Source organism: Chryseobacterium cupriresistens (genome assembly GCF_046614675.1).
GTDB lineage: Bacteria > Bacteroidota > Bacteroidia > Flavobacteriales > Weeksellaceae > Chryseobacterium > Chryseobacterium cupriresistens.
Window position 1 is genome coordinate 346,029 of sequence record NZ_JBKKJT010000005.1, and the last position, 57,671, is coordinate 403,699.

Here is a 57,671-nt window from a genome sequence, read left to right on the forward strand (position 1 = left end):
TTTTTGTTCGATTATAAAAAATTCAAAACGGTTGATTTTGGAGGAATAGTTATTGAAGGATTGAAAGAAGTAACTGAAGTAAAAATGGAGCAGCTTCCACAGCCTTCTTTTCATAAAAACTTTGAACTGCTGATTGAAGATATCGAAGAAAAGCAGAATGACGGATTTGATACCTGGATTTCCTTTTCAACAGAAAAGCAGAAAGAAAGGCTGGAGTCTATTTTTGAAGAACTTGAGCATGAACTCCCATTTAAAAGCTTTAAGTCTGAACTGCACGAAGGATTTGTCGATAATGGGCACAAACTGCTGGTTTATACGGATCATCAGATCTTTGACCGTTACCAGAGATATAAAGCGAAAAATACCTTTGCAAAATCTGAACAGCTTACCCTGAAAGACCTGATGTCTCTGAAAATCGGAGATTATATTGCCCATATCGATCATGGAATCGGGAAGTTTATGGGATTGGTGAAAGTGAACAATGACGGAAAGATTCAGGAATGTTTCAAACTGACCTATAAAAATGGAGACTTATTATATGTAAGTATTCATTCTTTACATAAGATCTCAAAATATAATGGGCCGGATGGAAAAGAAATCGTTCTGAGTAAACTGGGATCTCCGACGTGGAAATCTTTAAAACAGAAAACAAAAGCGAAGGTAAAGCAGATTGCTTTTGACCTTATTCAGTTGTATGCCCAGAGAAAAACGGCAAAAGGGTTTGCATATACTCCGGATTCCTACCTGCAGAATGAGCTGGAAGCCAGCTTTATTTATGAAGATACTCCGGATCAGGAAAAGGCTACCGTAGATGTAAAGAGAGATATGGAAGCTGATACGGTAATGGACAGGCTTGTGTGCGGAGATGTAGGTTTCGGTAAAACGGAAGTTGCAATAAGGGCGGCATTTAAAGCGGCTACAGATGGAAAACAGGTTGCAGTATTAGTGCCTACAACTATTCTTGCTTTTCAGCATTACAGAAGCTTTAAAGAAAGGCTAAAAGATTTTCCGGTAAATGTTGCTTATGTCAACAGATTCAGGACAGCCAAGCAGAAATCTGAGACTTTAGAGGCTTTAAAGAACGGAAAAGTAGATATCATCATCGGAACGCATCAGTTGGTAAGCAGTTCTGTGAAATTTAAAGATCTTGGTTTATTGATTATTGATGAAGAACATAAATTCGGAGTTTCAGTAAAAGATAAATTGAAAACGCTGAAGAATAATGTTGATACTCTTACACTTACAGCCACTCCTATTCCTAGGACTTTACAGTTCTCATTGATGGCAGCGAGGGATTTATCCGTTATCAAAACACCGCCGCCGAACAGGCAGCCTGTGGATACACAGTTAATAGGATTCAATGAAGAAACGCTTCGTGATGCGGTTTCTTACGAGCTGCAGAGAGACGGCCAGGTATATTTTATCAATAACAGAATCGAAAACCTGAAAGATATTGCAGGGCTTATTCAAAGGCTGGTTCCTGATGCGAGAGTAATTACAGGACATGGGCAGATGGAAGGAAAACAGCTTGAAAAGAATGTTCTGGATTTTATGGAAGGTAAGTATGATGTTCTTGTATCCACTACCATTGTAGAAAGTGGGGTAGATGTGCCGAATGCCAATACTATTTTTATCAATGATGCACATCGGTTTGGGATGGCGGATCTGCATCAGATGAGAGGAAGGGTAGGGCGAAGCAACAGAAAAGCATTCTGTTATCTGATCACTCCTCCTTATGATATGATGACCTCCGATGCCAGAAAACGTCTGGAAGCTATTGAGCAGTTTTCAGATCTCGGAAGTGGTTTCCAGATTGCGATGAAAGATCTGGAAATCCGTGGTGCCGGTGATCTTCTGGGTGCCGAACAGAGCGGGTTCATCAATGAAATGGGGTTCGAAACTTATCAGAAGCTAATGCAGGAAGCTTTGGAAGAGCTGAAAGATGATGCTGATTTTGAAAGTCTTTTTGAAAATGAAGAAGACAGACAAAAGCTTTTCAAATCTGTAAAGGATGTCAATATTGATACTGATTTAGAGTTGATGCTGCCGGATTTCTATATTTCCAATACTGAAGAAAGGCTGCTCCTGTATCAAAAAATTGCTGAAATTACCAACGAAGCAGATCTTCATCAGTTTGAACTGGAGCTGATTGACCGTTTTGGAGCTTTGCCGAAAGAAGCTGTCAATCTCTTAAAAAGTGTTTCCCTGAAATGGCTTGCTGCTGAAATTGGTTTTGAAAAGATTGTCATGAAAAACGGAGTATTTTTAGGCTACTTCCCGGGGAATCCTCAGGATAAGTTTTATCAGACAGACAGATTCAGACATATTATTAATTATCTGACCCGGAATCCTTCTGAGGCCCAGCTTAAAGAAAAGTCCGGAAAAGAAGGTAATCAGTTAATGATGAGAAAAGAAAAAGTTAAAAATGTAGATGAGGTTAATCTTTTGTTGAAAGCAATCATTGAACATGATTAAATTTTAATTCCTGGTTACTGGAAATAATATCATAAAAATTATTAGAAACGTGTAAAAAACTTAATTTTTTACACGTTTTTTTGTGATTCTTATCATGTTTTTATATTGTAATATTCCTGTTAAAGAGAATTAAGGCGGTTTTTGAGCATTTAAAATCACTTTTCAATGATTAAAAAAATTCTGTAAATCCCCGTACAGTAAGGGTTTGAGACGTTAAATGTTTTTTTGAGTTATGAAAAGTGGAGTTATGTAGAAATAATTCTACTTTTATGTGTGATTAATTCTATTCTGTAATGTGTTTATTTCTATAGGTTTATAGATGTATAACTGGAATTTTTTGGACTTCGTTGTGTAACTTTGCAGTCCTTAATTATGAAAACAATAATACATTGCTGCGTGGCTGGACTTCTTTCAATCTATGCCAACGCACAGGTGGGAATCGGTACTGCAAAACCTAAATCCGTTCTTGACGTGAACGGAAAAACCACCTTAAGAAAAGAACTTAGAGTAGGAGGTACATCAACTCAGGCTGGAGAGGCCGGGTTAAACGGCCAGGTTTTGGTTTCTCAGGGCGAGGGTTTGCCTCCTGTGTGGAAATCTTTGAATGTTTCCTTTATGGAAGAGGGGCAGTATAAGCTGATTAATTCTTATCTGTCGTCGGATCAAACGGGTATTATTTCACTTACGGACGGTGTTGCGGGTGATGGTATCTACACCAACAAAGTTGGGGATAACATTTCTGATATCACAAAAGGGAATTGGAAAAAAATAGACGGGCTTAGCAATACTTTTACCATCAAAAACGGGAGGAACAGGCTTACTTACCAGTTCCAGACCGGTATTGAGATGAAGGCTTCCACAGCTACTACAATACAAAATGTCAGATTTACCTGCGGTGTTTTCAGAAACGGAGCACTGGTAGCTGTACGCCCGGATAGAATCGCTTCCAATAACAACAGCGGAAAAGCCGGACTTCAGGATTATATCTTTACCCTTAACTATACTGAGCAGAACGTTCCTGTAGGTGTTCATAATATTGACATTGCATGCAGAAAGATTGATACTTCAAGCACTGCTTCGCAATTTGCGATCGGACGTAATGTGCAGTCTTCAAATGGAGCTTCCAGTGCATTTACTCTGGAATCTACCATGAAAATGGATGTTATCGAATACGTGAGCTATAAAAACAACTAATGATGAAAAAACTATTATCGACACTGCTTTTTAGCATAAGTCTTTTGGCAACAGCTCAGGTAGGAATAAAAACAGAGTCCCCAAAAGCAAAACTTGATGTAAACGGAGATGTGAATTTCAGAAATAAAATCGGGGTTTTTAATTCTGCTGATAATTCTGTTTTTCATGGAAATAATGACCAGATACTGGTTTCTCAGGGTGAAGGTTTTCCACCGATGTGGAAATCACTTCGGATTCCTGAATACGAACCTAATAAATTTTACCTGATTTATAACAACTCATTCTCGGATAATACAGGAATTACCTTTACCTCTTCCGAAAACTCTTCGGTAAGTATGACTTCGAGAGGAGGAACATTTACACAGGGAAAACAATATAGTACTCTTACCAACTTCAAGAAAATAGACGGGCTTTCACATGTAATCAGTGTATTCAGTACCCAAAGTAAAGCTTATTTTCAGTTTGAAACTGTTGTACAGGCAGATTTTGGGGCGGCAGGAAGTACAGACAACTCTATAGACTATGCTTGCGGAATTTTTGTGGATGACAAACTGGTCAACCTGAGACAACGAAATTTGAAAGCCATTACTACGTCATATCCTTTCCTTACTCATACTCAGATCGGGATTGTAGACAATCTTTCCAAAGGAGACCATACGGTAAGTGTTGCATGTACAAGACTAGGTTCCTATGGTGCTTCGGGTACAGGAAATAAACTTTCCATTGGAACTAATGTGTATAGCAATATCAACAGCTTTATTTCACAGTCTTCCCTTAAAATAGATGTGTATGAAGTTCCGGAAGTATTTAACACGATTATAAATTAAGAAGGATTATGAAAAAAATATTATTTGTTACATCTCTTTTGTTAGCAGCTGCAACAAATGCCCAGGTGGGTATTAATACTCCTAATCCGACTAATATGCTGGATGTGAACGGAGATCTTAACGTAGGAAAAGAATTAAGAACAGGAGGTACTGATTTACTGAAAGGTTCTGCCGGTACAGCTGGTGATATATTTCACAATAATGCGGATTTAGGTACAAATGACTGGAAAGCTATTAAAATTGCTGACGGGCAGGGAAGTATGTCTCTTTTTTCTATCAACACTGTTGCAGATAAAACAGGAATCAGCTTTTCTGGTGCCAGTGGTGCTACTAGCCCCTATGGTAATGGAGATCCTCTGACGGGAGGCTGGACTGTAATCCCAGGAACAGTAGATACATTTTCTGTTACCAACGGTACAAACAAAGCTACTTTTTCATTTCAGACCACTGTTCAGAAAACTGGTACAAATTCTGCAAGTTTTGCCTGTGGTGTTTTTATAAATGATGCCCTTAGAGCAGTGAGAACGGACGTATTATTGGGGGACAGCGGTGCTTATAAAATTTTTAACCTTAATGCTACTCTTACCAATCTTACTCCCCAAAATCAGTATTCCGTTAAAGTAGCCTGTATAAAAAGAGCCATTGCAGGAACAGTACTTGGAATAGGAACAGCGGTTGATACTGCTTTTCTCAACAGTGATATGTCGCAGTCTGTTTTGACGACATCCATACTGCAGCCTTATTAATTTTCATGATCATACAATAATAGGAAATCTAAAAACGTTATGTTTTTAGATTTTTTTTTGTTTATTAACTCTATTTCTTGTGAATTTGTTCAGATAAAGTAAAGTGTATTATCAAAAATTGAATTATATTTGGACAAGCTAAAAAAATTCTATATGGTAAAAAACTATTTTTTTAAAATGTTTGCCGGTATTGCTTTTCTTGGGCTGCTGACAGCATGTACTACTACCTCTGATCCCACAGAATCCATTCCGAATCCGGATGACGGGCCACCTCCTAAAAAGATTTTATCGAAGGTTAGTTCGAATAATGTTACTCTGGAAGAATATGCTACTACAGCGGTAACCGGAGATCTGCAGACAGCAGTATCCAAAGATGAGTCTTTTAGCGGAAGTGCTTATTATACAGCAACGGTAACATACACCAATAAAGATATTACTAAAGTTAAATATGTAAGTTCAGCAGCCTCCAGCCTCACTTATGAATTCAATATTGTTCCTGATGCTACACGTAAAAAGATTTATAATGCTACTTCTACAGCCACCGGAGCAACGCCGTCTGTATCTGTTGTAAGTGACTATGCGTTTACCTATAGTGCGACCACCAATAAGCTTACCAAAATTCTTGAGAAAAGAAAAGAAGGTGGAATCAGTGCCTATAACAGATTTATTGACTACAGTTTTGTGTACAATGGTGATAATGTTATTCAGGTTGTTTGTTCCAAAGGTCTGCTGGATATCAACGGAAACCCGAATATGAGTACGGCCGTAATAAGCAAGTATAGTTTCCAGAACTATGATAGTCAGAAAAGCCCGTATTCTACCTTGCCATCAGTATATTTCATCACCCGAAGTCTGATCAATCCGGCACAATTCTATAAAATATCTCCGAACAATCCCACTTCTATGTTTATAGAATTACCATCACCGGCTGCGCCTGTTAATACGGCTCAAAGCTATTCTTATGATAATCAGGGGTATGTGGTTGTTGAGAAAAATCAGAATGTAACTTTTACCTATAAAAATTTATAGTAGAAATATAGTTATTAATCTTACCAGAATATAAATAATATTACAAGTTTTAGGCAAAAAAAAATTATATTTGTCAAAAAAATAATCAATTACAAGGAAATGAAGCAAATTTTCTATTTTATTTTACTGATCGCAGGTTTCTCCTCAGTACATTCCTGCAAGGATATGCTGGATGAGGATGGAAATCCTTTGCTGGATCTTAACGAAACAGGAGGATTAAGCGGTCCTAGAGCATTATACAGAGAAATTACAGATAAAGACACCATCGCAGAATATCGTTATAGCGGGCTTCTTGTGACTAAAGTAATCACAGACAGTGCTTCTATCACTGATATTATGTACAGTGGCGATAAAATCAGCCAGATTAATTTTAACGGTTTCCTTGATCTGGACGGAAACGGGAAACTGGATAAAGACAGTGTATCCTACACCCAATTATTCTCTTACGGAAACAACAGCAAACTTCAGACGATTTCTGAAAACCGTTCTATTTTCAGAAGACCTCCACCTGTAATACCTGGAGATCCTCCGGGACCACAGACTTTGTTGAGAAAAGAGAAAACATCTTATCAGGTTAAGTATAGCACTGCGACAGGAAAACTGGATTCAATCATTATGAGAAACGGTCCGGATGTTCCCGGGGCCCCACTTAATTTCACCGATTATTCTAAGACAGCTTATACTTACGTAGGAGATAATGTTTCTAAAGTAGTAAGACACTACGGAACAATGACAGGAGGTGCATTTGGTGCCGTTACCGGAAAATACAGCTACGAATACTATGCATATGATGAGCAGGTAAGCCCATTCACATTGTTACCGCATGTATATAAAATTTCAAGATTATTATCTACAATAATCAATGATAAAGAAAGTCTTATCTTGTCTCCGAACAACCCTAAGAGATGGTCGGTAACAGATCTTACGCCGCCAATTCCAACACCGGTTGTAAAGAGTACCAATTACGTTTATGATCCTCAGACTTACATGACAAAAGGATATGGCGTTAATTACATCTATAAACCACAATAGAAGAATTTTTTTAACAATATTCAAACTCAATCTTTCCTAAGATTGAGTTTTTTATTTTTTATACCTTAATTTTGCAAAAAATTTCTGATGAAATATTTAATTGTGGGGCTTGGTAATAAAGGCTCTGAATATGAAAATACACGACATAATATAGGATTTAAAGTAGCTGAGAAAATAGCGGAAACCCTTGAAGCATCATTCAATACCTCCAATTTTGGCTGGCTGGCAGAAGGAAAGCACAAAGGCAGAAAAGTTTTTGTTCTGAAACCGGATACCTATATGAACCTTTCCGGAAATGCAGTGAAATACTGGATGCAGAAAGAAAATATTCCTTTGGAGAATGTTCTTATTATAACTGACGATCTTGCTTTACCTTTCGGGACTTTAAGATTGAAAGGTAAAGGTTCAGATGCAGGGCATAACGGACTTAAAAATATCAATGAAGTATTGCAGACTCAAAATTATGCAAGGCTTCGCTTTGGAATCTCTGCAGATTTTGCTGCCGGAAGACAGGTAGACTATGTATTAGGAACCTGGAATGAAGAAGAAGCTGAAAAGCTTACGGAAAGAATTGAGACCTTTTCCAAAGCTGCTCTTTCTTTCGTTTTTGCCGGATTGAATAATACGATGTCTGCTTTTAACGGAAAATAATTCAGAATTGGAATCAAGAGGATCTAAATATAATAATATTTTATTTAAAAGAATGACTACCTCAAAAAAGAGGTAGTCATCTTTGATCATTTTAAGAGTGATTTATTAGCTAAATCTATACTGGATTTCCTAAAATCTTAGGTAAAATCTTCTGATTTAGAAATATCAATTTTTTCCACTTTGCTAAAATGTTTGACTCTTCAAATCATTTATAATATTATTTTGCTAAACTTGTGAATTTTTTATAAGTTTTTTCATATATAATTGAGATCGGGTTTTCCAAAAGGTTCCCCCATTATTTGAAGAGTATTTTTTGCCATTTCTCTTACTTTATTCCACTCTGAATTTGAAAAATCATCCAAATCAACATTTCTTAAACACCATTGTATTTTAATATTCAAACGTAAAATCGATGCTATTGAAGCGTTGGAAAATTTATTATTTTCGATAAGAGAAGGTAATAATAAAAAGACATTTTCAAAACTTGATGTAACATCATCTGGAACATCTGCAAAATCGGGTAAATATTTCTCCTGTTCCTCTAACGAAGATGCTAATAATTTTAAACTTTCTACTATTTTTTTATATTGATTTTTCATATTTATGGATTTAAGGGTATTCTAAAAGTTCCATTTCCTGATGATACTTTCCAATATGGCATACCATTGAAATGTCTTGGGGTACCTGGATGATATTGTATCATTCTTCCTGTAAAATCATTACCTGTCTGATTCATTTCACGAAGTACCCAACCATTTGCTCGAGTACTTCGTCTCATAACATCATTAACCCAATTCTTTGAATTACCTAAAATGCTACGTACATATCCATAGGATTTTCCATCTAAAAGATTAGGGTTAGCCATAACATCATCAACACTTTCTAAAACTGTGCCAACTTTGCGTAATGAAGTGGTTGTCTTTGATGCTCCTTCATTACTAGCATAATTTCCTTTGAATATTTTTTGTGGCCCTTCCTCATAAACTTTTACTGGTTGTTCGTTCACAATCTTTGTCGCTACATATTGATCAGTACTGACACCAATATCCCCAATTTCTATAGGGGTAGTTTTCACAGGAGTTGCTCCAACAGTGGTAGTTTTTGGTGTATTGTTTAGAGTCCATTGAGTTCTTCCTACTTCAATTGGAGCACCTTTTAAGATTGTTCCTTGTGGAGCTCCTATTTGAGCTGCCTTTGCATTTTGGAGAATTTGGCCAATACCTCCAGTGATTGCACCTGCAGCTCCTCCTATAGCAGCACCGGATAAGCCGCCCATTACCGTTCCCTCTATCACATCTTCTCCAAACATTACGGCAGTGGCAAATCCGTTAATACCTCCTGCAACGGCTCCTCCTGAAGCTCCTGCAATAGCTCCTCCCAGAAGACCGCCCTGGATTCCATAGGCGCCTGCGGCAGCAAGGGATGCTGAACCAACAGCTGCTCCAACACCTCCAGTGAATGCCCCTACAGCAGCTCCCATCGCAATTTTTCCCCAGGTCGCTCCCCAGTTCCATTTTACTGGATTCCATGAACCATTCGCTTTTACTCCTGTTAAATAGCCGCCTATTACTGCTCCTACAACAATCCATGCAAATTCTCCATTTGGATCAGTGTAGATTAGCGGATTATTCATCACATACCCATACCTGTTATAGATCTGAGTATTGAATGGGTCCTGGATATTTTCATCCGCATTCAAAAATCTTCTTAGAAGCGGGTCGTAGAGTCTTCCGTTCATGTGGATAATCCCCACCTCCATATAATGCTCATGACCAGTATATCCTCTGTCTATCAATAATCCACCGGAGGCATTTATCAGGACATCGATGCTGGCTTTGCCTACAGCTAATCTACTTTTCCCAATACGAAGATGAGTCAGATTGCCCCATGCATCAAAATGCCTTTGTTCAAGCATATTTCCTGCTTCATCACTAATGGCCATGATGCTTCCGAGATAATCTTTATGCAAAAATTTAAAAGAACCACTATTCTCATCAAAGTTTTTCAAAAATACAATATTGCTTTCATATGGAGTACCCTCAATATAAATTGTATGTTTTTCTTTTCCATTGATATTGTTCTTTACAACTTCAAAACTACCTTCTTCACTATATAGTTTGGTAAACTCTCCATCAGATTCCGGATCAAAAATTCCTTTATAGGTAGCTCTTTGTCTCATACCCGTTAAGCCATACTGGAAAGCCACCGTCCCTTTTTCCCCAACAATATATACCGGATCATTATTCTCATTATAAAGGACAGTCTGCACCAAATCCTGATCATAATTCATCAGCCCTTCATTATTCAGCGTCATACCGGTAGCCTGATAGATCTTGTCAGCATTTTCATACTTGATAGTTCCCACCTGGTCATTTTCCAGTATTCTGCCTTTCGCATCATAAATATTTCTATTGGTAAGAGGCTTTAATCCAGAAATAGGATCTGTCCAGTTAACCAGACGATTGTTATCGTCGTAATCAAAATATTCTGTTTCAAAAGGGAGAAGAGATTTTCTGCTTTTGAGTTCGTTTTTAATCGCATCAAAACTGTAAGAGGCCTTAAAAATATCTGGTTTTATCAGCGAGGAATGATTAACATTGGTCAAAAATCCGTAACCATCATATTCATTATTAATTTCAGCTGCTCCCAATTTAGCCCTTACCAGCAGTCCTTTAACGTTGGTTTCTTTCAGTTCCCATAAAACTTTCCCTGAGGTTTTCTCCTTAACCTGGTAAAGCTCACCATTCCACGAATTGTAAAGATTTTCCACCGAAACTGTTGTTGTTCCAACGGATGTCTGTATTGCCTTTTCGTAGGAGCTTATTCGTCCCTTGCTGTCATAGACAACATTTTTGTGTGAAAAGTAGGCTTCAGGAGTTTCCTGGAAAGAAGAAATAGTCCTTCCCTGCGGATCATAGTTTATCGTGTACGTATATTTCTTTCCATTGGATGTTCCCTCTTTTACAGTAAGTCTTCCCTTATTGTTATAGGAGAAATTAATCGCTTTATCAGTTTCACTTCCGGTGGTGGACTTTTCATTCTGTAGGATAAGCTGCCCAAGGCTGTTGTATTGATACCTTTTTTCACCCTTTGGACTGATTACTCTTGACAGAGCTCCCATATACCCAAGGTACTGATATTCATATACCCCGGTAGAAGGATCTTCTACCCGTATTTTATTTCCCCAGTCATCATACATTGTGGTTACAATATGCTCCGCATATTTAGCCTGGATCTGTTGACCTGCTGCATTATAAGAAAACTGTACTGTTCCTCCCTTATCGGAAGATGATAGTACATTTCCTAAAGCGTCAAGTGTCTGGGAAGTTGTTCTGCCGTAATCCAGAAGACTGGTTTCTTTTACTGTTGTGGTCAATCCCGATATGATGGTCTCAGTCTGCTTCCCGGTAAATGCTGTGGCTTTTACCTTAGCCGGGAATACCGTATCATCATATGCAAAGGTGTTCCATTGAGAGGCTCCCTGTCCGTCAAAATAAGGTTCAGATTCTTTGGTCTTTCTACCCAGGATATCGTATTGAACGTCTTTAGAGACAAACTGTCCCTGTGCGAAAGCTTTGGAAGATGTTTTATATTCCTGTCCCAGCTTGTTGGTAAACACTTTTACTACCTCTCCATCGGGATCATTACGGGTAATGGTTTCATTGTATTGGCTGTCTTTAGTGTACAGGTATGTTGTAGTTCCTGTTAAGCTGGAAGCCGAACTCTGGAGTTTACCCCATACATCATAGCTGTTGGTGAGGGTATTGCCGTTCGGATCTGTTTGGGTCAGGACCTGTCCAAGGCTGTTATAAGTAAACCCGGTTTCCAGTCCGAGATTATCCGTTTTTTTTATGATAAATCTTCCCGTAGGATCATACTCATCTTTCTGAGTTTTTGAATTTCCGTCTAATCCTGAAATGGTCTTTTTACCCGTGATATTCCCAAACCCGTCATAAGAAAATTCTTCTGTTACTGCCTGGGTCGCATTATTTCCCGGATAAAACTGGCTGCTTTTTAAAAGGTTATTCTCATAGGTATACGTGGTAAAGGTATTTTGTATATCACCATATGCTTCATTCTTTTCAGCCTTGTTTGTCGGTCTTCCTACATAATAATTATTTCCGGTTCCCCAGATATTATGGGTATAGTCAAACTCAGTGGTAGATACTCCGTAACCATTGTTCGTACTGATTTCAATTTTGGCTGGCAGGTAATAGTTCTCATAGGTTGTTACTTTCTGAACAAATTTTCCGGTTAAAAAATCTTTTGTTTTGACAAACTTAGGAACAATGGCAGTAACAATTTTGGACTGACTACCAGTGGGAATAGAAGTAATTACCTGACCATTCAACAGCTTATCTGCTTTGTAGTCTACAGATTCGAAGCTCAGCAGCTGGTTATTATTCTCTGAAATATCTGCAGGAAAAATATTACTTTCATTATTAGTCCTGATACTCCATTCTTTTACCGGTGCTCCATCTAAATTTGGATCTATTTGTGATCCGGACCATATTTTAGTATTTTCAAAACCATCTGCATACCAGGAAGAACGGGCTATCTGTTGGAATCCCAATAATTTTTTTCCCTGAAGGTTTCCTACAAGGCCTCTGTAACGGAAATCCTGCTTTCTGCCTTCTTCTATAAGCTGGGATACTGCATATGCCTGATCTACCCTGGTCATAGCATACTTAGGATAAATCTCTTTCTTTTCTTTCTTGTAGAAATCAGGAGTCGTAGTATTACCCGGAACTACTTCCAGATATTTTACAGATGTAGTCACCCCTCCCTGAGTAATCGAAGTCATTCTTGCCAATTCAGAAACAGGGGTAGGCCCTTTTATTTTTTTCAGGAACTGCTTCCAGTATAAAAAGACATTATAATAATTATTCCCGGACTTTATTGAATTGGTAATCGGGGTAAAGAGAGTAAGATCCAGAATATCCGGGGTACCATATACCGGGCTTTGAAATGACCAGTTGGGAGTAAAATTAGGTGTTCCGCTAACATCTGATCCATTAGCCATCTTTGCACTTACAACATAACCGAAATCCCTTGAACCAGCTGCGTTATACATATTGATCTGGTTATAGGAAAATACCTGAACAATATCAGATTTTCCGTCTTTGTTCATATCGGTAACCGAAAAGAAATATTGTCTGGCAAATTTGGCGTAATCAACTGTCACTTCTTTCTGGAATTTCCTGTAGGTGAAGAATTCCTTCTTCAGGAAAGGAGCAAACCCTTTATCAGTTCCCATGTAAAACCTCCAGTCGTCGGGTTTTCCTATCGCATAATCGGTAATAGGGATTGCAAAGTCAAGTTTTCCGTCTCCATTGTAATCACCATATAAGACAGGGAATTCCGGATCTCTGGTTTCCAGAAGTGTTCCGGAAAATCTTATTTTCTGCAGGTATGTATCAGCACTGTATTTTACAAATTCAAAAACAGTATATTGTGCACCAGATACATTAATAATTTCCACTTTTCCATCTCCATCTATATCCGTATACTTTCGTTCTTTAGAATCATTTTCATTAATTCCGGACGTAAGCAGTAAACCAAGTAAAGGCGTAGCCGGATTTTTAAGGTCTACGATACCTTTTACATTAAACCCTGCAGGTGCACCATCATCAAGAAAAGCATCAGGTATTCCATCTCCATTAAAATCACCTACTTCAAGAATTAAATTATCACCAGCTGAATAAAAAACGGTATTGCCAAGACTTTTATCGAATACCTTTACAAAAGCATTATTTCTAAAAATATAGCCGTAGATCCTGCCATCCTTAAACTCAACAATTCCATTCCCATTATATACCTGTCCTTCTTCGTCTAATAGTGTACTAACTATTTTAGCATTGCCAGCAAAAGTTTTCCCTGTAGAAACTGTAGTAAAAGTTTCGTTAAAAGCCCCCAGCTTTACTGTGCCATTATTCATCAGGAAGTCCAGATAAGAGTCTCCATTAAAATCTGCCACCAATTTGACATCATTAAAAGGTTCAGGCTCAGCCGTATATTCTGCATAGGAAGAATTGACCATACCCGGATAAGTGAAAGTAACCGGATTGGAAGGCTCGTTATTAGCATTATATTCGGTGATCTTCCCGACAAACTGGTAATTGGTTCCATTGCCTGTATATTCTATGCTGTACCGCTTAAACTGATTGTTATTGGTAAGTACCTTTACCTCTGAAAGAATCTTATTTTGGTAAGATTTGAGGCCCTGTACATATGATTCCTCTTTTAAGTCTCTATCATTATAGGAGAACTGTATGGTGTTCATATGAGGGGTATTCAGATCCATATTCCCACCCCAGCTTATGCTGCTTATCATGGCAGTACGGGTTCCCTGGACATAACTGTAAGTAATGTAATTTCCCTGTGGATCTTTCCATTCGCTTATATTATATTCATTGGGTATTCTGGAAACAGGATTACGGCCATACCATGCCTGAGAACCATCCTCAAAAGTTACTTCCCAATATTCCGGACCATACCATCCGGCTGCGGCTCCTATTGATTTAAATTTGGTGTTGGAATATTTCTCTGTTACATATTCAGCTCCGTCTTTGCCATATACACCTGATTTCAGCACCAGTCTTTTACCATTAAAGCTGTAATAATCAGAGTAATCCATCTGAACTCCCTTTACCTCTCCTTCATTTTCAATGTTCTTCCCTATTCTGCTGATAGTGGTTATTCCTGAAATACTCCATCCAAATCCGGCAATACCGTTCCCTGTCTCACTGTTGTACACTAAACCTACCTGAGGTGAAACTGTTTTAATACCGGGAGGCAAGTCCAGAGGCAAAGAAAACTGTAGCTGTCCGGCTCTGTTGACTTCAATATTTCCCTTAGTATCATGAAAATACTGAGAAAAGCAGAAAATTGAAGTGAAAGATAATAGCAACGCTGAAAATAGCTGTATTTTCTTATGATTGTATTTTTTCATAGCCATTACCTCTTAGTGATGTTTTTACTGAAAATTCTTCCGTCTTTCAGGGTAAAGCGCAATATGTATACGCCCCAATCATAACCAGTCATGTTGATTTTCAACTGCCTGTTAAGTCCTGGCATGTTCTTCTGCTGAAATTTCCAGTGTACTGTACTATGTTGATATAATGATACAGACTCAATCAGCGTGTCCGTTTGTTCCGTCCAGTCAATGGTTAAGATATCATTTACCGGAACCGGGTACAGACGTATCTGCTTCCAGAAAGTTTTTTCATCTATCAATTGGTTTTTGGAAAGGGAAGCACTTTTAAGTTGTGTTGCAGATTTTCCCGCAATGTCTTCAGGCCCCCGGTAGCGTTGGCTTCCTGATTCGTCATACTTAAAGTAGACCTCGGTTTGCTGGGCATAGGATATGCTTAGCCCTGTGCATAATAATGCACCTAAATAGATTTTTTTCATTTTGGTGTCTTTTTAGAATTAAAAATTTGTATTAACTGATAATGGGTAAGTATCCCGTTTATTATGGGATCTTATGCAGGATCTTGCTATCCTGACAGAAAGAATGTTTTCATAGCTTGTGTTTTTAGCGTATAATACTATAATCCGGCTACAAAGCAGGATATCGCAATACAATAGTCTTTATGGGACACTAAGGCTAAAAGCCCCGCACAAAGAAAATAAGGGTGAACCTTATAGTGTGCATACAAGAAATTAATTAGAGGAATATAATTTCTTTTTCTCTTGTTAATTTTTAATACACATTAATTTAAATTACTAAAAAGTAAAACTGCAGTGTTTGAGGTATGTTTTATAATAAAAATTTCAGGTTATAGTCATTTTTTTTGAGATATAAGTTTTAGTTTTTTTAGTTTCAAAGCTATAGCTTATAATAGCTACAAATCATGTCGTATCTTTTTTCTTTAAAAAGATACGAAACTGCAATATATAATTAATCTTCAATAATTAAAATTAAATCTCTTTGAAATGAAATATATTGCTGTTTAAGCCAATTTATTGACAAGATAGGTTTATAATTATCTTATTTTATGATGATATACGATAAAAAATAAATGCCACCGGAATTCCGGTGACATTTTCTGTAAATTATAATTGAATTTTAAAAAAATATTACTTTTTACAACCAGGTTACTGCACCTGTTTCAACGTCATAATTGGCTCCCACGATTTTAATTTTACCCTCAGTTTCAAGATTTTTAAGTGTTGAACTTTGCTTACGGATATCTTCAATCGCACTTCTTACGTTTTGCTGATTAAGCCTTTCAAGAAGCGAGCTGTTTTTTGATGAACGTTCTTCGTTTTCTTCAATGATTTCATTGATAATCGGGTTGAAATGGTTGATAAGGTGGTTTAGGTTATCCATTCCCAGTCCTTCAATTTGTGCGGCATCAAGGCCTCCTTTCAACGCCCCGCATTTGGTGTGTCCTAATACTACAATAAGCTTGGAACCGGCAACATTACAACCAAATTCCATGGATCCCAGAATGTCCTGATTCACAAAGTTACCGGCAATTCTGATACTAAAGATGTCTCCCAATCCCTGGTCGAAGATAAGTTCTGCAGAAGTACGGCTGTCTATACAGCTTAAAACTACTGCAAATGGCCACTGCCCCTCACGTGTTGCATTCACTTGTTCAAGAAGGTCTCTGTTTGCTTTAAGGTTGTTTACAAATCTCTGGTTTCCTTCTTTTAAGAATTCCAATGCTTTCTCAGGGGTAATAGTAGACTGGGTTTCGTATGTATGCGCTTTCATATTTTTTATTGTTTTCAAATTTAAAGTTAAAAAAATTAATTAATTATTGAGATTACATGGCTCTTTTGTGAGTCACAAGAATATGGGAATCCTGACTTCTTTCGTAATCTCTGTATGAAGTTTTAAAGCCTATCAGTTCTACATTGATGTCTTGTTCCTTTGCGCGGATATTGGCAAAATCCTGGATCATTTCCAGTACATCGGTGGCAATATAGGATGTACTTCTTGCATCAATGATTACTGTAGAATTGGGTTTTATATTTTTAAGAGTTTTTTTGATGGCTGCCTTATTTAAAAATGATACTTCTTCAGCAAGCTTGATATTGATTCCATCAGCGTCATCCAATCTTTCTCTGCTTAAATAATAAGCTCTTTTCATATTTCCCTGAAGAATATAGAAAACGGAGATGGCAAGACCAATTCCTACTCCTTTTAGCAGATCTGTTGCCACTACAGCTACAACGGTTGCTACAAATGGAATAAACTGGAATTTTCCTAAGTGCCAGAAATGTTTGAACGTAGCCGGCTTTGCCAGTTTATATCCTACTAAAATTAATACCGCAGCCAGTGTAGCTAATGGAATTAAATTGAGAACAACAGGAATGGAAAGAACACAGATCAATAAGAAGACTCCATGAATGATTGCCGAGATTTTTGAGGTGGCCCCTGCATTGGCATTCGCAGAACTTCTTACCACAACAGAAGTCATTGGAAGTCCGCCAATAAAAGAACTTACAAGGTTCCCGATTCCCTGGGCCTTAAGCTCAAGATTGGTATCTGTAATTCTTCTCTGTCTGTCTAACCGGTCTGAGGCTTCAATACAAAGTAACGTTTCAATAGAGGCCACAATCGCAATTGTTGCTCCTACGATCCATACTTTTGGATTAGTGAAACCATTAAAGTCCGGAGTCGTGATCAGATTTTTAAAATCATCAAAAGACTGTGGAACCGGCAGGGAAACCAAATGCTGGGTTTCGATAGCCAGAGAGCTTCCGGACATCTTAAAGAGTTGATTCAAAAGAATACTTATAATTACGGCAACCAACGCTCCCGGAAGCATTTTCATTCTTTTCAGTACATGGATTTTGTCCCATGCGATAAGGATTGCTACAGAAACCAGTGTAATAACAATGGCTCCCGGATGGATCGCTCCCAATAATTCTGTAAAATATCCGAAGTTTAAACCGTTATCAAAAATAGATTCATGGCCTTCATAATCTTTATCGAATCCTAAAGCATGCGGAATCTGTTTTAAAATAATAATGATTCCTATGGCTGCCAGCATTCCTTCAATAACATTATTAGGGAAATAGTTGGAAATACTTCCGGCTCTTACAAACCCTAAAACCAATTGAATAAGTCCTGCAATGATCCCTGCACAAAGGAAAAGTTCAAATGCGCCAAGATCTGTAATTGCTGTTAAAACGATAGCTGTCAGACCTGCAGCGGGCCCGGAAACTGAAATATTTGAATTACTGATTGTTCCTACTACCAGGCCGCCTACGATACCGGCAATAATACCGGATAATGGTGGAGCACCTGATGCTAAAGCAATTCCTAAACACAACGGAAGTGCTACTAAAAATACCACGAGTCCTGAAGGAAAATTTTCCTTGATTCCTCCTATTAATGATGTCTTTTTCATAATGTGAAGCTGTAAGGTATAGCCGGCTTATTTTTTTTAAATAAGTCAGTTATAAAAAGTTGAGAAAAAATAATTTTTAATGTACATGAGTCTCCGATATCAAAAATGATATGGAAATGGTATCAAAAAAATCTAACTATAGGAGTTACGCTTCCGGAGGGGGAGAAAATATAGTAAGTAAAGGTGAAAGATGAAAAGAATCATCAATCAGAACAAAAGACATACCCTGAACATCAGGTTCTGAAAACTTCAGATAATCGAACACATCTAAAGGTTTCGGAATGGTCTTTTCGTAAACAATGAATGAGGATGGGTGAGAATGAGGCTCTTCTTCATTGATTATTACATTCGTTCTTGCAATATCCCAGCCCGCCACCGCAGCAATGCCCGGCAGCGCTGTAAAATTCAGAAAAAACGTTAATACAATAATACTCCAGAATTTCATTTTACCTTCTTTTTAGAAAAACTATTTAGTCTTTCTGCTCATTACCCAATCTGAACCTGTAAGATTATAGATCTTTTGGATATCTTTTAAGATTTTCTCAAAATCAATCTCCAGATCAATGATTTTACCTGTTCTAAGGTCAAATACCCAGCCGTGAACAATAGGATACTCTTCTAAAATGTATCTTTCCTGTACACAGGCCATTTTGATCACATTGATGCACTGCTCCTGAACATTGAGTTCTACAAGTCTGTCATAACGTTTGCCTTCGTCCTCAATAGAATCCAGTTCTGCCTGATGAAGTCTGTACACATCACGAATGGTTCTCAGCCATGGATTCAATAATCCCAGATCCTGAGGTGTCATCGCTGCTTTTACACCGCCACAGTTGTAATGTCCGCAGACAATAATATGTTTTACTTTCAGATGTTCTACAGCGTATTGAATAACTGCTGTGGAACTCATATCTAAAGTATTAACAACATTGGCGATGTTTCTGTAAACAAAAACTTCTCCGGGTTTTGCTCCCATCAACTCTTCTGCGGTAGCCCGGCTATCTGAACAGCCGATGTACAGATAATCCGGATGCTGAGTTTTGGCAAGTTCATGGAAGAAATCCGGATTTTCAGCTACTTTGGACTCTACCCATTTTTTATTGTTTTCGAAAATAACCTCGTACGATTGTGACATAATTTTAAAATGTGTAATTATTTATTTCGTTTAAATTATTTCCAAAATCAATAGATCAAATCAATAATTATGCAAAAATATAATTTTTGTTAAATAATAAATCACTTTTAACAAAGTTTAATATTAAAATATGCTTAAAATCATATTCACTATTCCAATATTATTTGTAGTACAGCTATTGAGGAAATCCAAACGTTTAAAAAGCAGGATAAAATTACGAAGTATAATTTAAAATTTGTGATTTATGAATTAAAATATTCTTAATTCTTGAGGCAATATGAATTGTTTTTGCTGAAATAGTTAATAAAAAGACTTTGTATATGTCAAAAAATAAATAATTTAAAGCTCTGATTAATTTATCTATCTAATGTCTGATTTTGGTCTGCAGTCTTTACCATCGGCTTTTTATCTGGCAGGAGTATTCATTGCCTGTTTCTCTTCATTTCTGATTGCAGGGAAACGTAAGAAGATAATGGCTGATTATATTCTGGCAGCATGGTTTCTGATTATAGGAATACATCTTATTTTATTTTTGTTATTTTTTTCCGGCAGCTATATAAAGTTTCCTTATTTTCTGGGCTATGAAGTTATCTTTCCCTTTATTCATGGCCCAATGTTATATCTGTATGTTTTGTGTGTTACAGGAAAAGCACCGGACAAAAAGATCTGGCTTCTGCACTTTGTTCCTGTTTTGATTGTCTTGGTAATGCTGTTCAAATTATTGATTTTGTCTCCATGGGACAGGCTTGCCATTTATCAAAGCGGAAGCAGCCAATACAAAATGATAAGCAGTATTCTCAAATATATGATGATACTATCCGGAATAGTATATATTGCATTAAGTTTTTTTGCCGTCAGAAGGTATACAAGAGAGATTACTGACCAATTTTCAAATACAGAGAAAATTAATCTAAAATGGCTGTATTATCTTATTGCCGGATTAGCTTTGATATGGATTGCCGTGATGATCAGAAATGATATTCTTATTTTTTTCATCGTTGTTCTGTTTATCGTTGCCGCCGCATATTTTGGGATCAGCCGTGTTGGAATTCTGAACTTACCTGTAATAGAAGTCAATGTAAATGGAGTAGAGATGGATAATGAAGCGGTAAAGTATCAGAAGAATTCTCCGGGAGAGGAGGTGATCATAGCTGTTTATGAAAAGCTTGTTTATCAAATGGAGAAAGAAAGGCTTTATAAAGATCCTGAGCTGAATCTGAATCATACTGCCGAATTACTGAAAGTTCATCCTAATATACTCTCTCAGGCAATTAATTCGATTGAAAATAAAAATTTTTATGATTATATCAATCGTCAGAGGATTGAAGAATTTAAAAGGATAGCAGTACTTCCTGAAAACAGAAAATATACCATTCTTTCATTAGCATTTGAGAGTGGATTTAATTCTAAAACGTCGTTTAACCGGAATTTTAAAAAGTATATGAACTGTTCGCCCAGAGATTTTTTAAAGAGCCAAAGCATAGAGATTGAGATGTGATGATTGGTCTGATGATAAGATATATCGTTTAATCATAATGGTTTACAAATATGTTCCACCTTTCATTTTGGGACAATCGATGCTTTTATATTCCTCATTTTTACAGAAAAAAGAAATCAGGTATTATGAAAAAATTATTATTTGTAGTGATGGGTGTACTGGCTTTGCTGATCGGAGCCTATCCTCTTATTTATGCTTTCGTTGAATCTAAAAATACTTTTCTGGGTTCAAAATCTCCCGAATTACTCCACAGCATGATTTGGACAACAGCATTTTTTGCCCACATTACCTTTGGAGGACTTGCTCTTTTTATAGGCTGGCGTCAGTTTGGAAGTTCATTCCGGAATAAATACCTGAAGATTCATCGGATCATTGGTACTTTTTACGTAATTGCTGTGATGATAAGTTCTGTCTCAGCTATTTATATGGGATTTTATGCCAATGGAGGTCTGGTTTCAGCAATTGGGTTTATATGTTTGGGATTGATCTGGTTCATAACAACTCTCGCTGCCTTGGTAGAAATCAGAAAAGTTGATATCATCAGACATCAGCAATTGATGACTTACAGTTATGCCTGTACCTTTGCTGCTGTAACGTTGAGGTTGTGGTTTCCTTTGCTGAAAAATATTACAGGAAATCCTACAGATTCCTATATTGCTGTAGCGTGGTTGTGCTGGGTTCCTAATGTATTAATTGCCTATCTTATTAACAGAAAAGTAGCTGTTGCGTAAGTTGAGCGTTGATAAGGAATTTGATCTGTTTGATTTCAAGTATTGTGTGGAACCGTCATAACAGCTCAGTTTTTTGAATTTCAATCAGATAGAATCTGTTGCTAGGTTCGGGTGGCTTCCATGATGTGAAGAACTACAAATTTACCCTCTTTTCAAATGTATTCGGAATTTTTACAATAAGTACTGTGTTTACTACACCTTACGGTTGATATAATCCTTTGTTGCATCTGCTGTAGGGATTATTTTTGCAGGATTTCCAATGACAACAGAACCGGAGGGAACATCAAAATTGACATAAGAATTGGGAACAATCAATACATCATTTCCGATCGTGATATTTCCTACAATGACAGCATTGGTACCAATCCAGACTTCATCTCCAATAACCGGATATCCTTCATTTTTTCCGCGGTTTTGCTGGCCTATAGTGACTCCATGGGCGATATTGCAGTTTTTCCCGATCACTGTTTTCGGGTTGATGACAAGGCTTCCAAAATGTCCTAAATAAAAACCTTCACCAATCTGCGTTTCAGGATAAATCTGAAAACCGTATTTGATCTGGTAATGTCTTAGTACAATTCTCCAGAAAATATTCAAAAGAGGAGTTTTCTGATACTTCTGTGCTTTTCTCAGAATGTAAACAAAGTGAAGATTGGGATTGATGCATTTTTTCCAGATCTGAAACGTTGAAAGCCACTTTCCGCTTTCCCGGTAAAAGTCTTTTTGAATGATTGAATAATCTGCCATCGTCAATATTTTTATACTTCGTCAATTATTTTCTGAAGATGTTCCACAGATTTTTCCAGAACAAACGGAAGCTCTGTTTCCGAAATTCGTTTTTTGTATTCTTCAGCAATATTTTTATCCGTAAGAAACTTTTTCATTCCTTCATAGATTCCTTCCTCGGAATTTGCAGTGATATTTCCAAGCTTTCCATCCTGCAGAAGATCTCTGATGCCGGAAATATCCGTAGCAGAAATAGGTTTGTTGAGGATAAGAGCTTCGGCAATAATCGTGGGGAATCCTTCATGTCTTGAGGACATAATATAGAAATCCGCCTTTTTCATATAAGGATAAGGATTACTGCTGAATCCAAGCATTTTTGCAGTATCCTGAAGCCCCAGCTGATTAAGCTGATCCTGAATAGTATTAAAATCATACCCGTCGCCAATGATTAAAAGCTGATGCTTCAGCCCTTCGTCAATAAGTTTTTTGTGAACATTGAGTAATCTGTCGTATCCTTTCTGAGGATATACGGTTCCTACTGTTACAAAAGTGGGAAGATCATTGCTGAAAGGAAAATCATCAACTTTAATATCTGCCTTTCTTAACGTATCATTTTTGTCAATAGGGTTGAAGATCTTAATCACAGATGCTTTTTCAGCTTCATTTTTAGCCAGATTGTGCATCCCTTCCTGAAGCTTGTTGGAGATGACCAGAATTCTGTCAAATCTGAAAAATTGTCTGATCACTTCAGGAGTGTATTCTTTTAAATTGAAAATATCATTCTGTACCCAGATAATCTTTTTCGAATCTTTTTGAGGACTGGAGAGAATTTCCTGATGCATCGCATGGATAGCAGCAATCTCTACATCATATTTTTTATTCTTTAAAACAAATTTGTAAAGAAGGAAAGGGAACCAAAGAAACATTTTCTGATAAAGAACCCTGTAAGCTTTCACAGGAATATCCTGCAGCCTGTTGGTGGTGATCATTTCTCCTTTTGTCAAATAGTACAGTGTCACCCATGATGGGACCTCTTTAATGTATAACCCCGAATAGAGATTGAGCAGAAGATCAACTTCATACTTATCAGCAGGCAGATTCTTCAAAAAGTTGATTAATACTTTCTCAGCACCACCATGACGTAATGAACCTATACGAATGAGGAGTTTTTTCTTTTTCAATTTGTTTTTTTCTATTTTATGATTTTACAAGATAAATTTATTTAATTTTTCTTGCTTTCTTATACTTGTGAGGAAGATTTTCTTTGATATAGGCATCCAGCTTTTTTCTGTCTTTCTCCAGTTCACGGGGATATTCCGGGTTGTTTTTAAGAACAATGTCACCATAGTCTTCAATAGTGCACAAAAATTGAGCCGGGTTTCCAATAAAGACCGTATTGTCTGGCATAGACTGTGACAATACAGAGTTGGCACCCAAAATACAGTTGTTTCCAATTTGTACATCCTGCATAATAACAGCATTAAGACCAATAGTACAGTTATTTCCGATTTTTATTCTTCCCAGTATTCTTGCATCTTCATAGCCCGGAAGTTTTCTGAGTAGAGTAGTCGTTCCGCCATGGTTTACAAATCTTACATCTCCGGCAATGTTGACATTATCACCAATTTCGATAAGGTAAGGTTCAGTTCCGAAATACACTTTATCAGGCATATTAAAGTTTTTTCCTACTTTCATCCCTCTGTATTTAGCCACTTCAAGGCTGGCTCTATTCAAAAAAGAATGATAGAGGGAGTCTATTTTTAATAAGATTCTGAATATAAAAATCATCACAAGTGTAAATTTGTTTTCGTTACTTTTGCAAAGAAAGAGAATTTATTAATATGATGAAAATTTCAAAAATAGAATATTATCTTCCTCAGCAGGTGTTAACTAACGAGGATCTTGAAAAGCAGTTCCCTGAATGGAGCTCCGAACGTATCCAGGAGAAAGTAGGTATTTCCCAGCGCCATATTTCTTCTGACAGCGAAACCGTACTGGATATGGCTGTGCAATCTTCAGAAAAAATTTTCGAAAACTATGACAGAAACAAGGTAGATTTTATTTTGTTCTGCACTCAGAGTCCGGAGTATTTCCTTCCTACTACGGCCTGTATTTTGCAGGACAGATTGGGGCTTAGAAAAAATATCGGAGCTATAGATTTTAACCTAGGCTGTTCAGGATTTGTTTATGGATTAGCGTTTGCAAAAGGATTGATTGCTGCTGGAATTGCAAAAAGTATTCTCTTGGTTACTTCAGAAACGTACACCAAACATATTCATCCTGATGATAAAGGAAACCGAAGCATATTCGGAGATGCCTCTGCCTCTGCTATTATTGAAAAGGCCGAGGGTAACGATTATCAGTTCTGCCTGGGAACAGACGGAAGCGGTGCAGAAAATCTTATGGTGAAAAAAGGAGCTTTTAAAAAAGACTTCGAACTGAATTCTGAACACGAATTCGGCCCCGAAAATATTTATATGAATGGCCCTGAAATTTTTAATTTTACAATTGAAAATATTCCGGGACTGGTCAAGGAAACATTGGAAGTGAACGGAATGACCATGGATGATATCGATCATTTTGTTTTTCACCAGGCCAATTCTTTTATGCTGAATTATTTAAGAAAGAAAACAAAAATACCGGCAGAAAAGTTTTATATTGACATGGAAAAAACCGGGAATACTGTTTCTGCAACAATTCCTATTGCTCTTAAAAATATGATGGATAAAGGAATGCTGAAAGAAGGAGATAAGGTTTTAATGGCAGGATTTGGAGTTGGATATTCATGGGGTGCCACTATTATGGAAATTTAAAAGAACAAACATTTAAAATTATAAAATATGAAAACATCCGTTTTTTTAGAAAAACTACAGGAAGAATTGGAAGAAGATGAAACATTGACTACAGAAACGAACCTGAAATCTTTAGAAAGCTATGATTCTATCAGTTTACTTTCTGTTATTGCTTTTGTAGACGAAAATTTCAGCAAAAAAATTGATACCAAGCATTTTAAAGATATTGAAACCGTTTCAGATCTGATGAATGTTATAGGAAAAGAAAATTTTGAGGATTAATGGATGCTTTCTCATTAAAAAATAAAATTATTCTCATTACAGGGGCTTCTTCCGGAATCGGGAGAAGCTGTTCTGTAGAATGCAGCAAAAGCGGTGCTGATCTGATTCTTGTAGGAAGAAACCGGGAAGAACTGATGAAAACTGTTTCTATGCTCAATCCGGAAACAAAAGTTGAAATTATCACTGAAGATATTACCCAATCTGAAAATCTTGAAGTAATTATTGCAGATAAAGTATCAGTTTTAGGGAAAATATCAGGGTTTATTCACTGTGCTGGTATCGAAAAAACGTTACCATTAAAAAAACACAATGCTCAGCTATATCAGGACATATTTGCTGTCAATGTCATTGCAGGACTTGAAATTGCAAAAATTTTATCTTTAAAAAAATACAAAGACGAAAACTCCAGTTTTGTATTTATTTCTTCTGTGGCAGGGATGATAGGAGAGGCAGGGAAGGCCGCTTATTCTGCCAGTAAAGGCGCAGTCATTTCTGGAGCCCGTTCTTTGGCTATGGAGCTTTCAAGAAGTAATATCCGGGTCAACAGCATTAGTCCGGCAATGGTCAATACCCCGATTTTAGAGAAAATGTTTGAAAGTATCGGAGAAGAAGCTTCATCAGAAATCATAAAAAAACATCCACTGGGAATAGGTGAACCTAAAGATGTAGCGAATGCCTGTATTTTTCTGTTGTCTGATGCCTCAAGATGGGTTACAGGCAGTAACCTTGTGATAGACGGAGGCTATTCTGCACAGTAACTTACTTTTTGTGTAGAGTTTCTATAATATTTTCTACGCTGTCAAATATTTTCTTGTTATCGAATTGATCTTCAATGGTTTTTAGATTGTTTCTGATATGGGCTATCAGTTCGTGGTCTGTCAGAAATGTTTTCATGGCTTCATACATTTCATCTACTTCATAACTGATGAGGTATCCTGTCTCACGGTCTTTGATCATAAGGCCTACATCACCTACTTCTGTTGCAATAATGGGTTTCTGAAGAATTAAAGCTTCAGCAATGACCAATGGCCATGCTTCAGATTCCGAAGGAAGAATAAAATAATCCGCTTTTTTGATATAAGGATAAGGATTCATTTGGTTTCCAACCAGAATAAATGTTTTTTCAACATTATTTTTGGCTGCCTGTGCCCTGAGGTTGTTCATTTCATCACCATCACCGATGACAATAATGTTGTGATGAAACCCTTCATCCATGAGCTTTTTATGAGCGTCAATAAGCTTGTGATATCCCTTTCTTGAATGAAGTCTTCCTATAGACGCAAAAACAGGGCCTTCGGGAAAATTGTCAAGCTTTTCTTCTGCCTTATATTTAATTTCTTCAATAGGAATAGGATTAATGATAACGCTTTCAGCGGGATATTTGAGATTCGGGTAATGCTGGTGCATCATATCTTTTATCTTGTGGGAGCAGTATACCATATGGTCGAACTGCGGAAAGCTCTTTAAAATATCCGGAACCAGAGGCTGGAATTTAGGGACATTAATTTCAGAGTGAAACCATCCGATTTTTTTTGAATTCTTATTGGTTGAATTCAGAATGGCATCATAGTCTCTGTAATCCATCCCGATCTCAATGTCAAAAGTATCGTTGATAAGACGGTCTGCAATGGCAGGGGTATTTTTCAGTTTTCTCAGCCTTATTCTTCTTTTAACGAGCTGAAGTTTCTGTAAAATAGAATTGTTGGAAAAATCTTCTTTTCCATCGGTAAGGTATATTTTTCTGATATGCTTCGGAAGTTCATCACGCAGTTTCCCCTGATTAAGAGTGAGACATACGGTGATATCAAATTTATCAGGGTTAAGATTATTGAGAATACTTAACATCACTTTTTCTACACCACCCATTTCCATTGAGCGGTGCCTGAAAAGAATTTTTATTTTCCTGTTTTCCGACATTATCTGAAAATTTTTTGTAAAGTAAAGAGTTTTTTATTTGTTTATAAAATTTCGTTTTTGATATTCCGGAAGCACAAAATCTCTCTGATGCTTTTTCTTGTCCTGCAAAAGATCATCCGGAAAATCAGTTCCGTAATCCTGGCGGACAGGTTTAAACAAATAATTATAGTAATTCCTGTATAAAGCTTCAATGTTATAAGAATTTCTAAGTCCTGGAAACTTCATCCGATTTAAAGAGAGTCGAAAACCAGATCCTGTTTGTTGATGACACGTGTGTTAGCAGGGATGTCTTTATAAATAGTGCATCCGGCACCAATAATACAATTATCACCTATTGTCACCCCTTTCAGTACGGTTACATTACTTCCAAGCCAGCAATTGTTTCCTATTTTTATGGGAGCTTTTGAAAATTCGGAAGGGTATATTTTTATTGCAGGGGACGTCTCATAGGCATGATTATGATCATAGAGTTTCACATTTTCACCGAATAAAGTATTGTTGCCTATTGATATATGTTCTAAACAGTTTATAGAACAGAAATTGTTCATAAAAAAGTGGTTTCCTATTTCCAGGACAGCATTTTTATTGATCAGGATACAGGTGTAATTTCTGAAGTCTGCAGCTGAGCCAATGCTTAGCTTTTTTAAATTGTTATCCAAAATAAAGCGGTTACCAACACCTAATCTGAGGTTTTCAAAAAAAACATTAGGATGTTTTTTCAGCAAAAACAGTTGTTTTTTCCTGTTTATTTTTTCAAAAAAATCATAGAACATATACTATCTTTTGATCATTTGGGTTATACAAATATACCTTTTTTATCTAATGTAAAAGCTATGTTTCTTTTATAAACATCCGTTTGCAGAAGTCATCCGGATTAAAACAAACAGAGGATAATGCATTATACTTCCCTATAAAAGTTATCTATTGTTCTGGTTATTTTTCTAAAAAACCTGGATATTAATGTATTTTGCTTTTTAAAAATAAAATCGGGAAGTCTCGAAATCTGTTGAATATCTGTGTTATAAAGAACTTTAATTCCTCTTCTTGTAAGGGTGTTATATAATACCTGATGCCAGTTCCTGTAAAGCTTTTCTTTTTTACCTTTATTTTGAGAAACCCCCTGTGAATGGATTCTATATAAATACAGGCTTTTATTGATAAAGACAAGTTCGCCCCTTTCATAAAGTTTCAGGTAAAGATCCTGGTCTACAGAAGAGGACAGACATTCATCAATCGTATTCCAATTGATAAATTGATCTCTTTTAAAAGTAAAAAAATGGGCGATTTCAAAATTGATATTAAAAAAAAATTTGCTTCCGTTCTTTATTCTTCCCGAGTGGGGAAACAACTTCTTGACAGTCAGATGCTCATCACATATATAAAATCTTGAATAAGTTCCTATAATATTCTGATTTGAATAGGCTTTTATGCTTTTTTCGAGGGCATCATGGGTAAGTGCATCATCAGGGTCTACAAAGCCGCATAGATCACCGGTTGCAAGTTTTATACATTTGTTCTTGGTATATCCTACCCCCCGGTTCTTTTCATTTTCATATAAAAAAAAACGCTTATCGTTGCGGATAAGTTCCCTTAAGGCATCTTTTTCCTGCTTCTCTGAGCAGTCATCTACAATAATAACTTCCCAATCGGTGTATGTCTGTTGAATAATACTTTCATAACAATCTTTGAAATAGACTGCATTATTGAAGTGGGCAACTAATATTGAAAATTTCATCTTAGGTAATTTAAATTGAGCAGATTATTCTATAGTAACTCATTTGAGTTGCTGAATTGGTATACGTTTAACGATTTTTATCAAAGAATAATTTACTTCCGGTAAGCTCAAAAGGATTTTCAGACATGTTTTAAATTTTTTTCGTTGTGTATGCTGTAAATATAGCAAAATTTTAGACTTTGAAATTAATATTAAGAAAGGTTTATCAGTCTGTCTGTACAAGGTATGCTGTCTAATTGTGACAACGTGGTAGGTTTTACAATGAAAATAAAAAAAAAACTTTATTTTTGCCTCAATAAAAACAACACAGTGATTGAAATAGGTAGAGTTCTCAAAACTTTTATAGGGTTTTTAAGACGACCCGATCTTTATCCTGAATTATGCCGGAAAATTATTAAAAATACAGTCAGTCGAGGAAATGCCTTTAAAGGCAAGGATAAAACAAACTCCTGGGCTGCAGGAAGATGCATTTCACAGGAAGATGCGGTTTCCAAGCTTTTCGGACTTGAAATCAAGGCGTTCCGTAATGAATATCAGGTGGTTTTAGACGAAGCTGCACAGAAAGAAAAAAATTGCCCTGTGAAAATGGGAGGGGCGGGAGCGCTGGAAATTATTTACTATGCCTGCGAATTTACCCATGCACAGAATGTGGTGGAGACAGGCGTTGCCTACGGATGGTCTTCATTGGCATCTCTCTTATCTCTTACAAAGAGAGGCGGCACACTTTATAGTTCAGATATGCCTTATCTGGCTCTGGATGGGGATCAGTATGTAGGATGTGTAGTTCCTGAAAACCTGAAAAGCAACTGGAAGCTCTTCCGTTTTGCTGATAGAGAATCGCTTCCTAAGATTTTTACTGAAAATGCTGTATTTGATGTTCTTCACTATGATTCCGATAAAAGTTATGACGGGAGAATGTGGGCCTATGATGAACTTTATGCGCATTTAAAAAAAGGCGGGGTTTTTATCAGTGATGATATTGGTGATAATTCTGCCTATCAGGATTTCTGTGACAAGAAGAATATAGAAACAACAGTAGTAGAATACGAGGGAAAATACATCGGAATTTTTATCAAGTAAACCGCATAAATCTGTTGTTGGAAATCATTTAATTCTGGATCATGGAAAGTTTAAATATACTTATAATATGACTGTTTAGACCGTTCTTATGAAAATACCTCAGATTACATTTACGCGGTTTATTGCGGCAATGGCAATTGTCATTTCCCATTTTAACAAAGATATGTTCCTCTACAATATAGATTACATTTCAAATGTTTTTCTGAAGGCAAATGTTGGAGTAAGTTATTTCTTTATACTTTCGGGATTTATCATGGTGGTAGCCTATCATAAGAAAGAAAGGATAGATTATTTCGATTATTACAAAAACAGGTTCGCAAGAATTTATCCGCTTTATGTATTGGGTCTTTTGCTTTATCTGGTAACAAGGTATTCCAATTTCAGCTTTTATAAACTTTTTTTATATCTGTTTGGTCTTCAGAGCTGGATTCCGGGAGAAGCAATGATCCTGAATTTTCCAGGTTGGTCTATTTCTGTAGAATTTTTATTCTATTTGATTTTTCCTGTCCTTTATAATTATTTCTATGTCAAAGGGAATAAAAGTATTTGGGTAATTACCGTCATGCTATGGATTATAACACAGATATTTTCGGGGCTGTATGTGGAATCATCTTATTATGAAGGCCCGCATACACAAAGCCATGAACTGCTTTACTATTTTCCTTTAATGCATATCAACGAATTTTTAGCAGGAAATCTGGCGGGAATATTTTTTGTGAATCATCATCAGCGTAAGAATTATGATGTACCTGTGATGATCATTTTTATCCTTATCATATTGTCACTTATTTTTATTCCTCTTTTCTTTCACAATGGCTTAATGGCTATATTGTTTATCCCTTTTATTGTTCTTATATCTAAAAATAATGGATTGATTACCAGATTGTTTTCTTTAAAACAACTTGAATATCTGGGAGAAGCGAGTTATGCCGTTTATATTACCCATATTCCTGTATTATATATACTGAGGGAAGCCATACAATGGAGCGGCCGTAACATAGGTATCGATAAGGTATTTGGGATCTATATTATTGTTTTAACCTGTACTTCGGTTTTGTTTTATCAGTTTATTGAAAAACCTTTGAGAAATTCTTTGAAAAAGATACGAATAAGATAAAAATATACTAATTTACATCAATATACCTACACACAATTATGAAATCAAAATTTACCATTCCGTATATTTTCCGGACAAGTAGAAATAAGTGTATTTCTCTAAAAACCGTCAGGCAGCTATATGAAAAAGAAATGTATATTTATTTCCGGAAGAAATCCATAGTTTCAGGAGCCTGTATCTCATAACTTTTAAAAACACATTATGTTATTCAATTCAATAGGATTTCTTATTTTTTTACCTATAGTATTCTGTTTATACTGGTTTGTTTTTAATAAGAAATATCAGAATCAAAATAAGCTTTTGCTATTGGCAAGCTTTTATTTCTATGCGTGCTGGGATTGGAGATTTTTGTTTTTACTGATGTTTTCCATTGGTTTGGATTATTTTTCAGGTATTAAGATCGAAAATAGCAGGAATAAACGTGAAGCAAAATTCTGGCTTACTTTAAGTATTGTGATCAACCTGGGATTTCTGGGCTTTTTTAAATACTATAATTTTTTTATTGAAAGTTTTGCAGACCTCCTCGGTGGTATGGGATTTAAGGTGAATATCTGGCTGCTGAATGTGATTCTGCCGGTGGGGATTTCATTTTACACTTTTCACGGGCTCTCTTATGTAATTGATGTTTATAAGAAGAGGATCCGTGCTGAACGCAGTTTTATTGACTATGCAGTTTTTGTAAGTTATTTTCCCTTACTGGTGGCAGGACCTATAGAAAGGGCAACTCATCTGCTGCCCCAGATTCAGAAAAAAAGAACATTCAGCTACGAGCAGGCCGCAGACGGGATGCGTCAGATTCTTTGGGGTTTCTTCAAAAAAATGGTGATTGCTGATAATTGTGCACCATTAGTGAACGAGATTTTTACCCATTATCAAACCGAAAGTCCTGCCAATCTTTTAATCGGAGCTGTTTTGTTTGCTTTCCAGATTTATGGAGATTTTTCAGGGTATTCAGATATTGCGTTAGGGGTTTCAAGACTGTTTGGAATAGAACTTCTCAAGAATTTTGCTTTCCCTTATTTCTCAAGGGATATTGCTGAGTTTTGGAGAAGATGGCATATTTCATTGTCTTCCTGGTTCAGGGATTATCTTTATATTCCATTAGGGGGTAGTAAAGGAGGACTGGGCATGAAAATAAGAAATACCTTTATCATTTTTCTTGTCTCCGGATTCTGGCATGGTGCCAACTGGACGTTTATAATCTGGGGCGGCCTTAATGCCTTATTCTTTATGCCACTGCTGATTATGGAGAAAAACAGAACCAATATAGAAGTTGCAGCGCAGGGAAAATGGTTTCCATCTTTTAAGGAAATCCTGCAGATACTGATTACCTTTTGTGCTACCTGTATCGCCTGGATATTTTTCAGGTCAGAATCTGTACTTCAGGCATTTGAGTATATTAAACGTATCTTCAGCCTGGAACTGTTCTCCTTTCCGGCTCAGATGCCGGTGAAAGTTTTTGCTTTGACTGCCTGTATGCTGATTATAGAATGGATTAACAGGGAACAATTCCACGGGCTTCAGATAAGAAGATTCAATCCTTGGGTACGCCGTATTCTTTACGGAATCATCATCTATATCATTCTCCGGTATGCCAATTTCGGGAATAATGAATTTATTTATTTTCAGTTTTAATATGAAAAAATTTTTATTTAAAATATCATTTTATATCATCGGAATTCTGCTCGTATTCGGAGTTTTGGGGTCGTTTGCGGATGGAAATACAGATGATAACTATATGCATTTCGCAGTAAAAAAACCACAGAATATTATCCTGGGAGATTCTAGAGGAGCTCAGGCAGTTCTTCCCCGGCTTTTAAATCAAAAACTGGGAAGAGACTTTGATAATTTTGCATTGAACGTTGTACAGTCTCCGTACGGACAAATTTATTATAAGGCATTACAAAGAAAACTGGACCCGGAAACCAAAAACGGATTATTTATTATCACTGTAGATCCATGGAATCTATCCTTGGATAAAAATGTGAAAAAAGAAGAAGATTTTCCGGAAAATCATTCTCCGTTGAAGAATATGTATTTTTATGATCTCTCCCCGAATTATGAATATCTGCTGAGAAATTACGTTCGAAGTTGGTTTAAGATTTACACAGAGAGAGAAGAAGCAGGGAGATCAAGCACCTATCTGCATAAAGATGGTTGGATGGAAGTTACGGTGAACATGCAGAAAGATTCTGTAGCGAAAAGAGAAATTGAGAAAGTAAATTTCTACAAACAATTAGCTCAGAAACAGAATATTTCCCAAGCCAGGATTAATGCCTTAGAAGATATTATCAAATTTCTTAAAAGTAAAGGAACTGTTTATCTGGTAAGAATTCCTGCTTCAGAAAAATTGTTAGCACTGGAACAGTCTTATTCACCCAATTTTAATGAAAAAATGAAAGATATCTCTAAAAAATATGGCGTTTATTTCTTTGATTTCTCTTCCAAAGCCAGGGAATATCAATACACAGATGGAAATCATATGTATAAAGAATCCGGAAAAGTATTGACCACACAAATAGCAGATTCTATTCTGTCTAAAACAAAAAGATAAGTACAATGTCCTGAATGTAGCTCAGTAGAATCTCTCAGATCCGGATCAGAATAAGTATTTCCTGAAATTAATATTATACAAGCCGGAACGGATGCTTGGATAATCTGTGACAAGATACTTTAAAATCATATTCCACTTTTTGAGGAGGGGAGCATTGGCAATTTCAAAACTACGGTGCATTCTTTTAATATGAAGTTTCATATGAGCGGGAATCGTACTTTCGTTTTCCGACCAGTCTTTCACCTCTTTCCAAAGCAAAACTCTTGTTGTAGCAGGTTTTATTTTCTTAGAATCTACCTTTGTGATCCTGTTGTCTTCATGCACACCTCTTACTGCAACCGCTTTGTCTAAAATACCCGGATAAAGATCAAGATAATAGGATAAACGGAATAAAAATTCAGTATCCTGATGCAATCTTAAACTTGTTTTGAATAAAGGATTCATCTTGCGAAGTAAAGATTCTTTCCTGATCGTCAAAGTATCAATACTAAATAAACCAAAGCTGCCCAACATATTCATTTGTCCCGGAAATACCTCTTTAGGCTCATGAATTTTGTACACCGTAGTTAAGCGATCCTGAAAAATTCTATAATACTGTTCTTTTGCCTTTTCCGAGTAATAATGTACACCCAATGCACCATAAACGCCTTCTACTTCGGGATTTTTAAATAATTCCCTTTCAGCATCAAATCTGTTGGGAAGGTAATAGTCATCAGCATCCAGAAAGGCAATGAAATCACCGGTAGCCTTTTCTATCCCAAGATTTCTGGTAGGGCCTGCACCATGATTGCCTTTGTCGGGGTGCTGATAAAGCTGAACTCTGCTGTATTTTTCAGCGAGTTGCTGACAGACCTTCAAAGCGTTGTCAGGAGACTTGTCTTCCACTAGAATAACCTCATGAACTTCATCAAATTGAAGCGCAGATTTTACTGCTTGGGAGACATATTTTTCTGCATTATAAACGGGAATGATGACTGAGATTTTCATTTTTCAATTGGAAATTATATTGTGTTTATGCGTTATCTTCTTACCGGGAGAATTTAAGCTTTTAATTTTATTTTTAAGTAATGGGTTATCTTTTTTCTGCAAAATGATATAGAAATGCGGACACCACAAGTATTTTAAATATAAAAGGAATATTGAATATCCTTCTGCTTTTAATTTTCTGAAAAATATTTCTTTAGGTTATTAAGCTTCATGAGTGCATATACGTAAAGCGGTATTGTGTTTTCAGAATATCTGGATTTTTTAAAATGGCAGCCAATAGACTCATCATTTTAGAAATTCCTTTTTTCTTCGAAAGTTCAAATGCTTTTTTCCGTAAATAAAGTTGATTTGCAGCATCTTTATCCAGGGGGACAGATCTGGACCACTCGTATAAGGAATTCCAGAAAAGGAATTGTCTGCTGTTATACTGTGGCGAGTATCGGACAATCTTGGTAATTCTGTTATCATCATGTATTCCCCTTATCGCAACGGCCTGGTTTATAATACCTGATTTCAGATGGCAGTGATAAGCCAGCTTAATGATAAAATCAGAGTCCTGATGTACGCGGAGAATATTATTAAACCTTAGCTTATTCTGATCCAGGGCAGATTTTCTGACGGTTAATCCATTCAAATGGAAAAATGTACCGAAAGTTTTCGGTGTAAGCCCGAGAAGCCCTCTGAATACTTCTTTTCCTTCTGCCGGATAGTTTACTGTTGTCAATGTATTGTCACTGAATTTAGACTGAAATTCCTTTTTCCCTTTTTCAGTGAGATATTCAACCCCTATGGCATTGAAGATCCCGTCTACCTGCGGCTCTTTAAAAAGCTCTTTCTCCGCATCAAATCTATTGGGAAGATAATAATCATCAGCATCCAGGAATGTAATGAAACTTGAGGCGGCTTTTTCAATACCCAGATTTCTTGAAGCAGCAGCACCATGGTTTCCTTTGTCAGGGTGCTGGAGCAAATGAATTCTTCTATCTTCGCCAGCTAATTCTTTGCAAATTTCCAATGAATGATCAGAAGATTTATCTTCAACTAAAATAACTTCTTTCACTTCTTCAAATTGCAGGGCTGACTGTACTGATTTTTTTAGAAAATCAGCAGCATTATATACAGGGATAATGACAGAAATATCAAGCATCAGAGAACATATTTATTATTATGGGCCCAAAGAGCAAGCTGCAATAAATTCCAGTGCTTATGGTCTTTGTTCAGAAATTTTTGGGTAGTATCAAAATCAATATAGTTAAAAACCTTTTGAGACGAATCTCTTAGAAGATCGTCGGAGAGCTTAATAAGGTTTTCTTCATTAAACCAGTTCTTAACGCTGTGTCCGAAACCTTGTTTGTGACGTTTTCTGATTGTATCTGTCCAATAATTATTCATGGATTCACGAAGGATAATTTTATCATTTTCACTGGTGATTTTCAGCTGATCAGGAAGCTGAATACAGAATTCTGCAAAATCAATATCAAGAAAAGGAGTTCTTACTTCCAATGAATTAGCCATCGCCATTCTGTCTGATTTGACCATCATATTTCCAGGGACATAATTTTCCAGATCTACTCTCATAATGTCATTCAACGAATCATGATTCGGAGTAAAGCTGTATCCCTGCTGATAATCCTGTGAACATCCCAAAAGGGCACGTTCCGATTTATTAAAAACATTTCTGACGGAATTCAGATGAAAATCCAGAATGGAGTCGTACTTTAAATTCTGTTGGGTTACGAACGAAACCGTCTTTGCTTTTTTGTAAAGGTTAAGTCCGAATCTGGCGATTAGATTTTTATAACTGAAATGATTTTTCATCATATTTTCTACCGTATAAAAATGATATCCGCCAAACAGCTCGTCTCCAACATCACCTGAAAGGGCTACAGTCAGATTTTTTCTTGCATTTTTACAGATCTCATAATGCGGAAGGTAAGAGGTATCAGCAAAAGGTTCGTCAAAGAAAGGAGAAACATGCAGTAATGATTCAGCCAGATCTTTTTTTTGCTCATGAACTTCTATATGATTGGTGTTGTATTTATCTGCAATTTCTTTGGCATATTTGAGCTCGCTGTCTTTATGGTCATAACCGAAACTGATTGTCGTCTGATGAGGTAAGAACTCATCCACAAGAGCAACTATAGATGAAGAATCCAGGCCGCCACTCAGAAAACTGCCAACCTGCACATCTGCAATAAGCTGTTTTTTAACAGCATTTTTCAGAAGGTACCGAAACTCCTCCTTAGCATCGGAGAGGCTGATCACCCTATCTTTTGACGGCAGGTTGTAATACCGTGAAACAATGACCTTTCCCTCTTTCCAGATCAGCTGATGAGCGGGCGGTAAAGTATATATATTGCTATAAATGCTCTGATAGGTGCTTACATACCCATATTGGAGATAGTTGGAAATGGCTTCAGGATTTACCTTAGGATGGATCAATCCGGATGCAAGAATCGCTTTGATCTCTGAAGCAAAAATAAATTCATTATTATTTCCGATGGCATAGTAAAATGGCTTTTCACCAAAACGGTCTCTTGCACAGAACAATTGCTGTTCACGGTCATCCCAGATGGCAAAAGCAAACATTCCCGGAAGATCATGGATGAGGTTCTGCTGCTTTTTCTGATACATCGCAAGAATGACTTCCGTGTCGGAACCTCCATGGTAAGGATATTCTGCATATTGTCTCTTAATATCCTGGTATCCATAGATTTCACCATTAAGGACAATACATTCATTTTTTGTATTGGAGAACATTGGCTGCTTCCCGTTTTCGGACAAGTCTATAATGGAAAGTCTGCGGTGGCCTAATATTGCATTATCATAGAATTCAAAGTCTGAAGAATCGGGTCCACGATGAATCAGAGAGTCTGTCATTTTTTTGATTTCCTCCTGATAATTTGCTGCATTATTGCTTATAATTCCGGCTATTCCGCACATATGCTTTTATTTTTCATCATTAATTTTATCATTTTGTAAAGCTAAATTACAATAAATTAAGGAAAGTTCGATCGGTTTAGATCAGCTGTCGACTCAAACTATTTGAATCGGCTATGTTCTGAATCATCTGTGTACAAGGGTCTGATAACTATGATTTTATTTTTGACGGATATTCATCAATATCAGCCATTGTAGATATTGATTATCTGGTGAAAGTATATTTTATAATTTTTAGTAGCTGGCTTATTCCCGTTCCGATATTTTTGGAAATGGAAAAGCGTTCAAAGATGGCTGCATAAAGCTTTCTGTTCCATACAGGAGAAACAAACTCCTTTTCGTAATAATATTTATTGATGAGCTGATCCAGGGTTTTTACTATCTGCTGGTCTGCTCTTTGATCATTATTAATCCTCTTAATATTTTTAAAGATATCAATAGAAGTTCGGTATTGTTTTTCTGTTTCTAATGAGCTGTAAACGCCACCGCTATGAAGCCGGTAAACTCCCACTACTTTATTAAAGCTTCTGCCTTTTCCAAATTCAAGGGCATGATAAAAATAGTAAAGATCCCTGTAATTGGGATAAATGTCAATCCACTTCTCATCAATACAGTCTTTTCTGATCAGATAAGTAAAAGTTTGGGTAGGGCGCTGTACAAAAAAGCTGTCCTGTGTATAATCAATATATTTCTGTCCGTTGAACATGGAGTCTTTTCCGTCTTCTGTCAGTTTATTTTCATCCTGATGGAACAGTAAATTTCTGGCGGTCACCATGACATATTCTGAATTGTTCTCAAGGAAATCATACTGAAACTGTAGCTTTTGCGGGTCAGTCCAGTAATCATCCCCTTCACAGTAGGCTAAGTATTTTCCTTGAGCCTGTGCGAATGCAAATCTTTGGTTTTCAACAAAACCGATATTAGTCTTATGATTAAAATATCGGATGATATCCGGATATTGCGTTGCAAATTCTGAAATAATAATGTCAGAATCATCCGGTGAATTATCATTGCAAATAATCAACTCAAACGGAAAGTTTGTTTTTTGGGATAGAACACCTTCAATAGCCTCCTTTAAATAGGGGGCGTGATTATAGGTGAGCATGATGACCGATATTTTAGGTTCCATTGCTAATAGTGAAATCTGTTAAGGAGGGATGGAATAATATCTTTCGATTTTAAATTGATCAATTCTTGAGGATTCTTTTTGAGATCCTGAAACGTGTAGGAAATAAACTGCCTGAAAAATTCAGTATCCAGCTCAAAATTCATAGGAAGATTATGTTTTTTCTGAATAATTCCGAGACCATAATCTGTGTCAATAACAAAAACCTCAAGATCGTTCGGATATTTTTTTAGCAGATAAAGGATAGATTTCCAGGTATCACCGTTCCACTCACCAGTCCATTCCGGATGTTTTTCTTTCGTAAAAAATTCTTCTGAGTTGTACGCTGTTGAGGCTGGCTCACTCACAGGAAAACAGTCATGCATGACAATAATTGATTTTTCATCCATGAAAGGAAGGATATTCAGAACATCTTTAAGTGCCTGGTGGTACGTATGCATACCATCAACCAGAGATATTTCAACAGTGCCGAAATTTTTAAGAAACTCTTTTTTTTGCTCAAAAAAATCATCACTGGTCATTTCAAAATAATGCGTTTTTCTATTATTTTTAATGTCAAAGACTTTTCTTTTGAGTTTTTCCATTTTGGGTATTATGAAGTTGGGGTCTATTGCAATTTTGTTTTTACAGCTTATGGTATATAAAGATGTGCCGCTTCGGGTCCCAATTTCAAGATATTTTTTAAAATTAGCTTTCTGGATGATACTGTTGATAAGACGAATTCTATTCATTTTTAATGCTGGGTTTAGATTTATTCTGAATTATACATGTTTTAGATTAAGAAATGCAGCCCCTTTATTTTTAATGATGGTTCTTGCGTTCATGATTTCATTAAACCGGGTCTTCTGATATTGATATTCTTTCAAAGTATCGGAAGCAGCAGAAAACTGCAGCTGGAGAGCTTGCTTTATCATTTTAGGAATGAAATCTCTGTTAAGTACCTTGGAATCAAAAGGGAGCGCCGGATTCAGATAGCGTTGTTCCCGCTGTACTCTCAGAGCATTAATGTGGCTGGTTTTATGGAAATCCTGTTTGCCATCATGTACAACCCTGCTGGGCGGGCATACGATGATTTTTTTCCTGAAAAAAGAAATACGTTGTACATATTCATAATCTTCAGAATAATGAAAAAAGTAAGGATTAAAGCCCCCGATTTCTTCAATGGTTGCTTTGGGAAGCAGCCAGTGAGCGGCATTCACAAAATCGATTTCATAATAATCTTTCAGACTATTGTTAAAGCTGTCTGAAAATATTCTGTTATCCGGAGTATTTCTTGCCAGATAACGTTCGAAAAAAATATCGAGCTTTTTCTCGCTGCCATCCATGTGTATCGGACTTAAAATCCCCAGTTGATTTTTGTCTGGGTACGCGTTGTAGACATCCAATAGTTTTTGAAAGCTGTCCGGATAAATCCACGCATCCTGATTCATCAGGTAGAAAAAATCGGCTCCTTCTTTATACGCTTTTTCTATCCCTGTATTATTCGCTTTTCCAAAACCTAGATTTTGTGGAGACTGAGTGAAGTCTACTTCAGGAAAATACTTTTTGATATATTCCTGAGTGCCGTCTGTGGATCCGTTATCTATTACAAAACATTTTACAGGAACTGAAGAGGTTCTTAAACTTGAAAAACATCTTTCTGCCCACTTCATGGCATTATAAGTAACAATGATTACATGAATAGCCGCCATTTTAAATATACTTTCGGGTTAACGTTTCCAGATAACTTTCAGGACTGATACCTGAAAAGAAGTCGTGAATTTCTTTATCAAAATCTACTCTGTAGAAGTCTCCTTCGTTTACTTCTGAATAATAGGCTTTTTGATGGGTTTCTTTTTCAATAGCACCTATAATTTCTTTTAAATCAAAATTATAGGGGAAAGAAAAATTAATAACTTTATTAGGAAGATGCAGACAGTAAGACTCTAAAAATTTAGAAATATCATCTATATCCAGCAATAGTCTCCTTGCCTTTGTATGAACTGTAAACTGGTGTGAATTTTTAATCTGATTTTTAAGAAAATTGAATAATGTATTTGGGTTTCCTCCGTTTCCTACAATATTTCCAATTCTGAGAATAAGGTAGTTTTTACACTTATTTTTGATATAATTTTCAATTTCCTTTTTATGTAAAACGTAAAGACTGTCTTGTTTTGATTGATCATGAATGCTTAGAGTAGAAAAATAAATTAATTTGTGATTGCTGTTACTCTCAATACATTTATCCAACAGAGTAAATTCTCTTTCAAACTCTGAACTTGTTGTTTCCAGAGAATTCGAAACACCAGAAGCGAAAAATAGATTTTCCTCTGAGTCTATATTTTTTAATGAATTGGCAATAAGTCCGTTTCCTATGATCATATCTTATTAAACAGTTTTAGATAAATTTTAATTCTTTGAGTTGTGTTTTTTATTGATACTTCCAGCGTATCTTATATAGCCGTAATACTTTTTTGCTATTTCCAAATGCTCATTAAAATTAAGTTTTTTGGGATAAAATTTTAATGTCAGAAATAGGTTTTTTTTATTAACAGGGTAGTATTTAAAAAAATTGTGCAAAAACCCTAGAAATATTTTCTTTTCAGCTTCGGTGTCGATTTCTTTTTGAAAATCAGATCCTATACTTTCCCTTACTTTAATATTGGCATCTAACCAAGTTTTATCCGGATTTCCACCAGAGAAATGTTGAATCAGTATATCGTTAACCACATAATTCTGTTTTTTTGTAGAAACTCTTAAACTAAAATCAAGATCATAGCCATGGAAACCTTTCAATAGATTTTCGTTGAATTTAAACTGATTAAATATTTCTTTTTTAATTCCAAGAAAAACACCGTCAACAGCAAAGACTTTATTTCTGTTTTCCTTCGTTGTTTGAATGGGAAAATACAGGGTATTCTCTTTATTTCCCTGTAAAATATTTACGAAATTATATTTCTCAGTAACGGTCCAGCTTGATGGAGAAGAAGGAACGTAGGATGATCCTGCAAGCCCTATAATTCCTGTATTTTCCTGGTTTAAATGATTTATGAGTGTATTCCCCCAATTTTCATTTTTAAATAAGATGTCTTCATGGATGAAAAGCAAATAATCAAAACCAGCTTTTTCCGCGCCTTTGTTATAAGCTTCACAAATTCCCATCAATCCAGGATTGTCTATTTTAATGATTTCATAAGACACCCCAATTGTTTCTGCAATATTTTTTTCAAGTGCAGAAAAATAGTCAGGAAGGTATGATGAGATTATGATGGAGATCATCCTAAAGTAAGTTATCAATTATTGTAAAAATTTTACCTGCCAATTTCTTGTCAGAATATTCGTTTTCCAATCTCTGATAAATATTTTCACCATAACTTTCTCTTAGATTGGCATCCTGCATAAGTTTAACGGTCTCTTCAGCCATGGTATCCATATCCAGATAGGGAACAAGTACTCCATGATTGTTTTCCAGAAATTCAACAGCACCACCGCTTTTTTCAAAAGCTACGATGGGTTTTTTTAGTTTTGCAGCAGTCAGCATAACTAATGGGAAAGGATCTTCACGGGACATTAAAAGAAAAACATCAAAAATATTTATATAATCATTTGGCGTTTTATTATGATCGATAAAAATGATGTCCTTTTCTACCCCTAATTTTTCAGCATCCAGTTTGGCACATCTTACAGCAGCACTTTTGGATGTTCCTCCAAGATTGATGAATTTAAAATTAAGATCAGTTTTCTGTTTTATTTTCTGAACCAAAACAGGAACCATCTCCGTACCTTTTCTTAATTCCTGAGAACTCGCAATTCCAACGATCAATTCTTCATTTTTAATATTCAATTCCTTTTTCAATAATTCTTTATCCTTCTGGAGGTTGAGAACATTGTCTACGAAAGAATGTATTGCTGTTACTTTTTGTGGGGCTGCATTGTACTTGTTGATAAGATTGTCGGCAACAGCTTGCGAACCTGCTATAATTTGGGTGATATTTGAAATGTTTTCTAAAACAAACTCTTTAGAGTAAGTACTTTCAATCCCAAAACTAAGCTCATGGATAGCAACAATTGTAGGAATGTTTTTTTTATAGAAAGGAAGCGTCCAAATCAATGATTCCATTGTGTTTCCATATACCAGATCGTATTTGTTTTCAAGAAGAGAGATGGTAATTTTATCAATTTTGTCTTGTTGAGTCTCTTTTTTTCTGAAAACAATTGATTGAACTCTTTTTAAATTTCTTTTTAAAAATGAAAAAGACTGTAAATGATAATGAGCAACAACAATATTGTTAGCTACTTTTGCAAATTCTTCATACAATTCTCCTCCTCTGATCAATAAAATATCGATCTGATAATTTTCTTTTTCTTTTTTTAATCTTTTTATTAAATCTAAAACAAGAATGGGAGCACCAGATAAAGAAGCTTCGTGCGAAATAAATAATATTTTTTTTGTACTCATTTTAGAGGGTTTGAGAAATTAAATTTTGACTATTTTTCATAATTGTGTTTTCCGGAACAGATTTGTGTATTACACAGCCGGCTCCAATAATAGAATTGTCTCCGATCGTAACCCCTTTTAATATTACAGTATTGCTTCCAATCCAGCAATTTTTACCAATTTTAATAGGAGACGTCATATATTTTTCTTTTTCTACAAAAAGTTTTTCACCTTTTTCAATAAGATGATTATGATCGTATAGCCTTACGCCTTCACCAAAAATGGTGTCATTACCAATTTCAATTTTATCTAAACAATTAATAGAACAATAATTGTTGAAAAAAACACTTTTTCCAATTCTAAGGTCAGCATTCGGAAAAACTACAATATTGCAGTATTCTCTCAGTAAAAAATTTTCACTAATTGTAATATTTCCTATTTGATTATTTTCACCTTTAAAAATATCTGCATCTTTTGGCGAAAAACTTGGATGAATATTTATATTAGGTTTGGACATGAAAATATTCCATTTTTCCTGTTTTTTTCTTTTATCATTATTCTCGACAAGAGTAATGATTTTTTGTGCGATATTATTTTTAAGCTTTGTAAACATTTTAGAAAAATTTATATTTCAGATAATATAATCTTACAGGCAGGTTATATTTCAGGCATAAATTCAGCCAACGTTCTTTCCCTTTATATTGAGAATATTGTTCAGACACTTTCCGGATTTCCTTTTTATCTTTAGATGTTATGTAGATCTTTTTGATGTCGTTATTTATTTTTGTCTTATTTTCAAGATTATGATCATATTTTAACCTTAAAAGTATTTCTTCTACAAAAACAATCCTTTCTTTTATTTTAGAAATGTTTTCACCATGCTTTCTATGATATGCAAGATTTTCAGGAATAAAATCAATAAAATAATTTTCATTAATTCTCAACCATCTGTCGTAATCTTCGATAAGAATATTTTTATCGTACGGACCTGTCTCAATTAAAACCGTTCTTTTAACCAACGTAGCAAGAGCCGGGATAAGGTTCATCTTTTTCAATGTACTTTTAAATTGATTTTCATCTTTATAAAAACTCAGATCATCAAGATAATTAATTAATGTTTTATCTTCTTGGATGATAAAGCAGCTTGAAAAAATCATTCCGAAATCATTCCCCTTTTTTTCTAAATTGGCTACGCATTTTTCAAGAAATGAAGGATGAAGGTAGTCATCGGCAGCTATAATATTTACATATTTTCCCTCAGTCATCTCAATACATTCATTAAGTGTTGCAGCGAATCCTATGTTTGTTTCATGAAAATTGGTTTTTGCAGAAATGTTGTTTTCGTTCAGCCAGTTTTTTGTGATCTCCACAGAATTGTCTGGTGAAGCATCATCAGCAATAATGAGTTCCCAGTTTTTATAAGTTTGATTTTTAATACTATTTAAACACTCAGGGATAAATTCTGAGTGTTTGTATGAAACAACAATAAAACTTACCAACGGATTCTCCATTAGAATTTGTTTAATAATTCAATAACTTTAGCTATTTCCTCTTTTTCCATTACCGGAGAAATAGGCAGGCTCAAAACTTCTTGATGAATCTTTTCACTGATCGGAAAAGATTGTGAATTCCAGTCTTTATAAGCTTCCTGTTTGTGGGGAGGAATCGGATAATGAATCAAAGTTTGGACACCGTTTTCTGTAAGGTAAGCCTGAAGTTCGTCTCTTTTTTCTGTTCTGATAAGGAAAATATGCCAAACATGCTCGTTCTCATTTTCAGGGTTTTCCGGTAGAATAATATTGGAATTTGAAATTTCGCTGATATATTGTCTTGCGATCTTTCTTCTCACCTCATTTTCTTCATCAATGTATTTTAGCTTAATATCTAAAACAGCAGCCTGAATTTCGTCTAGTCTGGAATTTAATCCTTGATAAATATTTACATATTTTTTATTTGAACCATAATTTGCCAAGGCTCTTATGGTTTTTGCCAATTCTTCATCATTAGTCGTAATTGCACCGGCATCGCCCAAAGCACCTAAATTTTTTCCGGGATAGAAACTAAAACCAGAGGCATCACCAAGATTTCCTGTTTTTTTTCCTTTCCATTCTGCTCCAATAGCCTGAGCATTATCTTCAATGATTTTTACATTATATTTTTGAGCCAATTGCTGCAATTCTTCAGAGAAAATAACTCTTCCGTAAAGATGCACAATTAAAATACCTTTTGTTTTTGGAGTGATTTTTTCTTCAATTTTTGATACGTCAATATTATAGTTGGCAATATCTGGTTCTACCAAAACGGGTACGAGTCCATTATCGGAAATGGCTAAAATAGAAGCAATATAAGTGTTGGATGGAACTAAAATTTCGTCTCCTTCTTTCATTAATCCCATTTCGATATATCCTCTAAGGATAAGACGAAGAGCGTCTAAACCATTGGCAACACCGATTGCGTGTTTTGTTCCGATATATTGAGAAAGATTTTTCTCAAATAGATTCAGTTCATTGCCCATAAGATACCATCCGGAACGGAAAACCTGCAAGAGCTTCGCCTCAATTTCTTCTTGGTGCTGTAGATTAATTTTTTGTAGATCGAGGAACTTAATCATGAGAATAAATTTTTTATTTTTTGTTGAAAGGTTTTTCTATTACTTTATATGAATGAATACTTGCAGTGAGCATAATGAAAAACATCACTAGTCATTTTGAATTTCATAGGAATTTCCTTCCTTGTCTTTCATATTCAGATCTAAAATCTTTCCGTCTAAAGTTATAAAACCCGTTTGTCTGGCAGGATTTCCATACCAAACTGTATTTGAAGGCACATTTTTCGTAATGACACTTCCGGCACCGATCAAAGCATTTTCTCCGATTATATTCCCGGCAATAATTGTAGAGTTAGCCCCAATTGAAGCACCTTTTTTCACAAGTGTTTTACTGAATTCTAAAGGATATTGTTTTGAACGCGGAATAAGATCATTCGTAAAAGTTACATTTGGACCGATAAATACATTGTCCTCCAATGTTACTCCGTCCCAAACCTGTACGCCGGGTTTAATGGTTACATTATCACCTATTTTCACGTCATTTTCAATAAAAACATTGCAATTTATATTGCAATTTTTACCAATTTCAGCACCTTTTAAAACAACGCAGAATTGCCAAATCATGGTGTCTTCTCCTATGTTTTCACTTTGGACATCGGCTAATGGATGAATTTTATTTTTCATTCTGTATTTTTAAAAATGTATCATAATCTCTGACATAGTCTTCTTCATTATAATGATGAGATGCCAGAACCAGACAAATTGCACCTGATGAAAAATTAATTTCTGAAGCCCAAATTCCTGGTGGAATATGAAGCCCAATATCCGGGCGGTTCAGAAAAACCTGTCTTTTAAACTTTCCATCATCCAGTGAAACCTCGAAACTTCCGCTAGCTGCAATCAAAAACTGATGACATTCTTTATGAGAATGAGCACCACGGCTTTCTCCACCCGCAATGTCGTATAAATAAAATATTCTTTTAACATCAAATGGGAAGGTTGAATTGTTTTCAACCACTGTAAGATTACCCTCATCAAAACTTATTTTTCCAAGGTCTATAACACTACAATCAAATACTGAAAGCTTATTTTTCATTTGCCAGCTTTTTAAATTCTTCAAAATCTCTGATATAATCATCCTGATTATAAGTATGATCAGAAACAATAAGAGCAAGTGAATTGGTAGAGAAATTCTCTAGTTTCCGCCAAAACATTTTCGGAATATATAATCCATAATAGGATCTGTTTAAGGAAAACCGCTGCTCTTCTTTACCATTATGAATCACTACATCAAAACTTCCTGAAAGAGCAATAATATACTCCTGCTGTTCTTTAAAAGCGTGACTTCCCCTTGTTTCCCCTCCCGGAACATCATAAATCCAATACGTTCTTTTAATTTCAAAGGGTAGTTGATTGGGGTGCTCAAAAAAGGAAAGATTTCCTCTTTTGTCATAAATTTTTGGAAGTTCTATTATTTTTGGAATCATGGAGTCTGTACTTTATAATCAAAATTCGGTCTTGTAATTCCCGGATACAAATGAAGTTTGCTGCCCACTTTTACATTTTCAACCTCAAAGCCTACAATACTGTCGACTGCAAATAATACTTCGGTTTGATTTTTTCCGAAAATTAATTTAAAATAGTAATTTCCTGCATTAATTAAACCTGCCGGAATATCAAATTCTACTGTATAATCCCCAATTTCAGAGTTATTATTTTCAGTAATAAGTTTTCCTACATGGAAGATAATAAGCTCTTCATAATTTCTTAGTTCAAAAGTAGCATCCAGATTGATATTAGCACAATTATTCTGGAAAACAAGCTTTACATGAATTCCGGAATCAATATCGATGAGATCTCCATGAATAGGATTTACAGAAAATTCTTTTATTCTGATGTTATTATTTCCTAGAGCTTCATTAATATTTCCATTGTAATAATAAGAACTTGCTGTTGTACTGCTTTTTTGATATTCTATAATTGTATTTAGCATATCTCCTTCATAGGCTAAAGTTCCTTGGTTTAAAAGGATTCCTTTGTTGCAAAGTTCTTTTACGGCAGTCATATTATGACTTACAAAAAGAATGGTTCTTCCTTCTCCTTTTGCTACATCGTTCATTTTTCCCAGGCATTTTTTTTGAAAATCTGCATCACCCACAGCCAATACTTCATCTACAATTAGAATTTCAGATTCCAAGTGAGCTGCTACAGCGAAGGCCAGACGAACATACATTCCCGATGAATATCTTTTTACCGGAGTGTCAATATATCTTTCTACTCCTGAAAAAGCTACGATCTCATCAAATTTTCTTGAAATTTCCTTACGGGTCATTCCAAGAATTGCTCCATTTAAAAAAACATTTTCGCGTCCTGTCATTTCAGGATGAAACCCGGTTCCTACTTCCAATAAAGATGCAATTCTTCCGTTGGTGTATATTTTACCGGTTGTAGGTTTTGTTACCTTGCTTAAAAGTTTTAACAGGGTAGATTTTCCGGCCCCGTTTCGCCCAATAATCCCTACTGCAGTTCCTTGTTCAATCTCAAAATTAATATTCCGAAGTGACCAAACGTACTCAGAAGTTCCCTTGGTTGTTCTGTCATTTACCTCACCAATTTTAAGATATGGATCTTCTTTTCCTCTTACTTTGTGCCAGAATCGGTTTAAGTCATGAGATAAGGTACCCGTTCCGACTTGTCCGAGACGGTATTGTTTTGATATATTTTCTGCTTTTAAAGCTAGCATTTTTAAATTGTTTAGGGGAAGTTAATAAATTTTTAAACTGTGTCCATGAAGGATTTTTCCACCTTATTGAAAATGAAAGTACCTGTTACCAATAAAATAAGGATGATAAATGTACTGATAGTGAGCATTATTGGAGAAAAGTCCCCAACACCAAGCCAGGCATATTTAAAACATTCGAAAATCCCTGTTAAAGGATTGTAAAATGAAATGCTTTTAAAGAATCCCGGTAACGCTGAGGTTGGATAAATAACTGGTGTTGCATACATATACAGACTCACTCCAAACCCCAACAACATACTTAAATCTTTATATTTTGTGGTTAACGCAGAAAATATCATTCCTACTCCCAATGCAAATAATGCCATTAGTAAAATTAAAAAGGGAGTTGCTAAGATCCAGATATTAGGATGAATTTGTCCTTTTGATAAATAATAACCCCAGCCGATAATAAATAGGAGAAACTGTACTCCAAAACGCATCAGGTTGGAAATTACAATGGATAAAGGAGAAACCAGTCTTGGAAAATATACTTTGCCGAAAATATTTGCATTACCAACAAAAGTTGAAGATGTTCCTAGTAAACAAGCTGAAAAATAATTCCAGAGAGTAACTCCTGCAAGGTAGAAAAGTAATGGTGGTGCTCCGTCAGTTGGAAGGTTGGCAATTCTTCCGAAAACAATTAAATAAACAATTGTCGTTAGAATTGGATTGATAAAAAACCAGATCGGGCCTAAAATAGTCTGCTTAAAGCTGGATACAAAATCTCTTTTTACAAACATATAAACAAGATCTTTGTATCTCCAGACTTCTTTTAGCTTCAAGTCAAATAACGAATGATCAGCATCAATCGTTTCTGTCCACTTTTGTTGTGGTTCATTCATCTGTGTAAGTTTTTGCAAATTTATAATAATTAATTCTTACCGTATGTATTAGTTTATAAATTTTCATAGTCCATAAAACTAAAAATCAACAACTAATATATTGATATTTGTCGGCATGAGCAAAAACTATTGGCCATAAAGCCAATAGTCTATGAATTTTATAAATTATAATTGTTATTTTCTGATAAGTTGTTTCAGGTATTCACCGTATCCGCTTTTACCATATTTGGTAGCCGTCTCAAGCAGTTTCTCCTCATCAATGAATTTGTTTCTGAATGCAATTTCTTCAATACAGCCGATTTTAAATCCTTGTCTTTTTTCAATAACACTTACAAATTCTGAAGCGTCATGAAGAGAATCAAAGGTTCCTGTATCCAGCCATGCCGTTCCTCTGTTAAGAACAGCTACTTCAAGTTTTCCATTGCTTAAATAAACATTGTTGATGTCTGTGATTTCCAGCTCACCTCTTGCAGAGGGCTTGATGTTTTTAGCAATTTCAACGACATTGTTATCATAAAAATAAAGGCCGGGAACAGCATAGTTTGACTTAGGGTTTAAAGGCTTTTCTTCAATAGAAACAGCTTTCAGGTTTTTGTCGAATTCTACTACACCATATCTTTCAGGGTCTGCTACGTGGTAAGCAAAAACAACTCCTCCCTGTGGATTGGTTTTGTTTTTCAATAAAGTTCCCATTTCGGAACCATAGAAAATATTATCTCCCAATACCAGCGCTGCGGGGTCGTTACCAATAAATTGCTCGCCCAGAATAAAAGCTTGCGCTAAACCATCTGGACTTGGCTGTACAACATATTCTATATTACAGCCGATTTGTGAGCCGTCGCCCAAAAGTTTGATGAAACCTTCCTGGTCATGTGGAGTGGTGATGATCAGAATATCCTTGATTCCTGCTAAAAGCAATGTGGAAAGCGGATAGTAAATCATAGGTTTGTCGTAAACAGGCATCAGCTGCTTGCTTACTGCAATGGTTAGAGGGTAAAGTCTTGTTCCGGAACCTCCGGCTAATATTATTCCTTTCATGTTTTGGTGCGTAAAGACGCTTATTTCTTTTGTGTTGTGAGTTGAATTTCTGTGGAAGATAAAGAGTTCCATTGCTCTGTTATCTCAAATAATATATTTAGCTGTATTGTTTGCTGTAATAATCCTGATAATTTCCGGAAGTTACATTCTCCAGCCATTCCTTATTTTCCAGATACCAGTCGATGGTTTTTGCTAATCCTTCTTCAAAGGTAACTGAAGGTTTCCAGCCTAAATCTTTATTCAGTTTTGTGGCATCAATAGCGTAACGTTTGTCGTGACCCGGTCTGTCTTTTACAAAAGTGATCAGCTTTTCTGAATAACCTTTCGGTCTTTCCAGCTTGGCATCCATTTGTTTGATCAGTTCTTTGACAAGATCAATATTCTGCCACTCGTTGAATCCTCCGATATTGTAAGTCTCACCGGTTTTTGCTTCTTTAAAGATCTGATGAATCGCCTTGGCATGGTCAATGACAAACAACCAGTCTCTGGTGTATTTTCCATCACCGTAAATAGGAAGTGGTTTCTCGTTGATAATATTCGAAATACAAAGTGGAATCAATTTTTCAGGGAAATGATTCGGACCGTAGTTGTTGGAACAGTTCGATACAATGAAAGGCATTCCATAGGTATTTCCGTAAGCTCTTACCAAATGGTCAGAGGCTGCTTTTGAAGCTGAATACGGAGATTGAGGGTCGTATGATGTGGTCTCCAGAAAGAAACCTGTTTCCCCTAAACTTCCATATACTTCATCCGTGGAAATATGATAGAAAAGATTGTCTCTTTTTTCATCCGGGAATCTGCCGTGGGTATGATCAGGATTTAATGTCCAGAATTCTTTACAAAGGTTCAAAAGATTAGCAGTTCCGTTTACATTTGTATTGATGAATGCCATAGGATCTGTAATACTTCTGTCTACATGGCTTTCTGCTGCTAAATGTACAACAGCATCCGGGTTATATTTTTCGAAAACTTTTCTAAGCTCTTCCGGTTTTGTAATATCTGCTTTTTCGAAAACATAATTCGGTTCATTTTCAATGTCCTTTAAGTTTTCGAGATTTCCGGCGTAGGTAAGAGCATCAAGATTGATGATCGTAGTATCCGGATTGTTTTTTACAAACTCTCTTACAACATGGGAGCCGATAAATCCGGCACCTCCTGTAACGATAATATTTTTCATTGATTTATTTTGTAATGGTCTTTCTTCCTATACTTTTATAATGAAATCCGTTCTGTTCAGGGATTTCCAGCGGGTACATATTTCTGCCGTCAAAAATGACTTTGTTTTTCATTTTTCTAGCCATAAGGTCAAAATTAGGATTTTTGAATTCCGGCCATTCTGTAGCAATAAACAGTGCATCTACATCTTCGATTGCATCGTACATTCCTTTAGCATATTGTATTTTATCACCTAAAAGCTTCTTAACATTACTTTCTGCAACAGCGTCATAGGCTATGACCTCTGCTCCTTTCTCCAATAGAAGAGCGATGTTGTCTAATGATGAGGCTTCTCTGATGTCATCCGTATTGGCTTTGAAGGCAAGCCCCCACATAGCAATTTTCTTTCCTTCAATACTTCCTCCGAAATATTTTTCAATTTCAGACACTAAGATTACCTTCTGGGCTGTATTTACCTTTTCCGTAGCTTCAAGGATCTGAAAATTAAAATCTTCCTGCTTTCCGGACTTTATAAGTGCTTTTACGTCTTTAGGAAAGCAGCTTCCACCATATCCGATACCTGGGAATAAGAATCTGTGCCCGATTCTGTCATCACTACCCATTCCCAGTCTTACCTTATCTACATCTGCGCCCACTTTTTCACAATAGTTCGCAATCTCATTCATAAAGGTGATTTTTACTGCCAGAAATGAATTCGCAGCATATTTTGTAAGTTCTGAGGATTTCTCATCCATGAAAATGATGGGAATTCCGGTGTTGGTAAAAGGCTGGTATATCTTAGACATGATGTCTTTGGCTCTTTCCGAACTTGCACCTACAACTACTCTTGAAGGGTTCATTGAATCTTCAACCGCAAATCCTTCTCTTAAAAATTCGGGATTTGAAACAACATCAAAAGGGATATTTGTTTTCGCTGAGATGGTTTCTCTTACTCTGTCTGCAGTTCCTACAGGAACCGTGCTTTTATTGACAATGACTTTGTATCCGGTCATCATTTCGCCAATATTATCAGCTACCTGAAGTACATAAGACAGATCTGCAGATCCGTCTTCTCCCGGAGGAGTAGGTAATGCCAGATAAATCACTTCGCTTTTGTCTAAAGCTTCTTTAAGATTGGTAGTGAAAAATAATCTTTCAGACTGAATGTTTCTTAAAAACATTTCTTCAAGGTTCGGCTCATAGATGGGAACAATGCCGTTTTTCATACCTTCTACTTTTTTTTCATCAATATCAACACAGTATACTGAATTGCCAAGTTCTGCCAGAGTGGTTCCTGTAACCAAACCTACATAACCTGTTCCTACAATCGTTATATTCAAAATGTCTGTTTTTAAATTCTAAGACAAAAGTAATAAAAATCTTCTGACATATTCTTTTAATTTATTGTAAATGAATCGGGCGCTATTTACCTGATACTTAAGATTATTTTGCTTTTTTAGAAAAAAAGCTTATATTTGCAATGGATTTACGGAAAAAATGGGAAGGCTTCGGAAGAAAGCCTTTTTTCGTACTGTAAATCAAGATAAAAATATATGGAGTTTAGAAAAAGAATTGAAGAATTATTAAATGAATTCCTTGAGACCAGAAAAGATCTGTTTCTTATTGATCTTAAAATTTCTGCAGGGGATGATATTACAGTGATTTTGGATGGTGATAACGGAGTTTCTTTGCAGGATTGTCTTGATGCAAGCCGTGCAATTGAATTCAATATGGATCGTGAAGAGCATGACTTCAGCCTTCAGGTGATGTCTGCAGGACTGAGCGAGCCATTATCCACACCAAGACAGTTCAGTAAAAACATTGGAAGAGAGATTGAGGTGATGCTGGAGGATTCTTCTAAAATTGAAGGGGAATTGTCAAAAGTAGACGATGAGAAGATCACGCTTGTTCTACGTTACCGGAAACCGAAAGATATCGGAAAAGGAAAAGTAGATGTGGAGGAGGAGAAAGAAATTTCTTATCCTGAGATCAAAAAAGCATTAGTAGTAATTAAATTTTAAAAAGAAAAAAGAATAGATGGATAATATAGCGTTGATTGAATCCTTTGGTGATTTTAAAGACGAAAAAGGGATCAGTAAGATTGATCTTATGGCAATTATTGAAGATTCACTGAAAACTCTTTTAAGAAAGAGATTTGATTCAGATGATCATTTTGATGTGATTGTAAACCCGGATAAAGGAGATTTTCAGATATTTTTAAATAAAACAATTGTAGAGGACGAAATGTCTGAAGATGATGATTTGGAAATTGAAATTTCTGAAGCAAAGAAGATTGATCCTACCTTCGAAGTAGGTGAAGACTTTACAATGGAAATTCCTGTTGCACAGTTGGGAAGAAGAAATATTCTTACCCTTAAGCAAATCCTTGCTACAAAACTTCAGGAACACAATAATGCAATGCTGTACGAACAGTTCAGAGATAAAATTGGTGAAATTGTTGTAGGGGAAATCCACCACATCCGTCATAAGCACGTGATTCTGCTGGATGATGAAGGAAATGAATTTATTTTACCAAAAGAAAACCAGATCCCATCCGATTTCTTTAAAAAGGGTGAGAATATCAGAGCTATTGTTGAGACAGTAGATTTTAAAGGTTCTAAACCACAGATTATTATTTCCAGAACTGCACCTAAATTCCTAGAGAAGTTATTAGAGCTGGAAATTCCTGAGATCCAGGACGGAACAATTATCCTGAAAAAGGTAGTGAGAATTCCTGGTGAAAAGGCGAAGATTGCAGTAGATGCTTATGATGACAGAATTGATCCGGTAGGAGCTTGTGTTGGAGTAAAAGGATCCAGAATTCATGGCGTTGTAAGAGAGTTGAGAAATGAAAACATCGATGTTATTCAGTGGTCTAAAAACCCTGAGATCTTGGTGAAGAGAGCATTAGGAAATGTTACTATTAACAAAATTGAAATCAATGAGGAGACGAACTACGCGTTGGTGTATACTCCTGTTGAAGAAATTTCTAAAGTGATCGGAAAACAAGGTCAGAATATCAGACTGGCTTCTTGGTTGACAGGATATGAGATTGATGTATACAGAGAGTCCAGTGAGGATGATGATGTTGAATTGAAAGAATTTAACGATGATATCGAGCAGTGGATTTTGGATGAGTTTAAGAAAGTAGGACTTACGACTGCAAAATCAGTATTGGATAAAGAAACTGAAAGTCTTTTAAATATGGTTGACCTTGAAGAAGAAACTATTGAAGAGGTGAAACGTATTCTGAGAGAAGAATTTGAAGATTAAGATTTTAAATAAATTTTAATAAACAGTAAAAAAGAAATACTTTAATTTTAAAAATTAAAAACAGTAAATAATATAAATGCCAAAAATTAGATTAAACAAAGCGGTTAAGGAATTCAACATTTCGATGTCCAGATTAGTAGAGTTTTTACAGTCAAGGGGCTTCGAGGTTGAAAGCAATCCTAACGCTCAATTGGAAGAAGCGGCATATTCTGCATTGGAGGCTGAGTTTGCTAAAGACGGCGAACAAAGAAAGGCTTCCCATGAGGTGGTGATCACTAAAGTTCCGGAAGAAAAGCTGGAAATTGAAGAAAAGAAAACCCCTGAAGTGATAAGAGCTAAAGCAAATAAACCAGAAACTAGAATTTTAGGTAAAATAGATTTGGAACCTAAGAAGCCTGAAGCTGAAGAGGCTCCTGCAGCTCCTGCAGTTCCTGTGGCTCCTGTTGCGACACCGGTTGAAGAAAAGAAAGAAGAAATCGTGAAAGAAGAACAACCGGAAGTTAAAGCAGTGCCTGAAAAGCAGGAATTTAAAGTTTTGGATAAAATTGATTTGTCTCAAATAGAATCTAGAAACAGACCTGTGAAAAAAGACAAACCAAAAATGGAGGAGAAAAAAGAAGAAGTTAAACCTGTGGAACCAGTAAAAGAAACTCCAAAACCAGTGGTTGCAGAGGAGAAAAAAGTGGAAACTCCAAAAACAGAGGCTGAACCTGAATCTCAGGAACCACAGAAAATTGAGACCGTATATCAGAAGCTTGACGGTCCTAAAATCGTTGGGGAAAAGATCGACTTGACTCAGTTTGCGCCGAAGCCGGGTGCCGGAGCAAAAAAGAAAAGAAAGAGAATTGAAAAACCTGGTCAGAATAACCAACAAGGTCAGGGGAATAATCAAAACTCAGGAAATAATAACCAAGGTGGTCAGGGCCAGGGAAACCGTCAGAATAATAACGGTGGACAAGGCGGAAACCGTCAAGGTCAGGGCGGACAAGGAAACCGTCCTCAAGGTCAGGGTGGCCAGGGTGGAAACCGTTTTGGAAATAACCAGGGTGGTGGAAACCGTCAGGGTCAAGGTGGTGGCTTCAAAAAAGGAGGTCAGAACAACAGACCAGGGCAAAGAGTTATGCCAGTTGAATTAACCGATGAGCAGGTTAAAAACCAGATCAAAGAAACATTAGAAAAACTTACTAATAAAGGAGGAAAATCTAAATCTGCAAAACACAGAAAAGACAAAAGAACTTTCCGTAGAGAGCAGGATGAGCGCCAGCAGGAGCTTGAAGCACAAGACAGAACTCTTAAAGTAACAGAATTCATCACAGTAGGTGAATTGGCAAGTTTGATGAATGTTTCTCCAACTGAAGTAATCTCTGCTTGTTTCTCATTAGGGGTAATGGTTACCATGAACCAGAGACTTGAAGCGGATACCTTATTATTAGTAGCAGATGAATTCGGTTATAAAATCGAATTCTCAGATGCTGATCTTGAAGATACAGATGCTGAAGATGAAGTGGATACTGAAGAAAGCTTATTGCAGAGAGCTCCTGTAGTTACTGTAATGGGACACGTTGACCACGGTAAAACTTCATTATTGGATTACATCAGAAAAACCAACGTAATTGCTGGTGAATCAGGAGGAATTACTCAGCACATCGGTGCTTATAATGTGAAGCTGGAAAATGGTCAGAGAATTACTTTCTTAGATACACCAGGTCACGAAGCCTTTACAGCGATGAGAGCAAGAGGGGCGCAGATCACGGATATTGCAATTATCGTAATTGCTGCCGATGATGATGTAATGCCACAAACAAAAGAAGCAATTGCTCACGCACAGGCTGCAGGAGTACCAATGATTATTGCTATCAACAAAGTGGATAAGCCGAATGCAAACCCGGACAACATCCGTCAGCAGTTATCAGGATTAAATCCACCGGTTTTAGTAGAAGAATGGGGTGGGAATGTTCAGGCACAGGAGATCTCAGCTAAATTCGGTAATAATGTAGATGTATTGCTGGAAAAAGTTTTACTACAGGCTGAAATGCTTGAGTTGAAAGCAAATCCTGACCGTGCAGCAAACGGAGTTGTTATTGAAGCATCTTTAGATAAAGGTAGAGGTTATGTAGCAACAATGTTGGTACAGACCGGAACTTTAAGAGTAGGTGATTATGTAGTAGCAGGTAAAAATCACGGTAAAGTAAAAGCTTTGCTTGATGAAAGAGGAAAAAATCTAAAAGAAGCAGGGCCATCAATTCCTGCAACAATCTTAGGTTTGGACGGAGCGCCTACTGCAGGTGATAAATTCCGTGTATATGCTGATGAAAGTGAAGGTAAAGCTATTGCCAATAAGAGAGAACAGCTACAGAGGGAATTATCGATCAGAACCAAGAAGCATACAACCCTTGAGGAATTGGGTAGACGTATTGCTTTAGGAGAATTCAAAGAATTGAACATTATCCTTAAAGGAGACGTGGATGGTTCTGTAGAAGCTCTTTCTGATCAGTTACAAAGATTATCAACAGAAGAAATCAGTGTTAAGATTCTTCACTCAGGTGTTGGGCAGATCACTGAATCTGATATCAACTTAGCCGCAGCATCAGATGCGATTATCATTGGATTCAATGTAAGAGCGGGTGCCAATGCAAAAGAACTTGCCGATCGTGAGGAAATTGAGATCAGAA

General features: G+C 36.1%; 53 protein-coding genes (2 of these 53 cut by a window edge). 19 read left to right on the top strand and 34 right to left on the bottom strand.

Going from position 1 to position 57,671, the window contains the following annotated elements; translation table 11 throughout:
- The 7 genes from mfd to pth form a co-directional block, all read left to right on the top strand.
- Positions 1 to 2,475, top strand: the 3' portion of a protein-coding gene (gene mfd / locus ACLI50_RS16015; protein ID WP_411414208.1) for a transcription-repair coupling factor. 894 nt of this gene lie to the left of the window's left edge; the window shows 2,475 of its 3,369 coding nt (coding positions 895-3,369); its start codon lies beyond the left edge, outside the window; its stop codon occupies positions 2,473 to 2,475.
- A gap of 372 nt (positions 2,476 to 2,847) precedes the next feature.
- Positions 2,848 to 3,669, top strand: a complete 822-nt coding sequence (locus ACLI50_RS16020) for a hypothetical protein (protein ID WP_227941099.1) — start codon at positions 2,848 to 2,850, stop codon at positions 3,667 to 3,669.
- Positions 3,669 to 4,496, top strand: a complete 828-nt coding sequence (locus ACLI50_RS16025) for a hypothetical protein (protein ID WP_110008427.1) — start codon at positions 3,669 to 3,671, stop codon at positions 4,494 to 4,496. The genes ACLI50_RS16020 and ACLI50_RS16025 overlap by 1 nt, the downstream gene beginning before the upstream one ends.
- 8 nt (positions 4,497 to 4,504) lie before the next feature.
- Positions 4,505 to 5,242 carry a hypothetical protein gene (locus ACLI50_RS16030; protein WP_202841701.1) on the top strand — a complete coding sequence of 246 codons (738 nt, stop codon included), beginning with the start codon at positions 4,505 to 4,507 and terminating at the stop codon, positions 5,240 to 5,242.
- 153 nt (positions 5,243 to 5,395) lie between these two features.
- On the top strand, positions 5,396 to 6,271 hold the full coding sequence (locus ACLI50_RS16035) for a hypothetical protein (protein ID WP_411414209.1): 876 nt from the start codon (positions 5,396 to 5,398) through the stop codon (positions 6,269 to 6,271).
- Positions 6,272 to 6,370: 99 nt separating this feature from the next.
- The gene (locus ACLI50_RS16040) at positions 6,371 to 7,303 is read left to right on the top strand and encodes a hypothetical protein (protein ID WP_227941096.1); all 933 of its coding nucleotides are present in this window, start codon (positions 6,371 to 6,373) and stop codon (positions 7,301 to 7,303) included.
- A gap of 87 nt (positions 7,304 to 7,390) precedes the next feature.
- Positions 7,391 to 7,954 carry an aminoacyl-tRNA hydrolase gene (gene pth, locus ACLI50_RS16045; protein ID WP_411414210.1) on the top strand — a complete coding sequence of 188 codons (564 nt, stop codon included), beginning with the start codon at positions 7,391 to 7,393 and terminating at the stop codon, positions 7,952 to 7,954.
- 254 nt (positions 7,955 to 8,208) lie between these two features.
- Here the strand turns inward: pth and ACLI50_RS16050 are convergent, their stop codons facing one another.
- From ACLI50_RS16050 to ACLI50_RS16080, 7 genes are all read right to left on the bottom strand, one after another.
- Positions 8,209 to 8,553 (bottom strand): hypothetical protein, encoded by a 345-nt coding sequence (locus tag ACLI50_RS16050; protein WP_002982852.1) that lies wholly within the window; start codon positions 8,551 to 8,553, stop codon positions 8,209 to 8,211.
- Between the two features lie 2 nt (positions 8,554 to 8,555).
- Complete coding sequence (locus tag ACLI50_RS16055; protein WP_411414211.1) at positions 8,556 to 14,912, bottom strand: RHS repeat-associated core domain-containing protein; 6,357 nt, start codon at positions 14,910 to 14,912, stop codon at positions 8,556 to 8,558.
- Positions 14,912 to 15,367, bottom strand: coding sequence for a T9SS type A sorting domain-containing protein (locus ACLI50_RS16060; RefSeq protein ID WP_411414212.1), 456 nt, complete (start codon positions 15,365 to 15,367; stop codon positions 14,912 to 14,914). The genes ACLI50_RS16055 and ACLI50_RS16060 overlap by 1 nt, the downstream gene beginning before the upstream one ends.
- Before the next feature lie 676 nt (positions 15,368 to 16,043).
- Entirely contained in the window at positions 16,044 to 16,679 is a 636-nt protein-coding gene (locus ACLI50_RS16065) for a carbonic anhydrase (protein WP_110008437.1), read from the bottom strand.
- Positions 16,680 to 16,731: 52 nt separating this feature from the next.
- Positions 16,732 to 18,324, bottom strand: a complete 1,593-nt coding sequence (locus ACLI50_RS16070; protein ID WP_110008438.1) for a SulP family inorganic anion transporter — start codon at positions 18,322 to 18,324, stop codon at positions 16,732 to 16,734.
- A 145-nt stretch (positions 18,325 to 18,469) separates the two neighbouring features.
- Entirely contained in the window at positions 18,470 to 18,769 is a 300-nt protein-coding gene (locus ACLI50_RS16075; protein WP_076595975.1) for a hypothetical protein, read from the bottom strand.
- Between the two features lie 21 nt (positions 18,770 to 18,790).
- Positions 18,791 to 19,459, bottom strand: a complete 669-nt coding sequence (locus ACLI50_RS16080) for a carbonic anhydrase (protein WP_411414213.1) — start codon at positions 19,457 to 19,459, stop codon at positions 18,791 to 18,793.
- Positions 19,460 to 19,826: 367 nt separating this feature from the next.
- Between ACLI50_RS16080 and ACLI50_RS16085 the strand changes: the two genes are divergently transcribed.
- Positions 19,827 to 20,957: a helix-turn-helix domain-containing protein gene (locus tag ACLI50_RS16085; RefSeq protein WP_411414214.1), complete on the top strand. Its 1,131-nt coding sequence runs from the start codon at positions 19,827 to 19,829 to the stop codon at positions 20,955 to 20,957.
- Positions 20,958 to 21,082: 125 nt separating this feature from the next.
- Entirely contained in the window at positions 21,083 to 21,688 is a 606-nt protein-coding gene (locus ACLI50_RS16090) for a DUF2306 domain-containing protein (protein WP_411414215.1), read from the top strand.
- Positions 21,689 to 21,880: 192 nt separating this feature from the next.
- On the opposite strand, the gene ACLI50_RS16095 is transcribed toward ACLI50_RS16090, so the two are convergent.
- Genes ACLI50_RS16095 through ACLI50_RS16105 form a run of 3 tightly spaced genes read right to left on the bottom strand, consistent with a single transcriptional unit; the run spans position 21,881 to position 24,202 of the window.
- Entirely contained in the window at positions 21,881 to 22,435 is a 555-nt protein-coding gene (locus tag ACLI50_RS16095) for a serine O-acetyltransferase (RefSeq protein WP_110008441.1), read from the bottom strand.
- Positions 22,436 to 22,446: 11 nt separating this feature from the next.
- Positions 22,447 to 23,595 carry a glycosyltransferase gene (locus ACLI50_RS16100; protein WP_411414216.1) on the bottom strand — a complete coding sequence of 383 codons (1,149 nt, stop codon included), beginning with the start codon at positions 23,593 to 23,595 and terminating at the stop codon, positions 22,447 to 22,449.
- A 37-nt stretch (positions 23,596 to 23,632) separates the two neighbouring features.
- Positions 23,633 to 24,202, bottom strand: a complete 570-nt coding sequence (locus ACLI50_RS16105; RefSeq protein ID WP_202841688.1) for an acyltransferase — start codon at positions 24,200 to 24,202, stop codon at positions 23,633 to 23,635.
- A 53-nt stretch (positions 24,203 to 24,255) separates the two neighbouring features.
- Between ACLI50_RS16105 and ACLI50_RS16110 the strand changes: the two genes are divergently transcribed.
- Genes ACLI50_RS16110 through ACLI50_RS16120 form a run of 3 tightly spaced genes read left to right on the top strand, consistent with a single transcriptional unit; the run spans position 24,256 to position 26,246 of the window.
- Entirely contained in the window at positions 24,256 to 25,227 is a 972-nt protein-coding gene (locus ACLI50_RS16110) for a 3-oxoacyl-ACP synthase III family protein (protein WP_411414217.1), read from the top strand.
- Positions 25,228 to 25,254: 27 nt separating this feature from the next.
- Positions 25,255 to 25,488, top strand: a complete 234-nt coding sequence (locus ACLI50_RS16115) for a phosphopantetheine-binding protein (RefSeq protein ID WP_047380387.1) — start codon at positions 25,255 to 25,257, stop codon at positions 25,486 to 25,488.
- Entirely contained in the window at positions 25,488 to 26,246 is a 759-nt protein-coding gene (locus ACLI50_RS16120; RefSeq protein WP_343639686.1) for an SDR family NAD(P)-dependent oxidoreductase, read from the top strand. The genes ACLI50_RS16115 and ACLI50_RS16120 overlap by 1 nt, the downstream gene beginning before the upstream one ends.
- Before the next feature lies 1 nt (position 26,247).
- Here ACLI50_RS16120 and ACLI50_RS16125 read toward each other — a convergent pair whose 3' ends face one another.
- From ACLI50_RS16125 to ACLI50_RS16140, 4 genes are all read right to left on the bottom strand, one after another.
- Complete coding sequence (locus ACLI50_RS16125) at positions 26,248 to 27,405, bottom strand: glycosyltransferase (RefSeq protein ID WP_202841684.1); 1,158 nt, start codon at positions 27,403 to 27,405, stop codon at positions 26,248 to 26,250.
- Between the two features lie 33 nt (positions 27,406 to 27,438).
- A complete protein-coding gene (locus ACLI50_RS16130; protein ID WP_202841683.1) occupies positions 27,439 to 27,630 on the bottom strand; it encodes a hypothetical protein in 192 nt (63 codons plus the stop codon).
- Between the two features lie 5 nt (positions 27,631 to 27,635).
- Positions 27,636 to 28,130 carry an acyltransferase gene (locus ACLI50_RS16135; RefSeq protein WP_411414218.1) on the bottom strand — a complete coding sequence of 165 codons (495 nt, stop codon included), beginning with the start codon at positions 28,128 to 28,130 and terminating at the stop codon, positions 27,636 to 27,638.
- 173 nt (positions 28,131 to 28,303) lie between these two features.
- Positions 28,304 to 29,140: a glycosyltransferase family 2 protein gene (locus ACLI50_RS16140; RefSeq protein ID WP_411414219.1), complete on the bottom strand. Its 837-nt coding sequence runs from the start codon at positions 29,138 to 29,140 to the stop codon at positions 28,304 to 28,306.
- A gap of 309 nt (positions 29,141 to 29,449) precedes the next feature.
- Here ACLI50_RS16140 and ACLI50_RS16145 point away from each other — a divergent pair, with 309 nt between their 5' ends.
- The 4 genes from ACLI50_RS16145 to ACLI50_RS16160 all read left to right on the top strand — a co-directional run bounded on the left by ACLI50_RS16145 (position 29,450) and on the right by ACLI50_RS16160 (position 33,891).
- Positions 29,450 to 30,220, top strand: coding sequence for a class I SAM-dependent methyltransferase (locus ACLI50_RS16145; protein WP_202841681.1), 771 nt, complete (start codon positions 29,450 to 29,452; stop codon positions 30,218 to 30,220).
- An 88-nt stretch (positions 30,221 to 30,308) separates the two neighbouring features.
- On the top strand, positions 30,309 to 31,337 hold the full coding sequence (locus ACLI50_RS16150) for an acyltransferase family protein (RefSeq protein ID WP_202841680.1): 1,029 nt from the start codon (positions 30,309 to 30,311) through the stop codon (positions 31,335 to 31,337).
- 201 nt (positions 31,338 to 31,538) lie between these two features.
- Complete coding sequence (locus ACLI50_RS16155; RefSeq protein WP_411414220.1) at positions 31,539 to 32,972, top strand: MBOAT family O-acyltransferase; 1,434 nt, start codon at positions 31,539 to 31,541, stop codon at positions 32,970 to 32,972.
- A gap of 1 nt (position 32,973) precedes the next feature.
- Complete coding sequence (locus ACLI50_RS16160) at positions 32,974 to 33,891, top strand: SGNH/GDSL hydrolase family protein (protein ID WP_411414221.1); 918 nt, start codon at positions 32,974 to 32,976, stop codon at positions 33,889 to 33,891.
- A 45-nt stretch (positions 33,892 to 33,936) separates the two neighbouring features.
- On the opposite strand, the gene ACLI50_RS16165 is transcribed toward ACLI50_RS16160, so the two are convergent.
- The 20 genes from ACLI50_RS16165 to ACLI50_RS16260 form a co-directional block, all read right to left on the bottom strand.
- On the bottom strand, positions 33,937 to 34,878 hold the full coding sequence (locus ACLI50_RS16165; protein ID WP_411414222.1) for a glycosyltransferase family 2 protein: 942 nt from the start codon (positions 34,876 to 34,878) through the stop codon (positions 33,937 to 33,939).
- 208 nt (positions 34,879 to 35,086) lie between these two features.
- Positions 35,087 to 36,025, bottom strand: a complete 939-nt coding sequence (locus ACLI50_RS16170) for a glycosyltransferase family 2 protein (RefSeq protein ID WP_411414223.1) — start codon at positions 36,023 to 36,025, stop codon at positions 35,087 to 35,089.
- A complete protein-coding gene (asnB, locus tag ACLI50_RS16175) occupies positions 36,025 to 37,821 on the bottom strand; it encodes an asparagine synthase (glutamine-hydrolyzing) (RefSeq protein ID WP_202841670.1) in 1,797 nt (598 codons plus the stop codon). Before asnB ends, ACLI50_RS16170 begins: the two co-directional genes overlap by 1 nt.
- A gap of 202 nt (positions 37,822 to 38,023) precedes the next feature.
- Positions 38,024 to 38,947: a glycosyltransferase family 2 protein gene (locus tag ACLI50_RS16180; protein WP_411414224.1), complete on the bottom strand. Its 924-nt coding sequence runs from the start codon at positions 38,945 to 38,947 to the stop codon at positions 38,024 to 38,026.
- Between the two features lie 2 nt (positions 38,948 to 38,949).
- A complete protein-coding gene (locus tag ACLI50_RS16185) occupies positions 38,950 to 39,675 on the bottom strand; it encodes a class I SAM-dependent methyltransferase (RefSeq protein WP_411414225.1) in 726 nt (241 codons plus the stop codon).
- Positions 39,676 to 39,705: 30 nt separating this feature from the next.
- Entirely contained in the window at positions 39,706 to 40,635 is a 930-nt protein-coding gene (locus ACLI50_RS16190) for a glycosyltransferase family 2 protein (RefSeq protein WP_411414226.1), read from the bottom strand.
- 1 nt (position 40,636) lies between these two features.
- Positions 40,637 to 41,305, bottom strand: a complete 669-nt coding sequence (locus tag ACLI50_RS16195; RefSeq protein WP_202841667.1) for an NAD-dependent epimerase/dehydratase family protein — start codon at positions 41,303 to 41,305, stop codon at positions 40,637 to 40,639.
- A 27-nt stretch (positions 41,306 to 41,332) separates the two neighbouring features.
- Positions 41,333 to 42,202: a glycosyltransferase gene (locus ACLI50_RS16200; protein ID WP_411414227.1), complete on the bottom strand. Its 870-nt coding sequence runs from the start codon at positions 42,200 to 42,202 to the stop codon at positions 41,333 to 41,335.
- A gap of 1 nt (position 42,203) precedes the next feature.
- The gene (locus ACLI50_RS16205) at positions 42,204 to 43,382 is read right to left on the bottom strand and encodes a glycosyltransferase family 4 protein (RefSeq protein ID WP_202841665.1); all 1,179 of its coding nucleotides are present in this window, start codon (positions 43,380 to 43,382) and stop codon (positions 42,204 to 42,206) included.
- A gap of 1 nt (position 43,383) precedes the next feature.
- Positions 43,384 to 43,974: an acyltransferase gene (locus ACLI50_RS16210; RefSeq protein WP_202841663.1), complete on the bottom strand. Its 591-nt coding sequence runs from the start codon at positions 43,972 to 43,974 to the stop codon at positions 43,384 to 43,386.
- A gap of 1 nt (position 43,975) precedes the next feature.
- Positions 43,976 to 44,872, bottom strand: coding sequence for a glycosyltransferase family 2 protein (locus ACLI50_RS16215; protein ID WP_202841661.1), 897 nt, complete (start codon positions 44,870 to 44,872; stop codon positions 43,976 to 43,978).
- A complete protein-coding gene (locus tag ACLI50_RS16220; protein WP_411414228.1) occupies positions 44,872 to 45,972 on the bottom strand; it encodes a DegT/DnrJ/EryC1/StrS family aminotransferase in 1,101 nt (366 codons plus the stop codon). The genes ACLI50_RS16215 and ACLI50_RS16220 overlap by 1 nt, the downstream gene beginning before the upstream one ends.
- A gap of 87 nt (positions 45,973 to 46,059) precedes the next feature.
- Positions 46,060 to 46,593 (bottom strand): N-acetyltransferase, encoded by a 534-nt coding sequence (locus ACLI50_RS16225; protein WP_202841657.1) that lies wholly within the window; start codon positions 46,591 to 46,593, stop codon positions 46,060 to 46,062.
- The gene (locus tag ACLI50_RS16230) at positions 46,583 to 47,005 is read right to left on the bottom strand and encodes a sugar 3,4-ketoisomerase (protein WP_110008467.1); all 423 of its coding nucleotides are present in this window, start codon (positions 47,003 to 47,005) and stop codon (positions 46,583 to 46,585) included. Before ACLI50_RS16230 ends, ACLI50_RS16225 begins: the two co-directional genes overlap by 11 nt.
- Positions 46,995 to 47,396 (bottom strand): sugar 3,4-ketoisomerase, encoded by a 402-nt coding sequence (locus ACLI50_RS16235; RefSeq protein ID WP_110008468.1) that lies wholly within the window; start codon positions 47,394 to 47,396, stop codon positions 46,995 to 46,997. Before ACLI50_RS16235 ends, ACLI50_RS16230 begins: the two co-directional genes overlap by 11 nt.
- Positions 47,393 to 48,652: an ABC transporter ATP-binding protein gene (locus ACLI50_RS16240; protein WP_110008469.1), complete on the bottom strand. Its 1,260-nt coding sequence runs from the start codon at positions 48,650 to 48,652 to the stop codon at positions 47,393 to 47,395. The genes ACLI50_RS16235 and ACLI50_RS16240 overlap by 4 nt, the downstream gene beginning before the upstream one ends.
- A 32-nt stretch (positions 48,653 to 48,684) precedes the next feature.
- The gene (locus ACLI50_RS16245; RefSeq protein WP_110008470.1) at positions 48,685 to 49,533 is read right to left on the bottom strand and encodes an ABC transporter permease; all 849 of its coding nucleotides are present in this window, start codon (positions 49,531 to 49,533) and stop codon (positions 48,685 to 48,687) included.
- Positions 49,534 to 49,707: 174 nt separating this feature from the next.
- Positions 49,708 to 50,571, bottom strand: a complete 864-nt coding sequence (gene rfbA / locus ACLI50_RS16250; protein WP_110008471.1) for a glucose-1-phosphate thymidylyltransferase RfbA — start codon at positions 50,569 to 50,571, stop codon at positions 49,708 to 49,710.
- Between the two features lie 97 nt (positions 50,572 to 50,668).
- Complete coding sequence (gene rfbB / locus ACLI50_RS16255) at positions 50,669 to 51,748, bottom strand: dTDP-glucose 4,6-dehydratase (RefSeq protein ID WP_411414229.1); 1,080 nt, start codon at positions 51,746 to 51,748, stop codon at positions 50,669 to 50,671.
- Positions 51,749 to 51,752: 4 nt separating this feature from the next.
- Complete coding sequence (locus ACLI50_RS16260) at positions 51,753 to 53,066, bottom strand: UDP-glucose dehydrogenase family protein (protein ID WP_202841649.1); 1,314 nt, start codon at positions 53,064 to 53,066, stop codon at positions 51,753 to 51,755.
- A 213-nt stretch (positions 53,067 to 53,279) separates the two neighbouring features.
- Between ACLI50_RS16260 and rimP the strand changes: the two genes are divergently transcribed.
- From rimP to infB, 3 genes are all read left to right on the top strand, one after another.
- On the top strand, positions 53,280 to 53,747 hold the full coding sequence (gene rimP, locus ACLI50_RS16265) for a ribosome assembly cofactor RimP (protein ID WP_034691441.1): 468 nt from the start codon (positions 53,280 to 53,282) through the stop codon (positions 53,745 to 53,747).
- Positions 53,748 to 53,763: 16 nt separating this feature from the next.
- On the top strand, positions 53,764 to 54,999 hold the full coding sequence (gene nusA, locus ACLI50_RS16270; protein ID WP_002982960.1) for a transcription termination factor NusA: 1,236 nt from the start codon (positions 53,764 to 53,766) through the stop codon (positions 54,997 to 54,999).
- 76 nt (positions 55,000 to 55,075) lie between these two features.
- On the top strand, positions 55,076 to 57,671 hold the 5' portion of the coding sequence (gene infB, locus ACLI50_RS16275) for a translation initiation factor IF-2 (protein ID WP_411414230.1). Its footprint extends 374 nt past the window's final position; 2,596 of the gene's 2,970 nt are visible here — the first part of the coding sequence; the start codon lies at positions 55,076 to 55,078; the stop codon falls past the right edge of the window.

What these genes read in the sequence shown, in the direction of transcription:
- ACLI50_RS16020 (WP_227941099.1), top strand. Translation starts at nt 2,848, where the DNA reads ATGAAAACAATAATACATTGCTGCGTGGCTGGACTTCTTTCAATCTAT.
- ACLI50_RS16025 (WP_110008427.1), top strand. Translation starts at nt 3,669, where the DNA reads ATGATGAAAAAACTATTATCGACACTGCTTTTTAGCATAAGTCTTTTG.
- ACLI50_RS16030 (WP_202841701.1), top strand. Translation starts at nt 4,505, where the DNA reads ATGAAAAAAATATTATTTGTTACATCTCTTTTGTTAGCAGCTGCAACA.
- ACLI50_RS16035 (WP_411414209.1), top strand. Translation starts at nt 5,396, where the DNA reads ATGGTAAAAAACTATTTTTTTAAAATGTTTGCCGGTATTGCTTTTCTT.
- ACLI50_RS16040 (WP_227941096.1), top strand. Translation starts at nt 6,371, where the DNA reads ATGAAGCAAATTTTCTATTTTATTTTACTGATCGCAGGTTTCTCCTCA.
- pth (WP_411414210.1), top strand. Translation starts at nt 7,391, where the DNA reads ATGAAATATTTAATTGTGGGGCTTGGTAATAAAGGCTCTGAATATGAA.
- ACLI50_RS16050 (WP_002982852.1), bottom strand. Translation starts at nt 8,553, where the DNA reads ATGAAAAATCAATATAAAAAAATAGTAGAAAGTTTAAAATTATTAGCA.
- ACLI50_RS16055 (WP_411414211.1), bottom strand. Translation starts at nt 14,912, where the DNA reads ATGGCTATGAAAAAATACAATCATAAGAAAATACAGCTATTTTCAGCG.
- ACLI50_RS16060 (WP_411414212.1), bottom strand. Translation starts at nt 15,367, where the DNA reads ATGAAAAAAATCTATTTAGGTGCATTATTATGCACAGGGCTAAGCATA.
- ACLI50_RS16065 (WP_110008437.1), bottom strand. Translation starts at nt 16,679, where the DNA reads ATGAAAGCGCATACATACGAAACCCAGTCTACTATTACCCCTGAGAAA.
- ACLI50_RS16070 (WP_110008438.1), bottom strand. Translation starts at nt 18,324, where the DNA reads ATGAAAAAGACATCATTAATAGGAGGAATCAAGGAAAATTTTCCTTCA.
- ACLI50_RS16075 (WP_076595975.1), bottom strand. Translation starts at nt 18,769, where the DNA reads ATGAAATTCTGGAGTATTATTGTATTAACGTTTTTTCTGAATTTTACA.
- ACLI50_RS16080 (WP_411414213.1), bottom strand. Translation starts at nt 19,459, where the DNA reads ATGTCACAATCGTACGAGGTTATTTTCGAAAACAATAAAAAATGGGTA.
- ACLI50_RS16085 (WP_411414214.1), top strand. Translation starts at nt 19,827, where the DNA reads ATGTCTGATTTTGGTCTGCAGTCTTTACCATCGGCTTTTTATCTGGCA.
- ACLI50_RS16090 (WP_411414215.1), top strand. Translation starts at nt 21,083, where the DNA reads ATGAAAAAATTATTATTTGTAGTGATGGGTGTACTGGCTTTGCTGATC.
- ACLI50_RS16095 (WP_110008441.1), bottom strand. Translation starts at nt 22,435, where the DNA reads ATGGCAGATTATTCAATCATTCAAAAAGACTTTTACCGGGAAAGCGGA.
- ACLI50_RS16105 (WP_202841688.1), bottom strand. Translation starts at nt 24,202, where the DNA reads ATGATTTTTATATTCAGAATCTTATTAAAAATAGACTCCCTCTATCAT.
- ACLI50_RS16110 (WP_411414217.1), top strand. Translation starts at nt 24,256, where the DNA reads ATGATGAAAATTTCAAAAATAGAATATTATCTTCCTCAGCAGGTGTTA.
- ACLI50_RS16115 (WP_047380387.1), top strand. Translation starts at nt 25,255, where the DNA reads ATGAAAACATCCGTTTTTTTAGAAAAACTACAGGAAGAATTGGAAGAA.
- ACLI50_RS16120 (WP_343639686.1), top strand. Translation starts at nt 25,488, where the DNA reads ATGGATGCTTTCTCATTAAAAAATAAAATTATTCTCATTACAGGGGCT.
- ACLI50_RS16125 (WP_202841684.1), bottom strand. Translation starts at nt 27,405, where the DNA reads ATGTCGGAAAACAGGAAAATAAAAATTCTTTTCAGGCACCGCTCAATG.
- ACLI50_RS16130 (WP_202841683.1), bottom strand. Translation starts at nt 27,630, where the DNA reads ATGAAGTTTCCAGGACTTAGAAATTCTTATAACATTGAAGCTTTATAC.
- ACLI50_RS16140 (WP_411414219.1), bottom strand. Translation starts at nt 29,140, where the DNA reads ATGAAATTTTCAATATTAGTTGCCCACTTCAATAATGCAGTCTATTTC.
- ACLI50_RS16150 (WP_202841680.1), top strand. Translation starts at nt 30,309, where the DNA reads ATGAAAATACCTCAGATTACATTTACGCGGTTTATTGCGGCAATGGCA.
- ACLI50_RS16155 (WP_411414220.1), top strand. Translation starts at nt 31,539, where the DNA reads ATGTTATTCAATTCAATAGGATTTCTTATTTTTTTACCTATAGTATTC.
- ACLI50_RS16160 (WP_411414221.1), top strand. Translation starts at nt 32,974, where the DNA reads ATGAAAAAATTTTTATTTAAAATATCATTTTATATCATCGGAATTCTG.
- ACLI50_RS16165 (WP_411414222.1), bottom strand. Translation starts at nt 34,878, where the DNA reads ATGAAAATCTCAGTCATCATTCCCGTTTATAATGCAGAAAAATATGTC.
- ACLI50_RS16170 (WP_411414223.1), bottom strand. Translation starts at nt 36,025, where the DNA reads ATGCTTGATATTTCTGTCATTATCCCTGTATATAATGCTGCTGATTTT.
- asnB (WP_202841670.1), bottom strand. Translation starts at nt 37,821, where the DNA reads ATGTGCGGAATAGCCGGAATTATAAGCAATAATGCAGCAAATTATCAG.
- ACLI50_RS16180 (WP_411414224.1), bottom strand. Translation starts at nt 38,947, where the DNA reads ATGGAACCTAAAATATCGGTCATCATGCTCACCTATAATCACGCCCCC.
- ACLI50_RS16185 (WP_411414225.1), bottom strand. Translation starts at nt 39,675, where the DNA reads ATGAATAGAATTCGTCTTATCAACAGTATCATCCAGAAAGCTAATTTT.
- ACLI50_RS16190 (WP_411414226.1), bottom strand. Translation starts at nt 40,635, where the DNA reads ATGGCGGCTATTCATGTAATCATTGTTACTTATAATGCCATGAAGTGG.
- ACLI50_RS16195 (WP_202841667.1), bottom strand. Translation starts at nt 41,305, where the DNA reads ATGATCATAGGAAACGGACTTATTGCCAATTCATTAAAAAATATAGAC.
- ACLI50_RS16200 (WP_411414227.1), bottom strand. Translation starts at nt 42,202, where the DNA reads ATGATCTCCATCATAATCTCATCATACCTTCCTGACTATTTTTCTGCA.
- ACLI50_RS16205 (WP_202841665.1), bottom strand. Translation starts at nt 43,382, where the DNA reads ATGAGTACAAAAAAAATATTATTTATTTCGCACGAAGCTTCTTTATCT.
- ACLI50_RS16210 (WP_202841663.1), bottom strand. Translation starts at nt 43,974, where the DNA reads ATGTTTACAAAGCTTAAAAATAATATCGCACAAAAAATCATTACTCTT.
- ACLI50_RS16215 (WP_202841661.1), bottom strand. Translation starts at nt 44,872, where the DNA reads ATGGAGAATCCGTTGGTAAGTTTTATTGTTGTTTCATACAAACACTCA.
- ACLI50_RS16220 (WP_411414228.1), bottom strand. Translation starts at nt 45,972, where the DNA reads ATGATTAAGTTCCTCGATCTACAAAAAATTAATCTACAGCACCAAGAA.
- ACLI50_RS16225 (WP_202841657.1), bottom strand. Translation starts at nt 46,593, where the DNA reads ATGAAAAATAAAATTCATCCATTAGCCGATGTCCAAAGTGAAAACATA.
- ACLI50_RS16230 (WP_110008467.1), bottom strand. Translation starts at nt 47,005, where the DNA reads ATGAAAAATAAGCTTTCAGTATTTGATTGTAGTGTTATAGACCTTGGA.
- ACLI50_RS16235 (WP_110008468.1), bottom strand. Translation starts at nt 47,396, where the DNA reads ATGATTCCAAAAATAATAGAACTTCCAAAAATTTATGACAAAAGAGGA.
- ACLI50_RS16240 (WP_110008469.1), bottom strand. Translation starts at nt 48,652, where the DNA reads ATGCTAGCTTTAAAAGCAGAAAATATATCAAAACAATACCGTCTCGGA.
- ACLI50_RS16245 (WP_110008470.1), bottom strand. Translation starts at nt 49,533, where the DNA reads ATGAATGAACCACAACAAAAGTGGACAGAAACGATTGATGCTGATCAT.
- rfbA (WP_110008471.1), bottom strand. Translation starts at nt 50,571, where the DNA reads ATGAAAGGAATAATATTAGCCGGAGGTTCCGGAACAAGACTTTACCCT.
- rfbB (WP_411414229.1), bottom strand. Translation starts at nt 51,748, where the DNA reads ATGAAAAATATTATCGTTACAGGAGGTGCCGGATTTATCGGCTCCCAT.
- rimP (WP_034691441.1), top strand. Translation starts at nt 53,280, where the DNA reads ATGGAGTTTAGAAAAAGAATTGAAGAATTATTAAATGAATTCCTTGAG.
- nusA (WP_002982960.1), top strand. Translation starts at nt 53,764, where the DNA reads ATGGATAATATAGCGTTGATTGAATCCTTTGGTGATTTTAAAGACGAA.